This is a genomic window from Clostridium sp. CTA-5 (assembly GCF_054768135.1).
Window position 1 is genome coordinate 576,715 of record NZ_BAAAAT010000002.1, and the last position, 57,671, is coordinate 634,385.

39 protein-coding genes, 1 pseudogene and 1 riboswitch (1 of these 41 running past the window's edge) are annotated in these 57,671 nt (G+C 26.8%); of the genes and pseudogenes, 8 read left to right on the forward strand and 32 right to left on the reverse strand.

Annotation, left to right across the window (positions count from 1 at the left end; all coding sequences use genetic code 11):
- The 3 genes from ACYUET_RS07655 to ACYUET_RS07665 form a co-directional block, all read right to left on the reverse strand.
- Window positions 1-673: the start of an HAD-IA family hydrolase gene (locus ACYUET_RS07655; protein ID WP_460278718.1), read on the reverse strand. The gene continues 2,486 nt to the left of window position 1, outside the view; the window shows 673 of its 3,159 coding nt (coding positions 1-673); it begins with the start codon at window positions 671-673; its stop codon lies beyond the left edge, outside the window.
- 135 nt (window positions 674-808) lie between these two features.
- A complete protein-coding gene (locus ACYUET_RS07660; protein ID WP_460278719.1) occupies window positions 809-2,185 on the reverse strand; it encodes a hypothetical protein in 1,377 nt (458 codons plus the stop codon).
- The gene (locus ACYUET_RS07665; RefSeq protein ID WP_460278720.1) at window positions 2,158-3,174 is read right to left on the reverse strand and encodes a glycosyltransferase family 2 protein; all 1,017 of its coding nucleotides are present in this window, start codon (window positions 3,172-3,174) and stop codon (window positions 2,158-2,160) included. Before ACYUET_RS07665 ends, ACYUET_RS07660 begins: the two co-directional genes overlap by 28 nt.
- Before the next feature lie 203 nt (window positions 3,175-3,377).
- Between ACYUET_RS07665 and ACYUET_RS07670 the strand changes: the two genes are divergently transcribed.
- Entirely contained in the window at window positions 3,378-4,823 is a 1,446-nt protein-coding gene (locus ACYUET_RS07670; protein ID WP_460278721.1) for an undecaprenyl-phosphate glucose phosphotransferase, read from the forward strand.
- A gap of 263 nt (window positions 4,824-5,086) precedes the next feature.
- On the forward strand, window positions 5,087-6,916 hold the full coding sequence (locus ACYUET_RS07675) for an O-antigen ligase family protein (RefSeq protein WP_460278722.1): 1,830 nt from the start codon (window positions 5,087-5,089) through the stop codon (window positions 6,914-6,916).
- Window positions 6,917-7,156: 240 nt separating this feature from the next.
- Here ACYUET_RS07675 and hepT read toward each other — a convergent pair.
- The 4 genes and pseudogenes from hepT to ACYUET_RS07695 all read right to left on the reverse strand — a co-directional run.
- A pseudogene (gene hepT / locus ACYUET_RS07680) lies at window positions 7,157-7,447 on the reverse strand (type VII toxin-antitoxin system HepT family RNase toxin); the annotation flags it as partial.
- Window positions 7,448-7,469: 22 nt separating this feature from the next.
- Window positions 7,470-7,814 (reverse strand): type VII toxin-antitoxin system MntA family adenylyltransferase antitoxin, encoded by a 345-nt coding sequence (gene mntA, locus ACYUET_RS07685; RefSeq protein WP_460278723.1) that lies wholly within the window; start codon window positions 7,812-7,814, stop codon window positions 7,470-7,472.
- A gap of 366 nt (window positions 7,815-8,180) precedes the next feature.
- The gene (locus tag ACYUET_RS07690) at window positions 8,181-9,905 is read right to left on the reverse strand and encodes an N-acetylmuramoyl-L-alanine amidase family protein (RefSeq protein ID WP_460278724.1); all 1,725 of its coding nucleotides are present in this window, start codon (window positions 9,903-9,905) and stop codon (window positions 8,181-8,183) included.
- A 1,976-nt stretch (window positions 9,906-11,881) separates the two neighbouring features.
- Window positions 11,882-14,203, reverse strand: a complete 2,322-nt coding sequence (locus ACYUET_RS07695; protein ID WP_460278725.1) for an N-acetylmuramoyl-L-alanine amidase family protein — start codon at window positions 14,201-14,203, stop codon at window positions 11,882-11,884.
- A gap of 1,212 nt (window positions 14,204-15,415) precedes the next feature.
- Between ACYUET_RS07695 and ACYUET_RS07700 the strand changes: the two genes are divergently transcribed.
- Together ACYUET_RS07700 and ACYUET_RS07705 are read left to right on the forward strand one after the other, a co-directional pair.
- Window positions 15,416-15,670 carry a hypothetical protein gene (locus tag ACYUET_RS07700; RefSeq protein WP_460278726.1) on the forward strand — a complete coding sequence of 85 codons (255 nt, stop codon included), beginning with the start codon at window positions 15,416-15,418 and terminating at the stop codon, window positions 15,668-15,670.
- A 298-nt stretch (window positions 15,671-15,968) separates the two neighbouring features.
- The gene (locus ACYUET_RS07705; RefSeq protein WP_460278727.1) at window positions 15,969-18,080 is read left to right on the forward strand and encodes a methyl-accepting chemotaxis protein; all 2,112 of its coding nucleotides are present in this window, start codon (window positions 15,969-15,971) and stop codon (window positions 18,078-18,080) included.
- A 331-nt stretch (window positions 18,081-18,411) separates the two neighbouring features.
- Here ACYUET_RS07705 and ACYUET_RS07710 read toward each other — a convergent pair whose 3' ends face one another.
- A complete protein-coding gene (locus ACYUET_RS07710; protein ID WP_460278728.1) occupies window positions 18,412-20,559 on the reverse strand; it encodes an MBL fold metallo-hydrolase in 2,148 nt (715 codons plus the stop codon).
- A 990-nt stretch (window positions 20,560-21,549) separates the two neighbouring features.
- On the opposite strand from ACYUET_RS07710, the gene ACYUET_RS07715 reads away from it, so the two are divergent.
- The gene (locus ACYUET_RS07715) at window positions 21,550-23,655 is read left to right on the forward strand and encodes a methyl-accepting chemotaxis protein (RefSeq protein ID WP_460278729.1); all 2,106 of its coding nucleotides are present in this window, start codon (window positions 21,550-21,552) and stop codon (window positions 23,653-23,655) included.
- Between the two features lie 44 nt (window positions 23,656-23,699).
- Here ACYUET_RS07715 and ACYUET_RS07720 read toward each other — a convergent pair whose 3' ends face one another.
- From ACYUET_RS07720 to ulaG, 7 genes are all read right to left on the reverse strand, one after another.
- A complete protein-coding gene (locus tag ACYUET_RS07720; RefSeq protein WP_460278730.1) occupies window positions 23,700-24,548 on the reverse strand; it encodes an L-ribulose-5-phosphate 3-epimerase in 849 nt (282 codons plus the stop codon).
- A 180-nt stretch (window positions 24,549-24,728) separates the two neighbouring features.
- Complete coding sequence (gene araD, locus ACYUET_RS07725) at window positions 24,729-25,418, reverse strand: L-ribulose-5-phosphate 4-epimerase (RefSeq protein ID WP_460278731.1); 690 nt, start codon at window positions 25,416-25,418, stop codon at window positions 24,729-24,731.
- Between the two features lie 42 nt (window positions 25,419-25,460).
- On the reverse strand, window positions 25,461-26,498 hold the full coding sequence (locus ACYUET_RS07730; RefSeq protein ID WP_460278732.1) for a hypothetical protein: 1,038 nt from the start codon (window positions 26,496-26,498) through the stop codon (window positions 25,461-25,463).
- Window positions 26,499-26,959: 461 nt separating this feature from the next.
- Window positions 26,960-27,253: a PTS sugar transporter subunit IIB gene (locus ACYUET_RS07735; RefSeq protein ID WP_460278733.1), complete on the reverse strand. Its 294-nt coding sequence runs from the start codon at window positions 27,251-27,253 to the stop codon at window positions 26,960-26,962.
- A gap of 336 nt (window positions 27,254-27,589) precedes the next feature.
- Entirely contained in the window at window positions 27,590-29,044 is a 1,455-nt protein-coding gene (locus ACYUET_RS07740) for a PTS ascorbate transporter subunit IIC (protein ID WP_460278734.1), read from the reverse strand.
- Between the two features lie 160 nt (window positions 29,045-29,204).
- A complete protein-coding gene (locus ACYUET_RS07745) occupies window positions 29,205-29,648 on the reverse strand; it encodes a PTS sugar transporter subunit IIA (protein ID WP_460278735.1) in 444 nt (147 codons plus the stop codon).
- 165 nt (window positions 29,649-29,813) lie between these two features.
- Window positions 29,814-30,878 carry an L-ascorbate 6-phosphate lactonase gene (gene ulaG, locus ACYUET_RS07750; protein ID WP_460278736.1) on the reverse strand — a complete coding sequence of 355 codons (1,065 nt, stop codon included), beginning with the start codon at window positions 30,876-30,878 and terminating at the stop codon, window positions 29,814-29,816.
- Window positions 30,879-31,913: 1,035 nt separating this feature from the next.
- Here ulaG and ACYUET_RS07755 point away from each other — a divergent pair.
- Entirely contained in the window at window positions 31,914-32,720 is an 807-nt protein-coding gene (locus ACYUET_RS07755) for a DeoR/GlpR family DNA-binding transcription regulator (RefSeq protein WP_460278737.1), read from the forward strand.
- 305 nt (window positions 32,721-33,025) lie between these two features.
- Here the strand turns inward: ACYUET_RS07755 and ACYUET_RS07760 are convergent, their stop codons facing one another.
- The 6 genes from ACYUET_RS07760 to ACYUET_RS07785 form a co-directional block, all read right to left on the reverse strand.
- Window positions 33,026-34,651, reverse strand: coding sequence for a thiamine pyrophosphate-binding protein (locus tag ACYUET_RS07760; RefSeq protein ID WP_460278738.1), 1,626 nt, complete (start codon window positions 34,649-34,651; stop codon window positions 33,026-33,028).
- Window positions 34,638-35,105, reverse strand: a complete 468-nt coding sequence (locus ACYUET_RS07765) for a hypothetical protein (protein WP_460278739.1) — start codon at window positions 35,103-35,105, stop codon at window positions 34,638-34,640. Before ACYUET_RS07765 ends, ACYUET_RS07760 begins: the two co-directional genes overlap by 14 nt.
- A 501-nt stretch (window positions 35,106-35,606) precedes the next feature.
- Window positions 35,607-35,978 carry a hypothetical protein gene (locus ACYUET_RS07770; protein ID WP_460278740.1) on the reverse strand — a complete coding sequence of 124 codons (372 nt, stop codon included), beginning with the start codon at window positions 35,976-35,978 and terminating at the stop codon, window positions 35,607-35,609.
- A 343-nt stretch (window positions 35,979-36,321) separates the two neighbouring features.
- Entirely contained in the window at window positions 36,322-36,702 is a 381-nt protein-coding gene (locus ACYUET_RS07775) for a hypothetical protein (RefSeq protein WP_460278741.1), read from the reverse strand.
- Window positions 36,703-37,388: 686 nt separating this feature from the next.
- A complete protein-coding gene (locus ACYUET_RS07780) occupies window positions 37,389-37,772 on the reverse strand; it encodes a hypothetical protein (RefSeq protein WP_460278742.1) in 384 nt (127 codons plus the stop codon).
- Between the two features lie 938 nt (window positions 37,773-38,710).
- Window positions 38,711-40,000, reverse strand: a complete 1,290-nt coding sequence (locus ACYUET_RS07785) for a M18 family aminopeptidase (RefSeq protein ID WP_460278743.1) — start codon at window positions 39,998-40,000, stop codon at window positions 38,711-38,713.
- Between the two features lie 542 nt (window positions 40,001-40,542).
- Here ACYUET_RS07785 and ACYUET_RS07790 point away from each other — a divergent pair.
- Window positions 40,543-41,718: a cation diffusion facilitator family transporter gene (locus ACYUET_RS07790; protein ID WP_460278744.1), complete on the forward strand. Its 1,176-nt coding sequence runs from the start codon at window positions 40,543-40,545 to the stop codon at window positions 41,716-41,718.
- Between the two features lie 326 nt (window positions 41,719-42,044).
- Window positions 42,045-42,347 (forward strand): hypothetical protein, encoded by a 303-nt coding sequence (locus ACYUET_RS07795; protein ID WP_460278745.1) that lies wholly within the window; start codon window positions 42,045-42,047, stop codon window positions 42,345-42,347.
- Window positions 42,348-42,647: 300 nt separating this feature from the next.
- Here the strand turns inward: ACYUET_RS07795 and ACYUET_RS07800 are convergent, their stop codons facing one another.
- From ACYUET_RS07800 to ACYUET_RS07850, 11 genes are all read right to left on the reverse strand, one after another.
- A complete protein-coding gene (locus ACYUET_RS07800) occupies window positions 42,648-44,108 on the reverse strand; it encodes a methyl-accepting chemotaxis protein (RefSeq protein WP_460278746.1) in 1,461 nt (486 codons plus the stop codon).
- A gap of 493 nt (window positions 44,109-44,601) precedes the next feature.
- Complete coding sequence (locus tag ACYUET_RS07805) at window positions 44,602-45,324, reverse strand: amino acid ABC transporter ATP-binding protein (RefSeq protein WP_460278747.1); 723 nt, start codon at window positions 45,322-45,324, stop codon at window positions 44,602-44,604.
- The gene (locus ACYUET_RS07810; RefSeq protein WP_460278748.1) at window positions 45,311-45,970 is read right to left on the reverse strand and encodes an amino acid ABC transporter permease; all 660 of its coding nucleotides are present in this window, start codon (window positions 45,968-45,970) and stop codon (window positions 45,311-45,313) included. The genes ACYUET_RS07805 and ACYUET_RS07810 overlap by 14 nt, the downstream gene beginning before the upstream one ends.
- Before the next feature lie 86 nt (window positions 45,971-46,056).
- On the reverse strand, window positions 46,057-46,893 hold the full coding sequence (locus ACYUET_RS07815; protein WP_460278749.1) for an ABC transporter substrate-binding protein: 837 nt from the start codon (window positions 46,891-46,893) through the stop codon (window positions 46,057-46,059).
- Between the two features lie 821 nt (window positions 46,894-47,714).
- Window positions 47,715-49,823 (reverse strand): HelD family protein, encoded by a 2,109-nt coding sequence (locus tag ACYUET_RS07820; RefSeq protein WP_460278750.1) that lies wholly within the window; start codon window positions 49,821-49,823, stop codon window positions 47,715-47,717.
- 30 nt (window positions 49,824-49,853) lie between these two features.
- Window positions 49,854-51,968 carry an ATP-dependent zinc metalloprotease FtsH gene (ftsH, locus tag ACYUET_RS07825; protein ID WP_460278751.1) on the reverse strand — a complete coding sequence of 705 codons (2,115 nt, stop codon included), beginning with the start codon at window positions 51,966-51,968 and terminating at the stop codon, window positions 49,854-49,856.
- Window positions 51,969-52,043: 75 nt separating this feature from the next.
- Window positions 52,044-52,262 carry a DUF3006 domain-containing protein gene (locus tag ACYUET_RS07830; protein ID WP_460278752.1) on the reverse strand — a complete coding sequence of 73 codons (219 nt, stop codon included), beginning with the start codon at window positions 52,260-52,262 and terminating at the stop codon, window positions 52,044-52,046.
- 180 nt (window positions 52,263-52,442) lie between these two features.
- A complete protein-coding gene (gene lepB / locus ACYUET_RS07835; protein ID WP_460278753.1) occupies window positions 52,443-53,030 on the reverse strand; it encodes a signal peptidase I in 588 nt (195 codons plus the stop codon).
- Window positions 53,031-53,455: 425 nt separating this feature from the next.
- Window positions 53,456-53,986, reverse strand: a complete 531-nt coding sequence (lepB, locus tag ACYUET_RS07840; protein ID WP_460278754.1) for a signal peptidase I — start codon at window positions 53,984-53,986, stop codon at window positions 53,456-53,458.
- 984 nt (window positions 53,987-54,970) lie between these two features.
- Window positions 54,971-56,263: a diaminopimelate decarboxylase gene (gene lysA / locus ACYUET_RS07845; protein ID WP_460278755.1), complete on the reverse strand. Its 1,293-nt coding sequence runs from the start codon at window positions 56,261-56,263 to the stop codon at window positions 54,971-54,973.
- 208 nt (window positions 56,264-56,471) lie between these two features.
- Window positions 56,472-56,640, reverse strand: a riboswitch (Lysine riboswitch).
- Between the two features lie 260 nt (window positions 56,641-56,900).
- Window positions 56,901-57,575, reverse strand: coding sequence for a hydrolase (locus tag ACYUET_RS07850; RefSeq protein WP_460278756.1), 675 nt, complete (start codon window positions 57,573-57,575; stop codon window positions 56,901-56,903).
- Window positions 57,576-57,671: the final 96 nt, after the last annotated feature.

The following is a 57,671-nucleotide window of genomic DNA, read 5'->3' on the forward strand; positions in this document are numbered from 1 at the left end:
ACAAATTTTGAAAAACATGTCCATTACCATTTTTTAACAAAACATTTCTTTCTTCCATTGAATATTCATTATATTCAGTTTCCCATCCAGTACCATCTGGAACAAGATAAGTAATAAAATGATTAATCCGTTTTAATCCACAATTTCTTGCTTCTTTTGAAAATGTTTCTTTAGTATAAAACCTAATATGAGTTCTATCTAAAATACCAATATTTTTATAATCAAAGCGATCCCTTAGAAGCTGCATTAAAACAGTATTATGTGAAATGTTTGGAATAGATATTAAAAATTTTCCTTGTTTTTCCAGTTTAGTTTTTAAGTGTTTAAGTACTTTAAAAGGATCTATTAAATGTTCAAGCACATCTTGACAAACAATATAATCAAAATAATTATCAGGTAATTTATCTATCCAATTTTCTATGCAGTTTAAATCATCATTAATTGCATATTTTAAATTTGGACTTATTATATCTAATGCTTCTTTATCAATTTCTATAGCACTATTTTCACAATGCTTCTTTAAATTTAAATATCTTGTAATATAACCTGTTGAACATCCTAATTCTAAAACTTTAGATCCGTCAATAATTGATTTTATTACAAAATAATCCGCTGTATTCTCACGAAAATCTATTTCTCTATCATATACAAATTTACTACTTTTTTCAGGCATTACTTTACTCATCCTTCCTACATAATAAACGTGCATCATTTTAATTTAAAGCTATGTTTTAAGTGAATATTGATATTATAGTATAAACACAATTTTAAAACATAGCCTAATTTAAATTTAAACATTTCACTTATATTAATTTTTTATTTTTAAATAATGAATATATTCAGATAATATACATGTTAAATTAAATAACTTTTTATGTGATATATCTGATAGCTGAATAGTTCCATTAATCCAAAATGACTCATGGAATTTCCCCTTTCTTTTCTTTAAAAATATTTTTTTATATATTTTATAAGCAAGATTATATTCACGCAGTTCATCATTTGTAAGTTTATCTGCTAAATTTATCATATAATTTTCTGTAGAATCATCACAGAAAGGTATACTACCATATACACTTGCTTCTTCTTTACTTGGGAAAACCATAAAACTTATGAGTAATTTTTTAATAACTTGTGGTAAAACATCTATCTTAATATCTATCCATTGATTTTTTTTTACAAATATTTTAGTAAATTCTTCTATAATATTTAACTGAAGATTCACATTCCATTTTTCCGTATATTCTTTAAAAACAGGTGTAATTATACCTTTATTATCTTTATAATATCCTATTGTCATACCATGATTTGCACTACACATACATTCAAATACATTATTATTAAAAAGAACTCTTCTTAAGCTATTATCTTTTTTAGAAAAATAAAAACAGTTATATTCTCCATCTTCCTTTTTCCCATTTTCAAACATTCCAAAATAATATCCTTTTAATTTTTTACTATTCCCTGAATAATATAAAATTTGTCTTATATGACGCTGCATAGATCCTATCCAACCAGTATCTACTATCGCATAATTTTTATCTTCAGTTAAACCTTCTTGTATAAAATATTCATAAATATTTTCATAATGAGATTCTGCATAATTATATGCTTCTTTAGTAAAACATAAATTGTCCTTTAATTTTCCTCCAAATAATTTTAATTCATTATTATTTAAAGATTTATCTTTAAAATCTATATTTAATTCATCTAATATTTTGTTTTGTATCTCTTCATTTATTCCAGCACGTTGTAATACTACCTTTGGTGAAATCTTTAAGCCTTCTGCACAAAATCTTTCCATTGCTTCTTTCTTATCCATTAAATAAAGAGGCGCTCTTAAAGCTAATCTACTACAATATAAATATCTACACTCTATATCTATACCATAACTTTTGCAGAGTATATTAGCAATTTTGCGCATTATATATCCATCTCTTGAAAGAAAATATAATCTTTCTATTTTTTTGTTTTGAGCATCTTTCAATATGTATAATACATAACTAACTAAAGTAGGTGCCGTTACCATTACAGTAGTTTTATATATCACACTATCTTCATAAGATATATTCTCTGGTATATTTTTAATCATAGTGTTAACACAATCATAAAAATTTGCATAATTATTATATTTTTTTAAAACTTTTTTATAATAATTTATTTTCTTAGAATACTGTTCTTGCATATTCTTATTATTCTCCTTAACTTCTTTAAAAGAAATAAATTAAATGAAACCAAAGAAATTCCAAATATATTAATTAAATTATTAATTATTTTACATTTTTTATTTTCTGTCATATTTAATATATATTGTGTCTCAGTAAATAGTTTTTTAGCTTTTTTTCTACTATTTTTATTTACTTCATAAATGGTAGCTAAATTTAAAATGTATTCTATAATTAGTTTTTCCTTCATTTTATTAGAAAAAAATATATTACTATTTTTTTCTAATAAATCTATACTTTCTTTTGTTATTGTCAAATAATCATATATACGTTTTAAACTTATAGTACTCATAATAGACGTTTCTCTACCTAACATATAACAATAATATGGATTATGATAAAATGCTATATTTTCAGAATTTATAAGCGTCTTTACAGCAAAGTCAATATCTTCACATAAAAATCCTTCTTTAAAAATAAAGTGATTGTTCTGCAAAAATTTTCTACTAAATACAAAACGCCATGTATTCCAAAAACATCCATATGTTGTTAAAAATTCTGTCATATAAGTATTATCACAAATTAAATCTGTACTTTCTTTTATTTGATTAATTTTATCTATAATTATATTTTCCCTAGAAACTCTAAAAAAATCACTAATTATTATATCAATTTCAGTTTCTTTATTATCTTTTATCTTTTCTATTAATTTATTTAAATTTTTACTTATAATGTAATCATCACTATCTATAAATAAAATATATTTTCCTTTTGCTTCTCTAAATCCACTGTTACGTGCATTTGAAAGCCCTCCATTTTTTTGATTAATAACTTTAATTTCTTTATACTTTTTTTCATAATTCAAACAAATGCCATAACTGTTATCTGTGCTTCCGTCATTTACCAAAATTAATTCATAATCTTCTAACTTACAGACTAATATACTCTCTATACATCTTCTTAAATAATCTTGTACATTATATACTGGTACAACTATAGTAAGAAACACATTTTCACCTCATTTTTACAAAAATCAATTATGCTCATCCTCAATACAATTATTCTACTAATTTTAACATATTTCTTATTTGAAATAAATTTATTTTTTAAAAAAATATAATTATTTTAAAATTTATTGCATATTTTTTAATGAGATGATATTATTCTTTTTATATAAGACATTTTACGACATATAGTAGAGGGTGAAGTTTTATGATAAAAGAAAATCAAAATTTATTGAATAAAATCAATGCATTTTCAGATATTTTAATCTTATTTATATCAATTATCTTAGCTTACTTAATCCGTTTTCATATATTTCCTCCTGATGAATATTACTTTAAATTAATTGATTATATACAATTTACAATTTTAATTATTCCACTAAATCTTATTATCTATAATATTTTCAATTTATATCATTCATTTAGAACAACATACTTTAGTAAAGAATGTTCTAAGATAATTAGAGCAAATACAGTGTTAACAGGTATTTTATTATCACTACTATTCATCGTTAAATTTGTAGATATATCTAGATGGGTTATTGTAATCTTTTATTTCGTAAATATTACTTTAGTTTTATTTAAAAGATTTATCTTAAGAAAAATCCTGTCAAAAATGCGTGTAAATGGAATGAATTTAAAACATGTAATAATTATAGGTGCGGGTGAGGTTGCAAGTGAATATTTAAATGTAATTAAAAATAATAAAAGTTTTGGTTATAACTACTCAGGATATGTTGGTAATTCTTCAGATTTTGAAGGAGACAAGCTTGGAAACTATGATGATTTATTTGAAGTTTTAAATAAATCTAATGCAGATGAAGTTGTTTGCGCACTTGATATTGAAGATGCTAAATATTTAGAAAATGTGGTTTCTGTTTGTGAAAAAAGTGGTACTAAACTTTCTATAATACCTTTTTGTTATAAATACATCCCTAGTAAACCATATATTGATCAGATAGGAAATATTCCTCTTATTAATGTTAGAAGAGTGCCTCTTGATAACTTTGGAAATGCTTTTATGAAAAGAGCTTTAGATATAATGGGTTCTTTATTCTTGATTATATTGACAAGCCATATAATGATACTTACTGCAATAATAATAAAATGTACTTCTAAAGGTCCTATAATATTTAAACAACCTCGTGTTGGTTTAAATAAAAATACCTTCACAATGTATAAGTTTAGATCTATGAAAGTTAATTCTGAGGAGCAAACAGGTTGGAGTACAAACAACGATCCTAGAAAAACTAAGTTTGGATCTTTAATTCGTAAGTTTTCTATCGATGAATTACCTCAATTTTTTAATGTATTAAAAGGTGATATGAGTTTAGTTGGTCCAAGACCTGAACTTCCTCATTTTGTTGATGAATTTAAAGAGGAAATACCTCTTTATATGGTAAAACACCAAGTAAAACCTGGCATAACTGGACTAGCTCAAATAAATGGATATAGAGGTGATACTTCTATTAAAAAGAGAATTGAGTATGATATACATTATATTGAAAATTGGGACATCCTTATGGATATAGCAATATTATTTAAAACGGCTTTTAAAGGATTTAAAAATAATGAAAAATTAGTAATCAAAATTAAAGAAAAACCAATAATTCAAAACAATAAAAACGTACAACAAAATAAAATCAATGTATAAAAGGTTGTACTACAGAATTTTCTATACTATTCTGTAGTACAACCCTTCCTTTTATAAATTTCTCTAGTTCTATCACTTTAAATAAAACCTATATTATTCAGTATATTTAAGAATTTCTCGTATTCCTTAAATCTTCTCTATCGTTTAATCCCATTATAGAACTTATCATTTCTAGTTTCTTGCAACACTCCCTTCTACAATGTTATAATATTTTATATTTGTATAGTAAATTACAAAAATAAAATATATAGGATGTGTGAACATTGGAAAAAAAGAAAAATATTTATGAAGAAAATTCTTTAGGCTTTTTTCTTCCCATTTCATTTATACTCTTAATTATTCCTTTAATTGTTCGTATGACAGTTGTAAAAGTTGATTCGTTTGCTGCAGATGTATTGGGCTCAGCAACACAAAATGATTTATTTTCACAAAAGAAAGCTTTTTGGTTAATGCTTTTTTGTATTGTATTAATTATAATTGCAGCTATATCTTTTAGAAAAATATTTAGAAAAACTGATAAAATTGTTACTTCTATTGTAATTTTAACAGGAGTATTTTTAATTTTAACTTTACTTTCTGCAATATTTTCTGATTATAAGCAAGCTGCATTTTGGGGAGTATTTGACAGAGCTGAAGGGTTTATTACGATTGCTTGTTATATTACATTGTTTATTTACTCACTTTATACGTTTAGAACAACAAAAAATTATAAATATATGATTATTCCTATTCTTATTATTATTTTAATCAATGCATTTTTAGGAATTTTTCAATATATAGGTAAAGATTTAATAAATTCTAAGTTAGGTGTGGCTTTAGTTGTTCCTAGTAAATATAATGTTAAACCTGGTGAACTTAATTTACTTTTTGAAAAAGGTAAATTATATGGTACTTTATTTCACTATAACTATGTTGGTAGTTTAGTTGGAATTGTTTTACCTATATTATTTTCTTTAACTATATTTGAGAAAAATATTAAACATAAAATAATACTAGGACTTGGAACTCTACTTTCATTATGGTTATTATTCGGAAGTACATCTCGTGCTGGTATTATTGGTATCACTGTAGCCTCTATATTTGGAGTTATAATTTTTGGAAAAATAATTTTCAAAAGATGGAAACCCCTATTAATGGGTGTTTGTGCTTTAGCTATTGTTATTGTTGGACTTAACTTTGCAACTAAAGGTTCTATATTTGAAAGAATTCCTACTTTAGTTTCAGATGCTTTTAGTGTATTTAAAGATACAAGTGATTTTGATTACACAGAACATGTACCTATTAAAGATATAAAACACTCTAACAAAGGTGTAGAAATTGTATTACCTGGCGATACGTTAAAAGTAGTTGCTCAAAATGGAGCTTATAAATTTACAAATTTAAATGATCAAGAGATAGAATATGTAAGAGATAAAAATTTATTAACAACTCAAGTTGAAGCATTTAAAAATATTTCATTTAGCTTCGGAAAACTTAGAGATAAATCTACTAGAGCAGATGGACTTGTATTAAATGTTGATGGAAATCCTACATTTATATTTGAATTAAAACCTGATAATAGTCTTCATTTAGTAGATGCAACTAGTTATATAAATACTGAAGTAACCTTCCCTGAATCAATTGGATTTAAAGGAAAAGAACAACTTGGATCTGCAAGAGGCTATATCTGGTCAAGATCTTTACCTCTATTAAAAAATAACCTTTTATTAGGTAAAGGACCTGATAGTTTTGTCTATCAATTTCCACAAACTGATTTTATAGGGAAATACTACGCTTATGGTACCCCTAATATGCTTGTTGACAAACCACATAATCTTTATTTACAAACAGCATTAAATGAGGGAGTAATTGCTTTATTAGTATTCTTAGCTATTATGATTATCTACATCGTTGATAGTATCAAATTATATGCTTTAAAGAAAGAGTACAATAAGCAACAAATCTTAGGTTGTGTAACTTGCCTAGGCGTTATTGGATATCTATTTGCAGGAATATTCAATGACTCAGTTGTAAGCGTTGCTCCAGTATTCTGGATTGTTCTAGGAGTTGGTGTTGCACTTAACTTTATTAATAGAGAAGAACTTAAAAGATAGATTTTCTTTTAAAAAATTAATATTATAAGATTAACTAAAATAGACCTTTGGTGAGTATACCCAAGGTCTATTTTCTTAGTATAAATTTCATAAACAGAGGAATTCACTTAATATCAACCTTTACTTAAAAACAGTGCCTCATAGTATGTGCTTGAGGTACTGTTTTTATTAATATATAAAAAAACTCATGTTATTAGACTACTTCAAAATAACATTACTTTTATATCAAAATATAGTTAATTATAATAACTTATTTATGCAGTAAATATATTCTCCAAAATCTTTTATATGATTTTCAATTATAGATTGAACGATTTTCATACTTATTGCTCTATAATCATGAACTGCAATATTTTTAAAACCCACCATAGATTTCATTTTTTTAGTTAATTCATCATCTATTATATTATTTTTATTAAGCACCTCAAAAGACTCCCTACTATTTTGAGGAATACCTAATCCTTTCTCTGATACAATGTGCATTGCTAAATCTATAGATGCTTCACACGCTCTTTGTATATTTAATATTAGGCACATGAAATAAAATAATAGATCAAAGATGTGACTTATATTTTGTTTCAGACAAGGAGATAAATAAAATGACTTCACGTTCTTCATTAAGCATTGCATAAGACTTAAGCGCTCTCATTTCAAAAAACATTCTTTTTGTATCATCACTACAATATATTCTTTTTCCTGTTCCTATTACTTGAGCTTTAAATACTGTAGATGATGTATTTAAATTTATTAAATCCACTTCTCTTTTAAAAATATCCGCTAATTCTTGAGCTTTTATAAAACATTCATAAGAATCTATATCATACTCTGTTAAAAATGCAATATCAATATCACTTTCATCTCTCAAGTTCCCTTTAGCTGCTGGCCAAATAAGGCACATGAAAATAAATAACAGGTCCAAAGTTGCAATGGATATTTTTCATCAGGCAAGGAGATTAATTGTCCTCATATAGGTCAATTTAACGACGCAGCATGATGGAAAATAGGCTAGCAAATGGACTTGTTATTTTTTGATTGTGCCTAATATTACAATAGGATTAAATTCTTCTTTTAATATTTCAATAGCTTTATTTAATTGACTTTCCAAAATTAATCCCTCCTTAATAAATATTCTTATCATAATTATATATTATAACCAATTTAATGTGAATAACAAAAAGAGACTCCCTAAAAAGGGAGTCTCCTAGTAATTGATGCTTGTACTAAAAGTACATCACAATTAGTATACTAAGTAACTTTTATCAGACTATCTGATCCAAGCTCCGTTAGCTCCTAAAGTGTAACCATCAACAACTGTGTTAGCTTGCATAGCTCCTGAAGCATTGCAGAAGTACCAAGTTCCGTTATCGTTAACCCATCCAGTTTGCATAGCTCCTGAAGCGTTTAAGAAGTACCAAGTACCATTTACATTAGCCCATCCAGTTTGCATAGCACCTGAAGCGTTAGTGTAGTACCAAGTTCCGTTAGCGTTGATCCAACCAGTTTGCATTACACCTTCAGCGTTTAAGAAGTACCAAGTACCGTTTAAGTTTAACCAACCAGTAGCTTTAGTTCCATCTTCTTTAACATAAGTCCAAGTTCCATCAGCAGCTTGTACCCATCCTTTAGTTACTTCAACTGGTTTTTCAGTTTCTTCTTCTTTGTTTCCGATTACTGAGTAAACTTCATCATCTTCATTCCAAACAACCATGTTGTCTTTGTTGTAAACTGACATTTTATCCATTGATCCGTCTACTTTGTAAACTTTATCCCAAGAATCATCGTTATCGAATTTGTAAACAAATCCGCCATCTAACATCCATAGGTTTCCATCAACATCTGTTTGTACAACTGTAGCATCTTCTTCATCAGCTTTTGTTATATCTGTGTAGTAGAATCCTTTAGATGATTTTAATTCTATTGTTTGAGCATTAACTTTTCCGCCTGATACTGCGTATGCTATTACTTTTCCACCAGTGATAGTGAAGTTAGCACCTGAAAGTAATTCTTTGTTTTCTCCTTTTTCATTAGAGATAACATAGTTAGTTACTGATTTAGCATATTTAGCTCCATCAACATCACCTGAAGCTTGAGCTTTAGATATTTTTTGGATAACTTCGAATGATACTGTTTTGTATGCATCAGTAGTTACAAATGTAGCTGCATCTTTTGTTACATCTACTCCGTTAATTTCACTTACTGCACAACCAGTAGTAGCGCTAACAGTTATAGTTGCAGTTCTATAAATATTGCTAGAATCTTGTCCTATTACTTTTGCATTTGTAACTTTTGCTGATAAATCATCTTTTGCTATTGAATCATATTTATCATCTGTGTTTTCAATTGTTACTGCTGAACTAGTAGTAGTTCCATTTGAAACTCTTACTTTAACTTTTCCTAAGTTGTAATCAGCATCAATGTAGTTTGCTTTTGCATCTGTATAAACATTTAGTGCAGTAGAAGCTCCACCATTTGTATTTTTTGCAGAAGTATAAGTAGTTTCGTACCAAGTTTCTCCGAATCTTGATCCTTCTATTGCTGATAAACCAGTTTTTAAAGCAGCGTCATCTGAATATCTATCATCAGCTTTATCTTTAATTTTCTTTCTTAAAGCTGTTGCAGCATCATCAGCATTGTCTTCAGCTACTTTATCGTCTGATACTTTACCATTTGTTAAATCAACATAGTAATCATCAGTATCAACAGTTGCGTATTTTTCTCCATATATTCCGAAAGTTACTCCTGTATCAACGTCTTCTAATGGACTATATTTTCCATTGTTTAAGAAGTATACAGCATCTGTGTCTCCATCTTTAACATTACCATCTATAACGAAAGCACCATTTTTGTATGCTACTGCGTCATAAACTTTACCATCTTTAGATTCTATTCTTTTATAATCTGCAGCGTTAACACCAGTTGCTGGAACTAATGAAACAACAGCAGCAGCAGCTACTAATAAAGCTGTCATCTTGTTTGCTCTTTTAAACATATTGAAATTCCTCCTAAGTTTTATAAGTATACTATAAATAATACCATCATTGTCTAAAATGTAAAAGTCAGATTTTGTTATTTATGGTCAAAAAAAGTGTAAAAACACTATTTTTTTAAAATTTTTTTTTGTTTTTTATTTTAAAATACTATTTTTACTCTTTTTTTGGTTATTTTATATTTATTTACCATTCAATAATTAAACTTTTAATAAAAAATTTAGTATATATATAATTTTTTTCCTTGTATTATTATTTAATTAATTACATTTATTTCATAATTATATCTTGTATTTTTTTGAAAATATGTATTTTGATTTTTTAGCTATTACTCTGCTAATCACTTCTTAATCAATGCTTTAGAATTTTTTTTATAATTTTCTTACTGGAATAAGTCAAAATTTAACTTATCATTTATACTTTTATCAATGATAAAAATATTATATAATAGTAATTTAAGCCTAAAAAACCCACCTCATGCAATCCTAAAATTACTTGAAGTGGGTTTTCATATCTAATATTTCTTCTTTAAGTATTAAAACTTATACGTTACTTAATTACTTTTGAATTTAATCTCTATAAATTTACTTTTTATTACTTCAGTTTGGAGAACTGGTATGTGTTTTAAACCAAAAGTAAATCTTATATTTTGTTTCGCTGGTATATAATACAATCATGTTAATTATATTTAGGTCCCTTTTTAATTATTTTTATATTTTTTATTTTTCAACTATTTTTACACCAAATATTTATCTATGTTAATACAAAAATAGTACTACCTTGAAAAGACATATGTCTATGGTTCTGTGCTACAATATCAATCCCAGATTAAAATATAGATATAAAAAAAGTAGATATATTTACTTAATTATATATTATAAATTCTACTTTAATCTTCTATCATTTCTGAGTGAAATTTATTTCGGTCTAAACCCTTAGGAGAATTTCACAAGATTTTTTCAGAAATGATAGACTACCTTAAATACAATCTATGATTTATATATAGCAAACTATATCTACTATTATTTAATGTTTTTATCTTTCCCAAGATAATATATAAAGAATAATTAATGAGGAACCATACATAAAACATAAAAAAACTACTATTATGCTCTAAGAACAAACTATCATTAAAATTTACTTGTTAGAACTTTATTATTCATATATTTTATCTTCACATAAATAATTATCTAAAAAAATAATACTAAAATTTCAAATGACACATCTTAGAAATGAACTTTCATATTCCTTAATCTTAATATACACATTATACTTAAAGTATATTATCACTCTCTAGATACGTAATATTCCATATATTAAGAATACAATATATAAAAACAGGAATATATATAATCAATAATATAATTAGAGCAAACATTTAATCTTTTATAATTATATATACCTTATTTATATATACTATTTTCTTAAAGATAATCTGTATAGAAAAATAACATTCTTTATATACTCTACTTTCCCAAGATAATCTATAATAAAAAGCTATGTTTTAAAACTGTTAATATTATAGGATAAGAGCGAACTGGCATTGGAATTTGATTTTTAGAATTCTTAATGAAGATTTGTCAAATTAATTGCTTGTCAACAGTGAAAATCCAAATTTTATATTTGGTTCTTCGAACTTTCACAGAGTACAATCTTTGATTGGGAACACGCATTAATTGGACTAATATTTATTTTAGAATTCTTAAATCAAATTCCTCTGTCCATGAGCTTTACCCTATAATATCAACTCTATTTCATGAAGATAATCTCTATTTAAAATTAAAATGGTAGATATATTTGCGTAGTGATACATTGTAAAATTTTGATTTAGTGTTTCATCATTTCTGATGTGAAATTTGTCACTGTCTGAACCTTTAGGTGAGTTTGACAAAATTTCATTTCAGAAATGATAGAAACTCTTAAGCAGAATTTACTAGTATCCGTAGCAAATAATATCTACCATTATTTAAACCTCAGATTATCTTATCCAAGCTCCATTTGCTGCTAATCTGTATCCATCTACAGTTGTATTAGAAAGCATTCTTCCTGATCCTTCTAAATAGTACCATGCTCCATTATCATTTAACCAACCAGTTTTCATTGATCCGTTAGAATTTAAATAGTACCAATTTCCTCTATCATTAAGCCATCCTGTCTTCATAGCTCCAGATTCTTGCATGAAGTACCAAGTTCCATTAACATATTGCCATCCAGTTAACATATTACCATTGCCATTTAAGTAATACCAATTTCCTCTGTCATTAAGCCATCCTGAACTTGCCATAGAACCATCAGCATTTAGATAATACCAGTTTCCATAAGGACAAACCCATTTATTAGATTGCATTATACCATTGTAATCCATGTAGTAATACTTTCCATTTGAGTTAACCCAGTTATTTTTTATTTGATTTCCAGCTGTATCAAAGAATATCCAATTTCCATTAGCATCTTGATCCCAACCAGTCTTTACATCTGGATCTGTTTCTGATCCTGAATTTGAATCACTCTTACCATCAATTACTGAGTAAACTTCATCATCTTCATTCCAAACAACCATATTGTCTTTATCATAAACAGATAGTTTTTCCATTGATCCATCTACTCTATAAACTTTATCCCAATCTTCATCATTATCCCATTTATAAACAAATCCACCCTTTAATGCCCAAAGGTTACCATCAACATCTATATCAAATGAAGTTTCAGTAGCTAAATCTTGATCTGAATCTTTAGATATATCTGTATAATAATGTCCACTTCTTGATTTTAGTGAAATTGTTTGTGCATTTATATTTTCACCATCAACTTTATATTCAATAAGTTTTCCATTAACTGCTGTAAATTCTCCACCTAATAAATCTTCTTTATCTGCGTCTTTATCGGAAATCACATAGTTATTTACAGTTCTAGCATATTTAGCTCCATCAATATCCTTAGAAGCTTGAGCTTTAGATATTTTTTGGATAACTTCAAAACTTACTGAAGAACCATCTGCTGATTTTTTGAATACATCAGAATGTTCATCAATTTTAACACCATTTATTTCTTCTAATGCAAGCTTAGATGTACCCGTACCCTTTGCAGCATTTGCAACATTTTGAATTTCAGTAGCATCAGATATAGCTTTTTCTTTTGCAGCATTTGCAGCTGCTATTGCTTTTGCATCTTTTTGCGTTGCATCTGTTTCAGCATCATATGCATTTTGAGCAGCATTAACTATAGCATCTTGTACTGCTTTTACAATACCTGTAGCACCAGCTGTTAAAGCATCTTTTATTTCTTGAAAAGTTGTCTTTCCATCAGTTAACTTATTAGCTTCTGGAGTTACAACACTTACTGCTGCAGCTGTTGTTTTAACTGTTTCTACAGTTGCCCCCTCTAAGCTTGCTTCCTTGTCAACTTGATCTTTTATTGCCTTTTTAACACTACCTTCGATATTAACACCTTCAACTGCATTTACAGCCTCTTGAATATCTCCAATTGTAGCTTTATCTGAAGTGCCTTCAGTAATTAATGAGTTATCAACATTAATTGTAATAGTTGCTGTTCTATAAATATTGTTAGAATCTTGAGCTATTACATCTGCATCTGAAACTTTTGCACTTAATGCTTTTTTATTGTCTCCAACATTATATTTATCATCTGTATTTTCTATATTTACACTCTTACCATCTGCTCTTACTCTAACTTTTCCTAAGTTATAATCAGCATCAATATAATTTCCTTTTCCATCTGTATAAACAGTTAATTCACTATTTTTATCAGTTGCTCCATTAGTTATATCTTCAGCTTTATAAGTAGTCTTATACCAAGTTTCACCATATTTTGAACCTTTAAGTTCTTCTAAGTTATTCTTAAGAGCATCATGATCTGAATATCTATCGTCAGCTTTATTTTTAATCTTTCTTCTTAATGATGTAGCAGCATCATCTTTATTTTCATCTCTTAAGCCATCATCATAAACTTTACCTGTTGATAAATCAACTGAGTAATCGCCATCATCAAATTGAAGATTTTTTTCTCCAAATACTCTTGTAAATTCTGAACCTGTATCTATATCTTTTAATTCAGAATATTTTCCATTATTTAAGAAATATACTGCTTCAGTATCTTCATCTTTTACATTACCATCTATAATAAATTTACCATCTTTATAAGCTTGTGCACTATAAACAGTACCTTCCTTAGATTCTATTCTTTTATAAGAAGCAGCATTTACTCCTGTTGCTGGAACTAGTGATGTTACAGCAGCTACTGCTAATAATACTGATGTTATTTTATTTGCTCTCTTTATCATACTTCTTCCCCCTGATATATTTTTTTTGCACCCCTGGGGTACCACTGGGGTATCCCAGAGGTGCAATTTTTATATACGAAATTGTAAATTTTATAACACTTATTTAGTTTATATTTTTAAATATTACACTTTTATTTAGTTTTGTTTTGATTTCTATATTATCAAATTAATTGATTTTAGATTTTAATAATAATTTATTTATTATTTTTGATTTTATTTTGTATTACGGAAATTTTTGATTTTTATAATTTTTATATAAATATGTTTTAAAACATAATTATTATTTGTATTTAAAATCTTAAGTCTTAACCTGTTAAACATCTAATCTTATTTAATTTAATTGATATTTTTATCATATTAAATTTCTTAAAGAATTTATCTCTTTTTTTTACTCATCTGTTATATAATACAAGTAAAAAAAGTTATTTGGGTACCTTTTTGAAAATTTATTTATTTTTTGTCGATTTTACAGTTTAATTATTATGAGTAATCAATATATATCTTCTAATTAAGCTAATATATTTATAATCTTTTATATAATTTTTATAGAAAATTATACCTTTGAATTAACAATATCTAGTCAGAAGCATATATATCATAAATTTTCTATATAAATTCCTTACTGTATTAGTAAGTAATACCATTTATAAAGATTCTAATATTTATCTTAATGAGCAACCTTTATAGAACTTATATAATTTAGATCTTTAAGATAAGACTTAAGATAAGAAATAAATAAGGTAATTTTAATCGTACTACTTTAAATTATAGTTTTAAATATATAGCTTTAGAGTTAGCTATAAACATGGATCAATAAAACTATTTAAACCCAGTGTACTATTAAAAAAATTAGTGGGAATTTATTTCCTGTTTAACTGTTTCACTATACAATACAATATTGATTCTAAATTTCGGGCCTTATTTTAAAATTTTCTCTTATTTTTTTATTTTTTTAATAAAAAAGTTAAATACAATTAATTTTTCATCCATAAAGTGTAATTATATTCCTTTTTATGGATTATTATAGGCATATGAAAATTATTTATTTTTATACATATTTAACTAAGTATTAAATTTTACTTCTTTCAAATAATAATAATGTCAATATTAATATTTCTAACTGATTCAATGTTATCTTCAGTTTTATTAATCTCTTTGAGATACTGCTTCATCTTATTAGCTTTAAAAAACATTAAGGAAGTGAAATTTTATATGAGTAATGAAAATGCACCTTACCTTCCAAAGGTAAGAACAGATTATCATCCAACAAGCGATCAAATAGAAAGTACTTCTGTTGATGGTTCTGTGTCAATTGATTTACCTAATCCGGCAATTGATAATATTGTTGTAAATAATATTGCAAATGCAGAATTTGATTATACTCAAGATTTGATGACTCCAGAAGAACTTGAGTTAAATAATAATGCAACAGAAAAAAACTATATTAAATATTGCAATCAATATTAGCACTCTTAATAATAGCACTCTCAAAACAATGTTAAAAAAATTTTTCATAAAAAATAAGAGCAAACTTTAATAAAAAAGTTTGCTCTTATTTTTATGTATATATTTCAATCTTTTATTATATAAAATTATTATTTTTGATAAATATTGTAATTTTTTCTTTTTTTTTGATATAATATTACTTAATTATAGCATTTATAATTTAATTATAAAATTGGTTTTTGATAACTATTTCCTTATCTTAATACAAAGATAATCATTGCTTCGAAGAATAATAATACATAAAAGGAAGTGTAAATTTATGAAAAAACTTAGCTTAAGTGTAAAAGTTACTATAGGTATGGGCTTTATAGTATTCTTATGCTATATAACAGTCTTTTCTACAATTTTATTTAACTTACATTCCCAAAGCATAAATGAAAGTGAAAATTTAGCTTATGAAATATCTAGTTCATCAGTTAAGCAAATTACACAAGAATTTAAAGACCTTGAACTTATTTCTCAAGGGTTAAAAAGTGCAGTAACTAAACAAATAGATGCTGGAATACAAAATAGAGACTCAGTTATAGAAATGGAAAAAGAGATTCTAGATGTAAATCCAAATATTTTTGCTGTTACAGTAGCTTTTGAAGCAAATTCATTTGATGGAAAAGATCATCAGTATATAGGGAGACTCGATTCTGGAGTAAATGGGGAATTTATGCCTTATGTAAGTAGAGGAGATTCTTCAAATTCCTATGTATTAGAAGAATCTTATAGTACTCAAGAAGATACAAGTTGGTATGATAATACAAAAAATTCAAAAGATCTATATGTATCTGAACCAGCAACATATAATGTTGATAATAAAGATGTACAGTTAGTATCAATTTCAATGCCTATACTCAATAAAAATAAAGATTTTTTAGGAGTTATTTCCTTAGATTATAATCTAGATACATTAAATAATATTATTTCTGAAAAAAAACCTCTTGGTGGATTTGTAGAACTAATATCAAATAAAGGTGTTTATGTAGCAAGTGGACAAGATCCTTCCTTAATAATGACAAATGCTAAATCTAATGATGAAAATTGGGCAAACATTATAAAAGAAACATCTCAAGGAAAAGAAGTAAAAACATATGGAAAATCTGCTATAGAAAATAAAAATATACTAATAGTTTCAATGCCTGTTAATCTTCATAATAAAAATAGTGATTGGGTTTTATGTAGTGAAATCCCTAAAGAAACTATACTAAGTGGATATAATAATATATTTAAAATTATTTTGGAAATAGCTATAGTTTCCTTAATTATTGTTAATGTTGTAATAGCTTTTATAAGTAAAAAGATGATTAAGGGTGTAGAATATGCAGATTCTCAACTCAATTTATTATCTAAAGGTGACCTTACTATAGAATTTAATAATTCTTATCTAAAGATGGATAATGAAATAGGTAGAATGTTTAATTCTATGAATAATTTAAAGCAATCTTATAAAAATATAATAAAAAATGTCCAAGATGAATGTAAAGCAGTACTTGATTCTATAAGTAATGCTAATGCTAAAGTTCAGGAATTAAATTCAGAAATTGCTGATGTTTCAGCAACAACAGAAGAATTATCTGCTGGAATGGAAGAAACTGCTGCTTCAGTTGAAGAAATAAATTCTTCATCAATGGAAATGGGTAATAGATTAGATTCAGTAGTTTCAATTATAAAAGACGGAAAGAATACTGCAAAAGAAATAGAAAAAAGAGCTATAAATTTAAAATCAAAATCAATACAATCCCAAGAAAAATCTAATACTATAGCTGCTGAATTAGAAGATAATTTAAAAATCTCATTAGAAAAATCAAAGGCTGTAGCTCAAATAAATTCATTAACTGATAAAATATTAGAAATAACTTCCCAAACTAATTTATTAGCATTAAATGCTGCAATAGAATCTGCAAGAGCTGGTGAAGCTGGAAAAGGATTTGCAGTGGTTGCAGATGAAATAAGAGTTCTAGCTGAAACTTCAAAAGAAACAGCAATTAAAATTCAAGAAATAAGTAAAGAAGTAAATGATGCTGTTAATTCACTTAAAGAAAGTTCTTATGATGTTATAGAATTTATTAATACCCAAGTTATAAATGACTATACTAAACTTGTAAATACCGGTGAACAATATCAAGAAGATTCAATCGTATTTAATAAATTAGTTACTACTATTAGTGAAACCTCAGAGGAATTACGTAATTCAACAGAAAACATAATTGCTGCAATTGATGGTGTTTCTGATGCTACTGCTGAAGGTGCTAGTGGTACAAGCATTATAGCTACAAAATCTTCAGATATAGTAAATCTAACTGAGCTCTTTGTAGAAGAAACTCAAAAGAGTAAAGATTCTATTTCTAAATTATTAGAATCAGTATCAATGTTCAAAATTTAATTATAATTTATACTATCGATATTTTGGTGTAAAGCTCATGGACAGAGGAATTTACTTTAAAAACTCTAAAATAAAGTTTAGTCCAATTAATGCATGCTCCCAATCAAAGATTGCGGACAAGCAATTAATTGTACAAATCTTCATTAAGATTTCTAAAAAGCAAATTCCAATACCATTTCGCTGTTACACCAAAATATCAATCTCTATAAAAATATAACTTAAATCTAAAATAAATAACCCCTGAGTTATAAAAATTACTACTATAGTAAGATTTATATCTCAGGGGTTATTTATACTACAATATTAATGTTTATTAAAAATATAGTATTTTTTAATATTGAACATTCCAATTTTGTTTTGTTGCATATAATGAAACTCCATCATTTTCACTGGTTTCAAAGATTGTTACTTTTCCAGTAGTTAAATTATTATATGCGATATTTTTCTTTACACTACCAGAATCTCTACTGATTACTCCTATATCTGCACCAACATAAGTTAAAAAATCTGAAGTTGATGATGTATTTAATCCATGATGTGGTACTTTTAATACATCTACTTTTCCTCCATTTAAAAGATTTAACTTTGAAAAATCTTTTTCTGCTGGCCATTCTATATCTCCAGTAAATAATGCACCTAAATCTCCATAATTTAAATATACAACTGCAGATTGGTCATTAAGTATCCAATATTTAGCTGGGATTCTTGAATCAAATGTGCTTAAATAACTCTTATCTGGTTGAATAAATTTTAATATACCTTCTTCATCTATTGCTTTATATTGTACTGCATCTAAAAAAGGAATATCTAATTCTTTTATTGAATTTAAAGTTTTTTGATATACATGATAATCTTTTTTCATATCCTTAATAGTAGAAGCAAATTCTCCTTCTTCTTTTAAATCAGAATAATCTTCCATTCTTGTACGTTTAGGCATATAAATCTTATTTACTTTAAAATTCTTAAGAACTTCATATAATCCACCTATGTGGTCAGAATGAGGATGTGTTATAATCACATAATCTATTGTTCTCTTTCCTTCTGCATCTTCTTTAAGATTTTGATCCTCTAAAAAATCAATTAATGTATTTTGACTTGATTTAGTGTTATCTCCAGTATCAATTAATGCAGTTTCTCCATTTGGAAGTTTTATATAAATACAATCTCCATTTCCAACATTTAGATATTTAATATATAAATGTTCTTCCATTATTCCAGTACCTTGATAAACTCCATTATTATCAAAACGTTGCATTTTTCCATCTATAATTACATTTCCAACTGCTAATTCACTATTTGCTTTAACATAATATTTTTTATCATTTAAATCTATCCATTTATTAGATATCATTTCACCGTCTTTATCAGAATAGTACCATTTTCCATCTTTTAAATAAACTCCAGTTGCTAATATTCCACTACTATGGAAATAGTACCATTTATCATCAATATAGTTTTTTCCAAAAATCATGGCTCCTGATTCATTAAGATAAAATTTATTTGTTCCATCTTTAAACCATCCAGTTTTCATTGCTCCATCATGATCTAAGAAAAACCAATTATAATTAATCAAAGACCAGCCTGTCCTCATTATTCCAAGATCATTAAAGTTATACCATTTATCACCGATTTCTTTCCAACCAACAACAGCTGAATAATCATCATCAAAGTAATATTTATTCTTATGAAGTTCATAATTAGGATCTTGACTTGGATCCATTATTATTGTTACATTGTTTGATGTGCTTGTACCTTTCTTGTGTTCTTTTAACTTATCGTTATCTTTAATTTCTTTATCTTTTTTATCTTCTAGCTTAGAATCTTTATCTTCTTGATTTTTAATTTTTTCTTTATTTTCATCATCTAAAACATCAATATCTTCATTGTTATCTGAATTAATATTGTTTTTTTCTTCATCTAATATCTTTTTGTTTTCTTTATTATTGTCTTGAAAATTATTATTTAAGTTAGCATCCTTTAAAACAGTTTCTATAGTTTGAGGATTAGATTTAGTCCCTTTATATATGTACTCATCTAGTTCAACCCAACCTTTTTTCTTCAACATACCTTTTTCAGTAAAGTAAAATCTTTTTCCGTTTATTACTTGCCATCCTATTTTAGGCTTTACCTCATCTTCTTCATCCAAAAGTTCATCAATAATCTTGTTTGACTCATCATCTAATTTATCATCTGATGCATCAGTTGTTTTTTTATCAGAATTCTTTGTCTTATCCGAGTCAGCCTTCCCCGTAGTATTCTTTTTCAAATCTTTATTTTCTTCTCTATTATTAGATTCATCTATATTCTTATCTTCTGATTCTTTACTAAATTCATTCTTATCAATGCTTGTACTATTCTTTGCATCACTAGTAGTTGATTCTTTTTGTGTAGCTGCAAATGCACTTACTTGAGGACATATCCCACTTGTAAATGCCATAATCATAACTAAAGTTATTACTCTTTTAAACTTATTCTGCATAATATTCATTTGCTAAAATTATATAAAAATTATATTTTGATAATGACTTACGATAAATATATACATTCCAACACCTTAAAAAACGTTATACTTTTTTTGTTTTATATATGTTGTAATATGATTTCTACAATCAAATTTTGAATTTAATTTTAAATTCTCTTCAACAATATAATTTAAACAAATATAGATTTTAAATTGTAATATATATTTTTTAAATTTAGAACATGATATATTAAAAATCCACTCAATAATCGCTTATATAAATTAAAATAATAATTATTAAGTTTACTTGTCCATAGTATATCTCTAACTCATTCATATTAGCTTATATTTAAAATTAAATATATAACTATAAATTTTATTAACTATCATTATCAATAATAATCTTTATAAATTAAAAGCAAAAACCCCTCCCTTCGAAAACTTTTTCAGATTATATTATACCTTATATAGAAAATTTTCTCATAATTATTGTAAAAACTTAAGAAATTTTTAAGTAAGTTACATAAAATAACATAATAGATCAAAGAAACGTTGTCTATTTTTTGACGCAGTATCACACAAAATAGACAAACATACTGGTCTATTATTTTTTTTAATGTACTTAAGTCACATAAAAACAAGACTTTAAATATGTCATAAATACATTATTTAGTATCGGTACTATAATTAACTAACTTTATAGTAAAAAATTATTTTTATAAATTTCATCTCCATTTCAAATAATCTACTTAAAATCTCTTAATATTTTCTTTAGGGGTAAGATCAAATTAAAATTTATCTTTATTATTTTTTTGAATGTTCCTAAGATAAATTTTTATTCTATAACTAGTATCTACATTTTTATAATAGCTATACTTCTAAATATAATAGTAAAATAATTCATATTATAGATACATTTATGAAAAATATATACGATAAAAGAATAAATGGCTATTTTTTTATAGGTTATTTTATATAATTTTAAATGAATAATAGGGAGTGACATTTATGAAAAAACTTAATTTAAGTGCAAAAATTAGTATTGGTATAGGACTATTAGTTTTTCTATGCTATTCAATAGTGTTTTCAACTATATTAATACAATTACGTTCTCAAAATATTACTCAAAGTGAAACTTTAGCTCAAGAAGTTTCAAAATCTTATTCTACAGAAATTTCATCAAAATTTAAAAATTTAGAGCTTATTGTTAAAGGTTTAAGAAGTTCAGTAACTAAACAGATTGACTCAGGAATACAAAATAGAGCTTCAATTATAGAAATGCAAAAAGAAGTTTTAGATTTGAATCCTGAAATTTTTGGAATAACTGTAGCCTTTGAACCAAATGCTTTTGATAACAATGATAATACATATGCAAATTATCCTGAATATGGTGCTAGTGGAATATTTATTCCTTATGTAAGCAGATCTAATAACTCCTACATTGTAACCCCAGCTTATGATTCACAAACCGATATGACTTGGTATAATAAACCAAAAGAGTTAAAAGGTTCATATATCACAGAACCCACTACTTATAAAGTTAATGGAAAAGACATAAATATGGCCTCACTTGCAATTCCAATTCTTGATAATAATAAAAACTTTTTAGGAGTAATCTCTATAGATTATGACTTAGATACATTAAATAAACTAATATCAGAAAAAATGCCTATTGGCGGAACTGTTGAATTGCTATCAAATAAAGGAATTTATGTAGCAAGTGGAGAAGATTCTAGCCTAATAATGAAAGATGCTAAAACAAATAATAAAACTTGGAACAATATAATAAATGAAACATCACAAGGAAAAGAATTCAAAACCTATGGAAAATCACTTACTCAAAATAAAGATGTATTAATGGTAGCTTCCCCTGTTACCTTAGAAGGAAGCAATACTAACTGGATTTTATGTAGCCAAATACCAAAGGAAAATATTTTAGAGAGTTACAATAAAGTCTTTAAAACTGTTATTATTATTGCACTAATTTCACTAATTGTTCTTATAACAATAACTTCTTTTGTAATCAGCAACATGTTAAAAGGAATAAAATATGCTGAAAATCAACTTAAATTACTTTCTAAGGGTGATCTTACTGTAAAATTTGATAAATATTATTTAGATAAAAAAGATGAAATTGGTAGAATGTTTACTTCTATGAATGAATTAAAAAATTCTTATATAAATATAGTAACTTCAATTAAGGAAGAATGTAACATAGTATTGAATTCTATAAACTCTACTAATAATAAAGTTGATGACTTAAATACTAAGATCTCTGATGTATCTTCAACTACTGAAGAAATGTCTGCTGGAATGCAAGAAACAGCTGCTGCAGTACAAGAGATAAATTCTTCATCATCAATTATGGGAAATAAAATAAATGATATGGTTTCAATTGTTAAAAATGGTGAAAAGACTGTAAAAGAAATTGAAAATAGAGCTATAAAACTTAAATCTGATGCAATAGAATCTCAAAAACAATCTTATAATGTAGCTAATAAATTAGAATCCGATTTAAAAATATCATTAAATAAATCTAAAGCTGTAGATGAAATAGAAGAATTAACTAATAAAATATTGGAAATAAGTTCTCAAACAGACTTATTAGCATTAAATGCAGCAATAGAATCTGCTAGAGCTGGTGAAGCTGGAAGAGGATTTGCAGTTGTAGCTGAAGAAATTAGATTACTTGCTGAAACATCAAAAGAAAATGCAATGAAAATTCAACAAATTAATCAAGATGTAACTGATGCAGTTAATGGACTTAAAGAAAACTCTAATGAAGTAATTAACTTTATTAATACTCAAGTTGTTAAAGATTATGATAAACTTGTTAATACAGGAGAACAATATCAAAGTGATTCCGTAACATTTAATAAGCTTGTTAATACAATTGGTTTAACTTCAACAGAATTATTGAATTCTACTAATAGTATAATAACATCTATAGATGAAGTAGCCTTAACAACTAATGAAGCAGCAGAAGGTACTACTTTAATTGCAACAAAATCAACAGATGTAGTTCATCTAACAGAACAGTTTGTAAATGAAACACATAAAACTAAAGATTGTGTAGATAATCTATTAGAAGCAATTTCAATATTTAAAATATAATAATGAACCTCTGGGTTATCCCAGAGGTTCATTAATTTAAAGCCTTAATTTTTTAAAGCTAGATTAAATTTTTCATCCATAAATTTTTTTGTATTTTTTACAACATCTTTCCAATCATCATTTCCAACATACCAAAATTCTGCTGTAAATTTTCTTACACCAAGTTCCCATGACTTTTTAATTATTTCTTCAAAATTAACATGTCCTGTTCCAAAAGTAATCTCTCTAAATTTTCCTGGAACAGTCTCTTTTAAATGTACAGCTGCAATGTGCCCTCTTCCTGTTTCAAAATCTTCAACAGCAGTTGTACCATAATCTAAAGTAGCATTTGTTACATTTCCGCAGTCTGGATAAACTTGAAGATATGGTGAATTAACCAGTTTAACAAAATCCATTGCTTTTTCTACAGTATTCATAAATTCCGTTTCCATAGTTTCAAAAGCAAGTATTATCCCCTTACTTGATGCCATTTCAACAGATAATTTTAAATTTTCTTCAAAATATCTTTTAGTCTCCTCATTCCCTTGTTCATAATAAACATCATATCCAGCAAGTTGAATTATCCTTATTCCTAAATCCGAAGCTAAATCTATAGCCTTTTTCATTATTTCCATACCCTTAGTTCTAGTATCTTCATTCATACTTCCTAATGGATATTTTCTATGACCACTAAGACACATGGTTCTAATACCAATTCCTGTTTTGAACATTAAATCTACAAGTTCTTTTCTTTCCTCACAAGACATATCAAGTCTAGCTAACTTCTCATCTGTCTCGTCTATACTTATTTCAACCGTATCAAATCCACATTCCTTAGCACAATTTAATTTTTCTTCCCATGATAAAGAATTTGGCATCGATTTTTCATATAATCCTAATGTATATTCCTTCATAAGATCACATTCACTTCCTTTACAACTTCTAGTTCAAATACATCCTTTTATATTTCTCTATTCATTTAAAATGTTTTAAGTACAAATTGATTTTTAGTATATATCTGAGTCAAGTTTCCTAATTATAATTTTGTCCATGAGTTTTATACTAAAATATCAATCTATTAAACATGGTATTTTCTATTGACCATAGTAAGCATTAGGTCCATGTTTTCTCATAAAGTGTTTATCCATAAGGTCTTTTGGCATAGATTTAATATTTTGATTAGCTAAAACTTCTGTATTCCATGCCATCATTGCAACTTCTTCCAATACAACTGCATTATGAACAGCTTCCATTGCATCTTTTCCCCATGTAAAAGGCCCATGATTTTTTACTAATACTGCTGGTACATGCTCTGGATTTATATGTTTAAATGTATCTACTATAACTCCTCCAGTATTATATTCATAACTTCCTTTAATCTCTTCTGCTGTCATATCTCTAGTGCATGGGATTTCATCATAAAAATAATCCGCTTGAGTTGTACCATATGGATTAATTCCTCTTCCTGCTTGAGCAAATATAGTTGCCCATCTTGAATGAGTATGAACAATTCCACCTATCTCTTTAAAATCATTGTATAGTTTAACGTGGGTTGGCGTATCTGATGATGGCTTGTACTTTCCTTCTACAACATTTCCATCTAAATCAACTACAACCATATCTTCAGGTGACATTTTGTCATATTCAACACCTGATGGTTTAATTACTATAAGTCCTTTTTCTCTATCTATTGCAGAAACATTTCCCCATGTAAAAGTTACTAAATTATATTTAGGTAAAAGCATATTAGCTTCATAAACTTCTTTTTTTAAATTTTCTAACATATTTAATCCCCCTAACTTTGTATGATTACTCTTTGTAACTTTTTAATCTGTTACAAAATAAAGTGCTGCTTCTCCAAGTTCTCTATTAGCTGAAATTATAATGTCTCTATCTTCGTCATGTACAACAGCTACATTACTTGGTCCTGTTCCTGCCTCAATAACTTCTGTTTTAAATGTAAGTTTTTCTTTATCTTCACATTGAATTACAAATAATTCTTTTTCAACTCTTCTATATCCACCAATTATGCTTGGAATTCCTCTTAATTTTCCACCCCAAACAACATGTCCAAAATCCATTTCTTTAGGGTATTTATAAATTGGTTTATACTCTCCATCTATTTTTTTATTTATTAAAAAGTTACTTCCATGAAAATCTTCAATTGTAACTAATTCATCTTCACCATCTTCATCAATATCAACTACTGCAATATCACTAATAGGTCTGTCCATTATTTGTTCAACATTCCAGTCATCATTTTCATTTTGTGGTGGAGTAACTACGAATGCTCCTTCTTCACAAGTAACTATACCTGCCATTTTTCCATTCCAAGTAGTTCTACAATATCCATGATTCTTAGTTAATCCTTCTTTTATAACTTTAAGTTCTATAGGTTTACTTAAATCATCTGGAAGTACTCCTACATAAATCTTACCTGGATCTGACCAGTCATCTTTAAATTGTTTTGAATTACATAAAACTGAACCTAAAAAGTAATTAACTCCATTAGCTGTTAAAATATCAAATCTATGAACATATGGTAAATCCAATATAGTCTTTACATCCCAAGTTCCATCCTCTTCTGGTCTTGCCCAAACTATTGTAGCCTTTTCAGATTGGAAAGTTGGGAAAAAATTTTGTACTGCTAAAAAGTCACCATTTTTACCTGGGATAGGTATCATAGACATTGTTCCGCCTGGTCCATCCCAAACTGTTGATTGCTTAAAGTCCTCTCCTGTATAACTATAACAAGCACCATCTCCTTCTGTTGCAAGTAAAATGTGTCTTTCACCATTTACAGTAGTACTTCCTGTTGCATAACATCTATGTAGTTCTGTTAAAAACTTCTTTTCAAATTTCATACTTAATTCCTCCACCTCAAATTTTTTTGAATATACCTTATATATACTTTTTCAAAGCAGTATATTTAATTTTAATAAAGTAATCCTAAACTACTATTATCAATCTGTTCAATTTTCAAATATATATTTTTATCTATACATGATCCCCCCTAAGAACCTTAGTCCATTTATTTATCTGTTTTTATAAATTTAATATGTTTTAAAGGTAATATGTTCTTAGGTAATTTCTTTATGTTCTTAAGTTGTTAGGTTTTATATATTCTTAGGTAAATATTTTTAATGCCCAGATGCAATTTAAATTACATCTGAGCTATTTACTAATTGAACTAAGATTCATTGGATGTTTATATCTATAAATTTTTAATTTATATGTGTTTTAAAATGGTGTTGATATTTTAGTATAATGGCGAATTGGCATTGGAATTTGCCTACAATATCAACATTCACTTAAAACATAGTTGTTATTTTTTATTTACTACATTTTCTATTACTTTTTCTTCAATTTCTTTTTCTGATAGAACATTTCTTAATCCTATAACTATAGTTCCTGCATCTTCAGCTCTTTTAAAGTTTGATTTTAATACTTCTGAACAAAATACTACATCAAAACTAGATGCTTGGCTTTTAGCTTCTCCCACACTGTTATGTTGAATTGTTACATCTATACCTAATTTTTTAAATACTTTACCTATTTTCATCTTTATTATTTGGCTTGATCCCATTCCACTTCCACATGCTGCTATTACTCTTAACATAATTAACATCTCCCTTAAATTTATTTTCTAATTCAAATTAATTTTTAAATATAAAGTTCTTATTAAATTTAAATACATATTTTATTTAAGCTAATTCTATTAACTTATCTTTTAAACAGAATTTATTTAAAAAGCATTAAGTAAATATATATTTTTTAACATTTGTTTTTAATTATATTAATAGTGTTTCAAAACCAAGCTAGAGTATTCTAATATTATTTTTTTAACTCTAGCCTAATTTTTAAAATCACACAATTTGTATTAGGCACATTAAGGAAAAGAATAATTTAAATATGTGCCTTATAATTTAAAATTAATAACTAAGCTTCTAATTTATTAAGATGCTTCTAATTCATTAAGATATTCTTCATAATCTTCAGCTATTTTGAAATAACCTTTTTTATTTTTTCTATATTGAAGTTGAGGTATAGCTAATAGTGCAATTAATGCAATTCCAAATCCTACATAGTGTAAGTTATTCATTAATACACCAATTACTGGCCATACTGTATCAAAGTCAAAGTTTCCATGCCATCCTCCAAACTGTGCTAATCCAAAGTAGTATGCTGCAAATGCTCCACCTACTACTTGAATTACTCCAGATACAAAAGGAATAATCATTGCTGCTTTTAAACCACCTTTTTTATTTGCATATACTGCAAATGTAGCATTATCAAAGAATACTGGTACGAAACCTGTGATTATTAGTACTGGACTCTTAAATACTATTAATCCTAAGATTGATATGAATTGTCCTAATGCACCAAATAAGAATCCTATTGTTACTGCATTAGCATGACCAAATCCATAAGTTGCAGCACAGTCTACTGCTGGTACTGAACCTGGTAAAAGTTTATTTGAAATACCTTGGAATGATTCTGTAAGTTCTGAAACGAACATTTTAACTCCAAGTTGTAATATACTTAAGTAAACTGCAAAGTTTAATGATTTTTCCATTATATAGAATATAAAGTTTCTATCTGCACTAAATCCTTTATCTATTTGATGTAATAAGTCTGGCCCTAATATTCCCATTATTATTCCAAAGAAGAACATCATTAGGATACCTGTTGCAACCACATTATCGTTAAATATTGATAAGAATCCTGGTAATTTAAGATGTTCTATTGATTTTTCTTTATTACCAATTTTTCCTGCTATTTTATCTGTAAGCCAAATACCAAACATTTGTTGATGACCAACTGCAAAGCCCCCACCTTCAGTTAATTCTTGAGTAGCTTCAACTGTAAGATTTGATGATACTGCCCAATATGTTCCTAGTAATAAGCCAAGCATAATTACTGCTTTTGTATCAATTATATTAGGGAAACAGAATAATACTATCCATAAAGCTGTTGAAGATTGTTGCACCATTATGTGACCTGTAATAAATACTGTTCTTATCTTTGTTTGCTTCCTTAACAAAACTAATACTATGTTAAAAATAAATGCTATTAAAAGTACTATCATCATAAGTGAAAATGATCTTCCTACACTTTCAACTGCTGATTGTGCTGCTGTTTGTCCAAAGTATGGATCTATAACTGCTGCTGTTAAATTAAAACGGTCTTTTAATCCTGCTAATATTGGACGGAAATTATTTACTAGTCCACCTGCTGCTACATTAAGTATTAAGTAACCAACTGTTGCTTTTATAAATCCTGCTGCTGCCTCATATATAGGTCTTCTTAATAATAAGTAACCTATAAGTACTATAAAACCTATAAAGAATGCTGGGTTAGTCAAAATATTAACTTGGAAGAACTTCCATATTGATAATAGAAAATCCATTTTTAATTCCCCCTTAAAAATTTAATAAATTATTATGTTTGATATTAGTTCGTAAAGCTATTATTAGCCTCTGATGGGATATTATTAATAAGATAAAATTAACTTTTTCATAATTTTTGAGGATTATAAATTCTCTTATATTATTGATAACTATATGCGATTATAAGACTTTAAGGATTTCTTCTAAATCTTCTTTAGATTTAGCTTCAATTAACATTTTTACTAACTCTTCTTTTTCTACTATTTCAACCATACTAACTAAGTTCTTCATATGAAGATCATTATTAGTTGATGCTAATACAAAAAATAATTGTGCATCTTGTTCTGGATCATCACTAAAATGAACTGCTTTTTCAGTTTTCATAAAACAAATAGCTGTATCATTAACGCCTTTTCCTTCTTGTGCATGTGGTATACATATGTTAGGTGCTATTACTATATATGGACCATATTTATTTACATTTTCTATTATTGAATCAACGTAAGATGGTTCTATAACTCCTTGTTTAATTAAAGGTTTACACGAAGCCTTTACTGCATCTTCCCATTTTTCAAATCCTTCATGAAATGAGTATCTTTCTTTCTCAATTAATTCTTTTAACATAATGCCCTCCTGATTTATAGGGGGAGATTAAACTCCCCTTTTAATTTCATAACAGCTATCTGCTTTTGAATAATAACTTTTATTCTTTTACATCTAGTATTTGTAATAATATTAACTACTACACACTCATGGATAATAATTTCTTACCTTTGTTTAAAGATAATCTTATAGGAATGATGTATATGGTAAGTTTATTTCTGTTGAGAAGCAATCATCAAATCCTCTTGGATAGTGATATTCTCTCTTTTGACTATCTTCTGGGAATGTAAATTTTCCACCTACTTGCCATATAAATGGATTAAATTTATATTGTAATCTATCCTTTCTCATATCAAATAATTCTAAAATTTCCTTTGTGTCAGCTTGGAAATTTGACCATATATCATGATGGAATGGAATAACTACTTTTGTATTTAATGCTTCTGCCATTCTTAAAATATCTATTGATGTCATCTTGTCAGTAATTCCTCTTGGATTTTCTCCATATGAGCCTAATGCAACATCTATTTTATGTTCATTACCATGTTTAGCATAATAATTTGAGTAATGTGAATCTCCACTATGATAAAGATTTCCACCTGGAGTTTTTATTAAATAGTTAACTGCTTTAATATCCATGTTGATTGGCATTGTTCCTCTTAAGTCACCTTCTGGTGGAGCTGTGATTAATGCTGTTCTATCAAATGCTTCTAATGCAACTATTTCTATATCTTTAATCTTTACTGTATCTCCTGGTTTAACAACTATACATCTTTCTTTTGGAACTCCCCAACCTACCCATTTATCTACACATGCTTGAGGTCCTATAAAAGGAATGCTTGGATCACAATTTTGCATAACCGCTGCTGCAACGTTTACATCAATGTGATCATTATGATCATGTGTTGATAAAACTGCATCTATCTTCTTTATGCCAAATGGATCTAATACAAAAGGTGCTACTCTTAAATTAGGTTGAAGTTTTTTACCTCCACACATTCTAGCCATTTGATGTTCTGGATTTATGTATGGATTAGCTTTTGTTTTCTTTCCACTTCCACACCAAAAATCTATACATATACTTGCATTACCTTCACTCTTAACCCATATACCTGTACATCCTAACCACCACATTGAAAAAGTTCCAGGTTGTACAACTTCTTGTTCTATCTCTTCATTTAACCAAGTTCCCCATTCTGGGAAAGTATTAAGTATCCATGATTCTCTTGTAATGTTTTCTACTTGTGACATTTTAAATTCCTCCTAATTATACTATATTTTTCTGTTCATTTTGATTTATTTCTTAAGTTTTATATCTTTTTGAATGTTTTCGATTTTTTATGATATTTTTTTCTTTTATTATTTGAACTTTATGATTTATGTATTTGAACTTTTTGTTTGTTTATGAGTTTATTTTAACTTAAACATTCAAATAATTCAAGTATTTTTTGAACATTTTTAATTTTTTTATTATTAAAGTCTTTTTTGAATGTTTTAATTGAACTTTTTGAATGTTTACCTTATAATTAATATAAGCACTTATTAAACAAGTTTTATTTTTAACACAAAATTCAATATATATGCTCTAATTAAGTTAATACATTTATAATCTTTTATATAATTTTTATAGAAAATTATATCTTTAATTAGCACTATCTAGTTAGAAGCATATGTATCATACATTTTCTATATAAGTTCCTCACTATACTGGTGAATCATAACATTTATAAATGTTCTAAGAGTTATATTAATAAACAAACTTTATTGGAACTTATATAAAATGCATATAATTATAATTAAATTTTAAAAAAACACATTAGAACTTATACATTATCTTATTTGTATTTTAAAACTATCAACTTTTTACTGTTACATTATCTATTGTTTTAAAATAGGTAATACTATGAACTATATATAACAAAACTTTTAAATGTGTTCAGATTAAATTTGAAATTATAATATTCAATCTTTTAAAAGCTAATAAATATTAACAATTTTGCCTATTTATTAAAATAAACTTATAAGGCACATTCAAAAAAATAATAGACCAGTATGCTCGTCTATTTTGCGTGATACTGCGTCAGCAAATTTAGCTAATAGCTTGCTATTAACTAAATTTACTTCCTTGTCTGACACAAAATATACAACGAATCTTTGATCTATTATTTTATTTCATGTGCCTAACATAAATGTTCAATATAATATACAATGTTATTTGAAATAATTATTTTTAAATATTAAGCATTACAGATAAATTAAAAATATTAGGTAAAGGTGACGATTATTATGAAGAAAACACAATCTATAGTTTCTAAAAGAAGAGAAAAAATTTTAGATTATCTTAGATCAAATGAAAGCATAAATACTAATGACTTAGCAGAAATATTGCAGATTTCTCCACTTACTTTAAGAAGAGATTTGCAAGCATTAGATGAAGAAGGATTAATAATAAGATATTATGGAGGTGCAAAATTAGTTAGCGATACGGATAATAATACTACTAATACTGATGAAACTTTAACTGTTAAAGAAACTGATATTAACTCTGTACTTACTCAAAAGAAAAATGTTATTGCAAAGTATGCAGCTGATTTAGTTGAAAATGGAGATACAATATTTATAAATTCTAGTTCAACTGCACTTTTAATGTTAAAGTATTTAGGTGATAAAAGAGTTTATATAGTTACTAATAACGGTAAATCTCTAAACTCTACTATTGGTCCAAATATTGAATTAGTACTGACAGGTGGGCAAGTTTATGAAAGAAAACAATCTTTAGTTGGAGAATTTGCTACTTATATATTATCTAAAATTACAGCAAATAAATGTTTCTTAGGGGTTAGTGGTATATCATCTGAGTCTGGAATAAGTACTTCAGTACTTCAAGAGACATTAATTAATCATGAAATGATTAATCGTTGTAGTGGCCCTGTATATATCTTATCCGATAGTTCAAAAGTTGGTAGACATCATAACTTTTCTAGCGGAGATATAAATGAAATTTCTCATCTTATCACAGATTCTGATATAGATAAAAATGAAATTTCTCTTCTTGAAGAAAAAGGAGTTAAAGTAATAACTTTAGACTATTAAAAAAACAAATTAACCCTATCCATACCATGTTGTTTCATTAATTAGTGGTATAAAAATAGTGTTGATATTATAAGTATAAACCTGAACTGGCATTGGAATTTGCTTTTTAGAACTCTTAATGAAGATTTGTCCAATTAATTGGACTAAACTTTATTTTTAGAGTTCTTAAAGTAAATTCCTCTGTCCATGAGCTTTATTCTATTAATATCAACACTGTTTAAAAGATAGAAAATATAAAAAATCCTCACATATACCCCTGGGTAGCCTAGGGGTATATGTGAGGTTCAATACTTTAAAGCACTATATTAATCTCTTTTTAATGTTTTAAATCTATCTGCTGCAGCTACTTTTTCTGAACCATCTGTTATTATTTCTACAATTATAGGTTCACTACATGAATATAACTCGTCTTTTATTTCATGTAATTGTTCTAAGTCACTTATTTGATATGATTTTATTCCAGCAGCTTCACCTATTGCTTTTATTGAAGTTCTTTCTTGAACTACACCTGGAATAGATCTACCAAACATAAAGCTCATTCCTTGTTCAACATAGTTTAATCTTGCATTATTTAGTACAAAGTATACCACAGGTAATGAATATTGTTTTGCTGTTAAGATTTCACTACCGTTCATGAAAACTGATCCATCTCCAACAACAACAGCATATTTTTCTGTATTACCACTTAATGCAGCCCCTATTGAACCTGCTACACAATTTCCCATTGCTCCATGATTTAAACTAGCAATAAAATCTGATCCTTTAGGAATAAATAAGTACTTGTACATATAATTCATAAATTCTCCTATATCACACATATAAGTTGTGCTAGGATTTAAAATGTTTGGAAGCATTTCAGCTAACTTTCTTGCTGATATTCCAGTATGATCTTTTACATAATCTTTATTAAGCTTTTCTACTTTAGTGATAGTCACATCTTTAGCATTAACTTTATTATCAATTACTTTTAAAGCTTCAGTTATTTCATAATATACTTTAAATCTTTCCATATGATCTTTATTTAAACTTTTCTTATTATGATCTATTTGAACAACTTTAGCTCCTTCAAATAATGAATTATTAAAGTTTCTTGTTGCACTTTCACCTAAGCTAGATCCTAAAACTAAAACACAATCAAGATTTTCTGTATCTGCATAATTTTGAGCAAAATCAGTACTATTAAATCCATAGTTTCCTATATTAAATTCAAAATCACTATCTACTGAATTCTTTCCTTGTGGAGTAGTTGCTACATACCATCCTAATTTTGATGATATTTTTTTAATCATCTCATTATTTCCTTTAGCACCTCTTCCAACTAAGATTAAACCTTTTTTAGAAGCATTTAATATGTTAACTGCTGTATTTAGAGCTTCTTCATCATAGTTATAATTTATTTTTTCTGGTGTGTAAGTCTTGTATTCACTATCTTCAATTTCCATCATTGGAAGATTCATAGGTATTGATAAATGAACTGGACCCTTAGGATCTTGCATTGCTAATTTAACAGCCTTATCTAATTCAGTTAAAACATCTTCCTTTTTCATAATAGTCTTACTATATTTAGTTATGCTTTGTGTTATAGGTGCTGTGTCTAATTCTTGAACACACCCTTTACCTATATTATCAGTTGCAGCATATCCACTTATAACAAGCATAGGAATATTATTTATGTAAGCATCTGCTATACCATTTATAGCATTAGTTATTCCAACTCCTCCACATAATATAGAGCAGCTAAGTCTCTTGCTTAAATCTGAATATTTGCATGCAGAATATGTTGAACCTGCTTCATTCTTTGCAACTATAACTTTTATATTTGTATCATTAAGTGCATCATATATACCTGCAACATTTCCTGATGGTATTCCAAAAACATATTCTACGTTACAACTTTCAAGATAATTAACAATAGCTTTAGATAATTTCACTTTTTAACATCTCCTCAATATTTAAAATTTCATTATATTTCTTTACAATTTCAATTGCTTTTGATTTTTCTTCTTCTAAATACTTATGTTCTTCTTTAAATATTGGCATAGTAACAAAAAATACTATTTCACCATTTAAGAAAAATGGTATAAGACATGTTGATACTATACCAAATTCCCTTAAGCAACTCGGTTTACTTGGATCTAATTTTAGCTTGTCTATAAATAATGAGTCTTTAGTTTCCATCATTTCAGACAAATAAATATCTTCAGTTATTTTAAGCATCTTTGAAGCATGATATTTCTTCCATTCTTCAAAAGAAATGTCTGTCAACTGTTTGTAATATGGCTTTATATAAGATTGATCTACAATTTTATGTACACCTATATCTTCATAATATATTGCGTTCTTTAATTCGATAAACATTTTATCCAATGTCTCTCTTGTATTCATAATAAACTCCTTTCTAAAAACAAACTCATTTTAATTTTACCATAATCTCGGGTTATTTGTTAAATATTCCAATAATTATGAGTTATTTTTTATTCTTTAGGCAAAATCCACTTTTCGAATTGACAGTTAACAATTATAGTTGAAAACCTTAGACTTTCTTAAAAGTATATATTTTAGAAATCACAAAGTGATTCCATCCTAAATTGTCAATCGTCCATCCTAAATTGTGAATCCAAAATATCTCCCCCGCCTTAGATTTTATCTACATTTAAGGCTTCAAAAATTTTATGATTTCCTAAAAAATAAAAAAGATTTCTAAGTTTTAAAAGTAAAAAATTTCACTAAAAAACTTAAAAATCTTTTTAAATGTAGAATGTAAAACTTGTCTTAATGAACAGTCTATAGATTCTTATTTAATTAAAAATATGATTATTATAAAAACTATTCATTTAAGAAAAATCTTAAACGCTAAGTAATTAATTATAAAAAATATTTTATGTATTATATAGCTTGATCAATATTTGAAATAACTTTTATCTTATTAAAAAATTCTTGGTCTAATTTTTTTATTTGCATTCCAGCAATGGCGCTTTCTGGCATAAGCATATATTTGCTCTTAAAATTTGATTTAAGATAAAGTTCACTCATTTTATCATAAAATGGTTTTACATCTGGAAAAGATGTTTTTAATTCTGAATTTTCTATAACTAAGATTAATCCACTTATGTTATTTGATGTTGTAAACGTTATGAAATCATCCATGTAATTTTCAGCATCTTCTTTTGAAAACATCCCTTGACAATGTAATATAGCCTTATTTCCTACAACCTCCATAGTGTAATTAGACATTTTGTTTTTCTTCTCAATTTTCACTGTTATCCCTCCAAATAAATAATCCAAATTGTATTTATTTTATATCTATTTCATTTCTAATAATAACACATTTATGCATATTATTCCATATTATCTTATTATATTACAAATTTTATGTTTTTATAAGCTTCTGTTTTAAGTGAATCTTGATATTGTAAAATGTATCCTTTTATAAAATTAAACTAAAAATAGATAAAAGATTTATCACCTATATCTTTTATCTACCTAAAATAATAAAAAGTTAATTTAGAAAAAGGGCTTATCTCATATTATAATAAGTAGTACTATCCTGACCCTATTATTAAATTAAAATTTTATAATGTTCAAATATATATTAAAATTATTACTTAATACTTTCTAAATCTGATATTACCTTTATAGTATCAAATATTTTATCCCCATTTTTTTTGATCTGAATATTTGCAATTTCACTCTCTGGCATAATTATATACTTTTCTTTAAAATTAGTATTTATATAAGCTTCAGATATTTTGTCATAGAATACTTTCGTATCTGGAAAACTCATATTAAAATCTTTATTATCTATTATCAAAGTTAAATTGCTTGTATCCATCGAATTAATAATCTGCATAAAATCATTCATATAAGATTGCATATCTTTTTTAGAAGAAATCCCTTCTCCTTTAACTATTAATTTATCTTCTTCAACCCTCATACTATATTTAGATAATACACTTTTCCTTTGAATTTTTATCTGTCGCACTTATTTTACAACTCCTTATGTATTTTAATAGCTTAAATTTATGCTATTTTAAGGGAGAAGGTCTTTTACCTTCTCCCTTAATGTATTTATATCATTTATTTATAAAAACAAATACATTTTTATTCATCTTAATTTACTAATTATTTTAAAATTATTATAATTTTTATATTAAAATTTTACTCTATAAATTATTGCCTAGTAAATGATACCATATTTAAGTATATTATTCCATTATTATTTAAATTTCGATTTATTATTTCTAATATAGTAAATAATAAATAAAAAATTTTAATATTTTTGTATTAAAATAATTATATTTTTAGGTAAAAACTATAATTATTAAGTTTACAAACAGCAAAAAAATTATAAAGGTGACTTTAAAAAAATCAATTTTTAAATATGAACCCTTTCCAAACATAATTTAGAAATAATATTACATCATAAAAAAATCGCTAAGCGACTGTGGAGCGTCGATTTTTTTTAGCCATGCACCCTTTCCAAACGTAGTGCAGGAATAATGGTGCGGCATATGATTATTTTTTATTCTTTAGGTTTTATTTCTTAATCTTTAAGCAATAATATAATCTAAATTATCCACAGATTTTTAAAAATATAATTTCCTAAAGAATAAAAAAACTATTTCAAATATATAAATACTTTTTGAAATAGTTTTATAATCTTTAATCTTATAAAGCCTCATTAATATTTGATATTATCTTTACTTCATTAAAAAATCTATTATTAGATTTTTTAATTTGAACTCCTGCTATATCATTCTCTGGCATAAGTATATATTTCCTCTTAAATTTTGTTTTTACATAAATATTTGCTAATGCATCATACAACCTCTTTGTATCGGGGAAACCCATTTTTAAACTAGTATTATCAATGACTAATATAAGTTCACTAGTATTAATATCTTTAAAAATATTAATAGTATCATTTATACAAATCTCAGCATCTTTCTTTGAAAACATCCCCTCAGCCTTAAGTAATAATTTATCATCTATAAGTTCAATACTATAATTAGATAGTTTATTTTTCTTTACCAACTTTTTTATTAAATCCACTAGAAATTCCCCCTATTTTAAAAGCTTCCGTCCCTAAATCATGTGTTATTATACTTTTTATTAATAATTTGGCTATGTTTTAAGTGAATGTTGATATTGTAGTATAAAGCTCATGGACAGAATTTAAATAGGAAACTCTACTCATGTACATTCGTGGAGTAAGTTCGAAGAACCAAATATAAAATTTGGATTCTTACTTAAGAACTCTAAAATAAAGCTTAGTCCAATTAATGCATGCTCCCAATCAAAGATTGATGACAAGCAATTAATTGTAAGACTAAAAGGAAACTCGACTCATGTACAATCGCTGAGTAAGTTCGAGTAGCAAAATATAAAATTTTGACTCTTACTTAAGAGTTCTAAAAAGTAAATTCCAATGCCAGTTCGCCCTTATACTAGAATATCAACACTGTTTTAAAACATAGCGAATAATTTTTATAAATATATAAGTTCCAATAAAGTTTGTTCATTAATATAAATGTAATAATTTAATTAGAACAGTTATTTAAAAGCTTTTATTAGCTATATAAAAATTAATTTTTAATTAAAAGTATATGGAGTATTTATTCAGGATAAACAAAATATAAATTTTATTTTTGGCTATGTAATAACTATGTTCTCTATTGCATTTGTTTCATTATATGTATGCTTAGAATTTTTTAACTCTGTCTAAATAAAATCACAATATTATATGTACTATTATTTTCAATATTTTAACTGATAACTTACACTGAATAATTATGATATAAATCTCAAAGAAATTATTTTCCACTGTATTTCATGTATTTTTAAATCTAAAGTCAAAAAAATATATTTATTTGAGATAATTTATTATCAATTTACTATTTTCAAGTAAATAATTATTTTAAATATAATTATAAAACTTTCTAAGCTTTAAGGGAATTTAAAATTTCACTTAAAACTTAGAAATTTATTTATTATAAATTAAAAAACTCAGTAAATGCTTTTATTGTGTATTCATTATCTTTAACACTTGCTAATTCTCTTATTGAATGCATTGAAAGTAATGGTGCACCCATATCTATTACTGGGATATTTAATTTAGCTGCACTTATTGGGCCTATTGTTGTTCCACCTTTTACATCTGATCTATTAACAAATTCTTGACATGGAACTCCTGCCCTATTACAAACTTCCTTAAATATTGCTCCTGCATAACTATCAGTTGAATAACTACCTGATGCTGCTATCTTTATTACTGGTCCTTTTCCAAGAACAGGTCTATTAGTTGGATCATGTTTTTCTACATAGTTTGGATGAAGTGCATGAGCTAAGTCAGCTGAAATCATAACTGAATTTGCTAATGCCATTTTAAATCCTTCTCTATCTTTTCCAAGAGCTAATGTAATTCTTTCTAATATATTTTCAAGTAATGAAGAATTTGCTCCTTGTGCTGTTAAACTTCCTATTTCTTCATTATCAAGTGCAACTAGAACTTTTGTTGCTTTATTTTTATCACTTTCAAGTAATGCCTTAAGTCCTGCATATACCATCCAAAGATCATCTAATCTTCCTGCTGATATGAATTCTTCTTGCATACCAATTATGCTTCCTTTTTCAAATTCATATACAAATAAATCAAAATCTAATATTTCAGATTCATCTACATTTAAATTTTCGCTAATTAATTTTATTAAGTAACCATCCTTTTCTAATTTATCAGTTGCCATAGTAAGTAATGGTAACGTATCTTTTTGTTTGTTATATTCATATCCTTCATTTATACTTCTGTTCATATGAATAGCTAAACTTGGTATTATTAATACTGGTTTATTTAAATCAAGTAATTTTACTCTTGGTTTCATAGGATTTTCACTCTTTAATGTAACTCTACCTGCAATTGATAATGGTCTATCAAACCATGTGCTAAGTATTGGGCCACCATAAACTTCAGTATTTAATTTTACATAATGACCTTCAACTTGCATTTCTGATTTTGGTTTTATTCTAAACCCTGGTGAATCTGTATGAGCTCCTATTAATCTAAATCCGCTTTCTTCAAGATTTTCAGCTCCAACTTCAAATGCAATTATAGCAGATTGATTTTTCATTACATAATACTTTCCGCCTTCTTTTAAATCCCACTTTTCCGTTTCTTTTACTTCTTTATATCCTTGTGTGTCTAAAATTTTCTTTACTTCATAAGCTCCGTGAAATGCACTTTTACTATCATTTATAAATTTTAATAAATCCTTTGCATTATTCATTGACCCAATCCTCCTCAATAATATTTTAAATTTACCCTTAAATATACTTGTATTTATATCTATTTGCATTTATATCTGTTTGTATTTAGCATACAAGTGTGTATACTGCAATATTATCAAATTATATTAGTTTTATCAAACTAATCTACTATCATATTAACTTATTAAATGCAATTTACATCAAAAAAGTTATTTATTTGAATAAATTCCTGCAATTTGATACTAAGTTTACACAATATCTTTTTATTTTGTGTGCAAAAACAAAATAAATTATATAAGTTCCAATAAAGTTTGTTCATTAATATAGAAATATTATGTTTAATATATGACTTTCTAATAATATTCTACTATCTTTTAATCACGTTTTTAAAAAATAATAGCCCAATATATATATGTTACAAATTTAAATGTCCATAAAATAATACACATATATTTAATTTATTAAACAATTCTTATCACAACATATGTACTTAGATTTTACAAATAAATTTTACTGTATTAGAATAAGTTATACTTACTTGTATATGATTGGAGTGAATTTTATGTTTTCTGAATTTCTAGTTAATAAATTTATTAAAGATAATACTAATATAAAAAATGATACTGTTAGAAATTCTTATGGTATACTTGGTGGCATAATTGGAATTTGTATAAATGCAATTCTTTTTTTGATTAAACTTTCAGTTGGATTTTTTGCATCTAGTATAGCAATTATTGCAGATGCATTTAACAATTTATCTGATGCTGCATCTTCTCTTATTACTATTTTAGGTTTCAAACTTGCAAGTAAACCAGCGGATAAAGAACATCCTTTTGGACATGGAAGAATTGAATATCTTTCAGCATTAATTGTTGCTTTTATGGTTATGCTTGTTGGAGTACAGTTTATAAAATCTTCTATTACAAGAATAACAAACCCTGAAGCGGTTAAATTTGAAATTATTCCTTTTATATTGCTTTTAATTTCTATAGGACTTAAAGTTTGGCTTTCAAAGTTTAATAAATTTATGGGGGAAAAAATCAATTCATCTGCTTTAAAAGCTGCTTCTGTTGATGCATTAGGAGATGTATTTACATCTAGTACAGTTGCTATTTCATTTTTACTATCAAAATTTACATCTATTCCTATTGACGGTTTTATAGGACTTGCAGTTGCAATATTTATAGTTTATTCAGGTTTTTCTTTAGTTAAAGATACACTTAACCCTCTTTTAGGAGAAGCTCCTGACCCTGAACTTGTTAAAGAAATTCAAGATATGGTTTTATCTTATGAAAATATCACAGGAGTACATGACTTAATTGTTCATAATTATGGTCCCGGTAAATGTATGGCATCTATACATGCTGAAATACCTGCTAATATTGACATAATGAAAATACATGAAATTATAGATAAAGCTGAAAGAGAAATATCAGAATCGCTTAAAATCTATTTAGTAATACATATGGATCCTATATGTATTATTGAAGGTGAAGTTAAAGAAGCTCATGATGAAATATTAAAGCTAATTGAAGAATATGATTATATTGATTCTATTCATGACTTTAGAGTAATCGGAGAAGGTACTATTAAAAATCTAATATTTGATATTGTACTTAACAATTCAATAGCAATAACTTTAGCTGATGATGAAATAAGAGAACATATATCTTCAAGAGTAAAATCAATACATCCTAAATATAATTGTATAATAACATTAGATAAACATTTTCTGTAGCAAAGTGACTACATCATATTTAAAAAATTTTATACATTAATCTACAATAAAAATATACCTCATAGAATGGTTTTTAACATTCATATGAGGTATATTTTTTATTTATTATTATTATATATAGGATATAAACAGAGTTCTTAGTTTCAGGTGAAACTTGCTTTCAACTGAACTTTAGAAATCGTTATCCAGGAGCGTGTAGCTGTTATGCAATTACAGATACTAGCTATCTGGTAAACAGAGTTCTTAGTCTCAGATAAAGCTTGTCTTTAGCTGAGCATTAGAAATCGTTGTTAATTACAACTACTTAAAAAGGGGGGAATTTTTTAATGAAATGTCCTTACTGCAACAAAGAGCTTGGTGAAAAAAATGATTGTGTAACTTCTTGGTGTTATGCTTTTAAAAAAGTATTTCCTAGATATGATACTGAAGAAAATAATATTCCAAAGGAAAATACTAGTGTAAAAAATAACATTAGTGTTGAAACCTCTGATTCAACTAAAAACACCAATAAAAAACATGTTGATGAAAATATACAAAAGGATACACCTACTAAAGATTCTAATAATACTGCAATCTATATTATGCTTGGAATTGTTGCAGTTTTAATTATAGGTTATGTTTTTTTGTAACTTTACTTGTTTTTTAAGTTATATTTTATCAATATTATTTATCTCATTATAACTCTAGTAATTTTTTAAATTTATATTACAAAACTAAACTCTAAATAATATTACTCATAACAAAGTGGCTGTTCCACTTTTCAATGAATTATTAATTAATGGTTTACAATGGACAGTATTAATGTCTGAATCTCTACGAAATCTTTTTAAAAATACTGTCTCAAAACATTATTTAAATACTCCTTTATTGTTCTGAGACAGCAAACTTTAAATTTACTCTTATAATTATTCCTAAACAAAGAACTCTGTTTATATAGAACCAAGTTTATTACATATTGTATCTATATTATTATAAGTCTTAGCTATACCCTCTATATTAATATTAAGTTCATTAATACTTGCTGATATTTCTTCAATAGCTGAGGCTGTACCCTCAATATTTTCACTTATGCTATTAACTTCATCTAATGTAGTTAAAATTGAATCATTCAATACTTTTGATTTTTTACTAACATTGTTAGATTGATCTAATACTTTAGAAGTATTAATATTTATATTTTTAAATAAATCTTTAACTGAATTTGTGTGATTATTACATAATTCAATTGATTTTTGTTCCTTTAAAATCTCATTAGATACATCTGTTGTTTTATTAGATATTCCATTTAAAATCTGTGCAACTTGGTCTGTTGATGATTTTGAATCCTCTGCTAACTTTCTAACCTCTTCTGCAACTACTGCAAATCCTTTCCCATGTTCTCCGGCTCTTGCTGCTTCTATTGATGCATTAAGTGCTAAAAGATTAGTTTGTGCTGTTATATCATTTATTGTATTAATAATTTCTATTATTTTTGAATTTTCATTAGATAAATCATTAATCAAATTTACAACATTTATAATATTGTCATTTACCTTTGACATTTCTTCTGACAATACACTTACTTTATTAGAGCCTTCCATCACTACATTTTCTGTAGACATAGAAGCATCCTTCATTGTTTCAATAGCACCTGTCACCTCTTGAACATTCTCTACACCAATTGACATTAATGATTTAACCTTATTCATTACTTCTACTTCTTGTGTTGCCTTATTTGCAATATCACTAGACACACATGTAATTTGACCTGATACATCCTCTGTCATAGAAATACCATCTTTAATAGTTAAGTTAGCCTCATTTAAAACTGTGATAGTATCATTTATTTCAGATACTAACATTTCTGCCTTAGCTTTAGCTTCATTACTAATTTTAATATTATCTTCTAATTTAATATAAGTTTTCTTTGTCATAATACAAAGTAGTACAAATATAAATAACCCAGATAACATATATGAAATTAAAAATACTAATTCGTCATATCCTACTTGTGCAAATATAGTTTGTTTGTTTTTCATAAAAAAATATACCATAAATCCAGTGCTCGCTACACATTGAATTATCATAGGCATTATCTCTTGATATAAAAGTATTAAAAATATTGCTGAGAAGAATATCATTAAATTGCCTAAAGTTGGTGACGTGTCCATTAATATAACTGCAACGGTTGTTATTGAAAATACCATAAAATACATTGATGATAATATATACTTCATCTTTATAAGAAAAGCTTCAATACCACTTAAAATAATTGCAGCAACTATTAATAATATTGATGATATTATTGGAACATTAAGAAAAAGATTTACTACTGCTCTTAATAATACCGAACCTAAAAATATTGCAAGCAATATTTTATTTTTCTTATTTATAATCTCTACATGATCCATACGTATTCCCCCTTATCCAAATTACCTTATTAAAAATATGTACATTAGATATTTAACACTGTTTTAAAACAATGTTAATTACTTGAACTTCTCATCTCCCTTTAAATATAATTCAACTAGTAAAATAGGAACTTTAAATATACCTTCCTAATAATACTTTCTATATAAACTTAATTAAAAAACAATAAAATTCCATACCATTAATGTTAAAATTTTGTCAAACTATTACGCACCCTCTTTATGTCTAATATTAACATATTTAATTATTTTTGTATATAATATTACATTTTATATTAGCATATATATACAAATTATATTTTTATTTTCCATTTATTATACTAACTTTAAATAAAAACATTGAATTATAAATTTATTGGTATTACCAGTAGAATCTTGTATGAATTAGTTGAAAGTTATTAAAAACAAAAAATATACCCCAGGGGTAAACCTGGGGTATAACTGGGGTACCCTGGGGTGCCTCAGGGATATATCATTATAAAACCTTAGATAAAAAATCTATTGTACGAGGATTTTTAGGATTTTTAAATACTTGTTCTGGTGTTCCTTCTTCTATGATATTTCCGCCATCCATGAACACTATTCTATCTCCAACCTCTCTTGCAAATCCCATTTCATGAGTAACTACAACCATTGTCATTCCTTCTTTAGCTAAGTTCTTCATAACATTTAAAACTTCTCCAACCATCTCTGGATCTAATGCAGACGTTGGTTCATCAAATAACATAACATCTGGTTCCATAGCTAATGCTCTAGCTATTGCTATTCTTTGCTTTTGCCCACCTGATAATGATGAAGGGTAAGCATTTGCCTTATCCTTTAAGCCAACCTTATCTAATAGTTCCATAGATTTTTCAGTGGCTTCTTTATTTGATAATCCTTTTACTTTTACAGGTGCTAAATTTATATTTTGCAATACTGTTTTATGTGGGAATAAGTTAAATTGTTGAAATACCATCCCCATCTTTTCTCTCATTTTATTTATGTTAACATCCCTTGATGTTATGTTCTTACCTTCAAATTCAATAGTACCTGAAGTTGGTTCCTCTAATAAATTAAGACATCTTAGAAATGTACTTTTACCTGAGCCTGAAGGTCCAATTACAACAACCACTTCTCCTTTTTTTATATGATCATCTATCCCTGTTAATACTTTATTTTTACCAAAGCTTTTGTGTAAATCTTTAACGTGTATCACTTACCTTCATTCTCCTTTCTACATATCCTAATGCTCTTGTTAATGTAAATGTAATTATAAAATATATGATAGCCGCAATTATTACTGGTTCTAAACCAAGAGCTGTGTTACCTTTTACTGTATTTGCATTATACATAAGTTCTGCAACCCCAATAACTGATACCATTGATGATTCCTTAATTACTGAAATGAATTCATTTCCAAGTGCAGGTAATATATTCTTAAATGCTTGTGGTATTATTATTTCAATCATAGCAGTCTTTTGAGTCATTCCTAAACTTCTTGCTGCTTCCATTTGTCCTTTATCTACTGCATCAATTCCTGCTCTTATTATTTCTGAAACATATGCTGATGAATTAAGTGCTAATGCTACTGCACCAACTGCCATATCTGGAATATCTATTCCTATTAACTTAGGTAATCCTATATAGATTATGTATATTTGAACTAGAAGAGGAGTTCCCCTTACAAATTCTACATAAGCTGTTGCTATAAAACTTATTAGCTTAAACTTTGAACGTCTTAAAAGAGTTAAACAAAGTCCTAAAATTGTTCCAAATAATACCCCCACTAATGCTAGTATTATTGTAAAACCTGCACCTCTTAAAAAATATTCATAGTACTTTCCTAAAAATGTAAAATTCAAATTTGTCCCTCCTCATCTATCCAATATCAAATTACACCCTTGGAATACCTCCATGGTACCCCAGAGGTGTAACTTTAAAAAATATATTAATCCATTAATTTATTTGCTTCTACTACAAATTCATCAATTTTCTTTTCATCTTGTAAATTCTTAATTGTTTTATTAATTTCTGTTTGTAATTCAGCTGATCCTTTTTTCATAGCTATTGCAGAACCGCCCTCTTCATCTTGTAATACAACTGATGTTAATGCTATACCTTCATTTTTTTCACAATTAAATTGAGCAACTGGTAATTCAACTAATATTGCATCTACTTTGTTGTTCTTTAAATCTAATACTAAATCAGTAACTTTTGCTAACGCTTTCTTGTCTGCATCTGGAAGGTTTTTATCTACTAAGCCTTCTTGAATTGATCCTTTTTGTACACCAATCTTCTTACCTTTTAAATCATCAAGTGATTTAATTTTATCTTCATCACCTTTTCTAACAACAAATCCATGTTGTGCTGTATAATATATGTTTGAAAAATCTGCATTTTCTTTTCTTTCATCTGTTGGTGTCATCCCTGCAAATACCATATCAACTTTTCCTGCTTGAAGTGCTACAAGTAAACCATCAAAATCCATATCATTTACTTGAAGTTCTACTCCTAAATCTTTTGCAACTTGTTCTGCAATACTTATATCAAATCCAACTATTTTATCTTTTCCATCTACTTCTTTATGGAATTCATATGGTGGATAATCAGCGCTTGTACCAACCACAAGTTTACCTTTTTGTTTAATTGCTTCTAATGAATTTGCAGCTTCTTTAGAGTTTCCTTTTCCCTCAGTTGTTTTATTTCCTGCACATCCTACAATGCTTATTGCCATAGCCCCAATAGCTACAATCATTCCTAATTTTTTTAATAATCCTTTATTCATAATTAATTCCCCCTGTTCATTTGAACTATGTATTAAATTCGTTCCCTTTATGCTATAGCATAATTATACATCACCAATTAATATTTATGCAAGCATTTTTTGTATAAATATTAATTTTTAGTTTATAATATTTAATATTATAAATAAAATATTATCTAAAACCACCTCCATTCATACTTTTTCATCTAAAAAGAGGAGCTACTACAAGCCTAATTATAAGTTCCTAGTAATGTTTGACATTTAATAGTATTGCAAGGCACTCTTTATTGCATAAACACTATGATTAGATTATCCAAAAATATATTTATTATACTAAAAAAGAGCCAAATACAAATTAAAATTTAATTTGTATTTGACTCTTTTTTATTTTTAAAATAATATTAATATTCATATTATGCATAATATTATATATAAATGCATAATATACATCAATATAAAAATACTATATTTTCTTATTTTTATATCTATGTTTTCAAATAGTGTTGATATTATAGTATAAGGGCGAACTGGCATTGGAATTTTCTTTTTAGAACTCTTAAGTAAGAGTCAAAATTTTATATTTTGTTACTCGAACTTACTCAGCGAATGTACATGAGTCGAGTTTCCTTTTAGTCTTACAATTAATTGCTTGTCATCAATCTTTGATTGGGAGCATGCATTAATTGGACTAATCTTTATTTTAGTGTTCTTAAGTGAGAGTCAAAATTTTATATTTTGTTTCTCGAACTTACTCAGCGAATGCATATGAGTCGAGTTTCCTATTTAAGTCCTGTCCATGAGCTTTATACTACAATATCAACATCCACTTAAAATATAGTCGTTTATTTTTTTATTACAGAAAGTCTATGAAGAGCTCTTGTACACATTATATATTTTACTAATGAATCAATTTCATGATTTTCAATAACTATTACACCATCAAATTCTAATCCTTTAGCTAAATATGCTGGAATTAATACTTTTCCACCTTTATATAATATATCTTCTCTATCAAAACTTTGAATACTAATTCTTTCTTTAATCATATGAGAAAATTCTCTTAAATCATTATTACCATTAAATATTACAGCAATATTTTCAAGACCATCTTCTTCATAATCTTCAATTATTGAAACAAGAGTATCTATAAAATCCTCATTCGAAGAAGTTTCTTCTTGAATTACAGGTTCACCATTTCTAACTAATGGTACTATTCTATCTTCTTTTAAAAACTGAGTTGCATATTCCATTATTTGTTGAGTAGACCTGTAACTCTTATTTAAATCATATTGTTTAACTTCTACTGACATTTTGTCTTTATTAAATAATGGTTGTAGATTAAGCATAGCTGGTTCTTCATCAGTTGTTATCAATCTTTGATTAGAGTCTCCAACTATTGTATAACTCTTACAACCTGTAAGTTCTTTTATAACTTCAAATTGTATAGCACTATAGTCTTGTGCTTCATCTATTACTATATGTTTTACTTCTTCTTTAATTTTTTTACCTTCTAATTTAACCATTAAATACAGTATTCCACTCAAATCCATATAACCAAGATCTTCCGTACTAGTTAAGTTTTTATACAAATCTATAATATTCTCATTATTAATCCATTCATCTAGCTCTTTTCTTGAATTAATTACATGTCTTATTATTTCTCTTATTTTTATCCTTTTTAAATACTCTATATTATTTTTCTCTACATCAAGCTGATCTTTAGGTAAAGAAGCTATCTTTTCTTTAATTTCTAAATTCAGTTTATATATTTCTTCATCTCTTTTATCCTTTATTTTAGAAATAAGCACTCTTTTTATCTTTTCACTTCTTCTAAATAGTGGCATATACTTATAATGAAGATTAAATAACTCCTCAATTTCTTTAACTTTAACTATTTCTTCTCCATTAAAGTTTATTGGTTTTATTTCAAAATAGTTGTCATTTAATTCTTTAATATTCTTATCTAAGAATTCCAAGAACTTTTTTGAACTTTTTTCTTTATATTCTTTAAGAGCTTCTTGATTTCCATTCATAGCCTCTTCTATATAACTTCCAAAACTCTTTACATTTGATACTTCTAGTCCAATTTCTTTTTTTGCAAAATTTTCAAAAGTATTTTGCTTAATGCCACCTTCTCCTAATGAAGGTAAAACTTGAGCTATGTAGTCCATAAAAATATCATTTGGTCCAAAAATTAATACTTTATCACCAAACTGTTTTCTATAATTATAAAGTAAATATGATATTCTATGAAGAGCTATTGTAGTTTTACCAGAACCTGCAACACCATTTACAACTACAACCTTATTTTTATCTGCTCTTATTATTTCATCTTGTTCTGATTGTATAGTCATAACTATATCTTTCAATTTATCTGATGAATTTTCAGTAAGAACCATTTGAAGTATTTCATCTTTAATATCAACTTCAGAATCAAATACGCCTTTTAATTCTCCCTTTTTTATAATTATTTGTCTTCTTGATAATATATCAGCATCAATTTCTCCTGTAGGACATGTATAAGTTGTTTTTCCTAATGTACCCTTGTAAAATAATGATGCTATTGGTGCTCTCCAATCTACTATAACAGGCTCATAGTTTTCTTCTACAGTTAATCCGTATCTCCCTATATATAGTTCCTCCGGAAGGTTTTCTTCTTCCATGAAAGTTACTTTTCCAAAGTAAGGTGATTCCTTTAATGCTGTAAATTCACTTAATCTTTTATCTATAGTCTTGTAAGCTTCTTCCTTAACGTAATTTTCGTGATCGAAGTAATCAATAATTTGATCTTCATCATCTTTATATTCTTCAACAAACTTTTTTCTAGCATCAAGAATGTATTTTGCTACACCCTTTCTTCTTTCTAGATATTTAAGTATTTCTTGACTTAAAATCTTTTGAACTTCGTCTAACTTATTTTGCTCTGTTAAAAAATTTATTTCTTGATTCAAAATAATTTTCTCCTCCACATGTTAAATTAACTATTTATCTTTATCTTCTTTATCTTTTAAGTCATTAACAGCATCATCAATAATAGTATCTAATTTTGAGCCATTTTCTACCTTTACCCCTATTGCTTTTAAGAACTCACGTTTTTCTTTTTCATCTTGTTCTTTCTTCAATCTTTCATTTTCAATTCTATCTATTTCTTCATTTTCTTTTCTTATCTTGTCTTCTTCTTCTCTTCTCTTTCTTTGAAGCTCTTTTTGTTCTTCATCCTTTAATTTCTTTTCTCTATCTTTTTTATCTTTCTCTTCTTTCATCTCAGGATATTTTTCATAAACAATGTCCATAAATTCATCCCCAAAAAGAGTTTCTTTATCTAAAAGTATATTAGATATTTTATCTAATAAATCTCTATTTTCTCTAAGGATTTGTCTAGCTTTTTGATGTGCTGCCCTTATTATTTTTAATGTTTCTTCATCTAAAACAGTTGAAGTTTCTTCACTACAATTTCTTACAGCTCTTCCGTCTAAATATCTATTTTGAACTGATTCAAGCGCCATCATATCAAATCTATCGCTCATACCATATACTGAAATCATACTCCTAGCTGATGCAGTTGCTCTTTCAATATCATTCGATGCTCCTGTTGATACCACATTAAATACTTCTTCTTCTGCCGATCTTCCACCTAACATAACTGTGATTTGATTCATTAAGTCTTCTCTAGAAATTAAATATTTTTCTTCTTCTGGAAGTTGCATAGTATATCCTAGTGCTCCCATAGTTCTAGGAACTATTGTTATCTTATGAACTGGATCAGTTCCTTCAAGTAAAGCGGCAACTAATGCATGACCTACTTCATGGAATGCAACCAATTCTTTTTCCTTCTTAGATAAAATTCTATCTTTCTTTTCTTTACCTGCAATTATAACCTCAACAGCATCTCTTAAATCCTCTTGAAGTACAACTTTTCTTCTATTTCTTACTGCTCTTAATGCTGCTTCATTAACTATATTGGCAAGATCTGCTCCTACAGCTCCTGGAGTTCCCTTTGCAATCTCATCAAGATCAACATCTTCTCCAAGATTAACATTTTTAGCATGAACTCTAAGAATAGCATCTCTACCTTTAAAATCCGGTCTATCAACTATAACTCTTCTATCAAATCTACCTGGTCTAAGTAATGCTTTATCTAAAATTTCTGGTCTATTAGTTGCTCCAAGAATAACAATTCCCTTTGAAGAATCAAAACCATCCATTTCAGCAAGTAATTGATTTAATGTTTGTTCTCTTTCATCATTACTTTGCATTTGATTATCTCTACTCTTACCAATCGCATCTATTTCATCTATGAATACAATACAAGGTGCCTTAGCTTCTGCATCTTTAAATAATTCTCTAACTCTTGAAGCTCCAACTCCAACAAACATCTCAACAAAGCTTGAACCTGAAAGTGAGAAAAATGGCACTTTAGCTTCTCCTGCAACTGCTTTTGCTATAAGAGTTTTACCTGTTCCTGGAGGTCCTACAAGTAAAACACCCTTAGGCAATTTAGCACCTATTGCTGTATATCTTTTAGGACAATTTAAAAAGTCTATAACTTCTTTTAGTGATTCTTTTGCTTCTTCTTGACCTGCAACATCATCAAATGTTACACCAATTTCATTCTCCACATAAACTTTAGCGTTGTTTTTGCCGATACCCATGATACCGCCACCCATGCCTCCGCCTGCTCCCATTTTAGAAAATAAAAATTTCCAAATAAAGAAGAATAAAGCCATTGGTAATATCCAACTAAGAGCAAAATCCAAAATAGGGTTTTGCTTTGAATATGCTCCTGTAAAATCTATTTTAGGATCTGCATTTTTTAATTTGCTTATTAAATCTTCATCTTTAATATTAGCTGTATATAAAGTCTTCCCCTTAAATTTACTATCATCTACAGGTGTTATTGTTAACTTATCATTTGTTATAACCACCTTAGCAACTTCCTTATTATCAATCATTTCATAAAATTCATTATATGAAATTTGTTTTGTAGTAGCTGCCTCTCTTACATAATTAGCTGCACTTATAAACATAAATACTAGTAAGAAATATATAATCATAGTGGTATATCCATTTTTCTTCTTTTTATTATCACGTTGCATATAATCTCATCCTTCCTATCAAACTGTGTCTCTAAGGCACTTAAAAATAATTATTCAAAAATGTACCTTAAAAGATTACTTCCACATATTTTTCATCATATTGTTTATTTTATCTCTTCTATTCTTTGTTTCCTCATAGTCTATAATAAACATATTTTCTTTTTTAACTAGGACATCCCCTTCTTTGGGAATATTTTCAATTTGTGAAATTAATACTTCTAACATATCACCCTCATGATTTTCAACCACTGCATAGTTTTCTTCAATTCTATCTACTATATATTTATCAACCATATTTATATCCTTTCCTAATATAAAATTCCCGTTTTCAAACATTATACCATTATATTATTACAAATATATATTTTAAGTTATATTGTGTATTAATACTCTAAAATATAGTATAAAATTCTTATACATTAATTAAATTGCCTTAATCAATGTATAAGATTTACTAATTATTTATATATTAATTTATTTTAACATTTCAAAATCTTTTAATGGCCAAAATTTAACTTCAGCTTTTCCTTTTATATCCGAACTATCTATGTAAGGATTAATCCATCTTCTAGCATCATTTGAACGTGGTCTATTATCTCCTAAAAAGAAGTATTTTCCCTCAGGAACATCAAATGTACCATTAGTTTCACTACTGTAATCCTTATTTTTAACATAATCTTCTTTTAATTCTTCTCCGTTCACACTGATAATTCCATCTTTTACTTCTATATGATCTCCTGGTAATCCTATTGCTCTTTTTATTACTGTCTCATGTAGCTCATCAGAGTAAAATACAATTATATCTCCTCTTTTAATTTTATCTAAATTATATATTCTACTTACAAATAACTTATCTCCAATATTTAATGTAGGAACCATTGATTCACTTGGAATATATACATTATAAACTAAAAATTTGTTGATTAAAAAAGCAATAGCTACTGCTGCAAATATCGGTACTATCCATTCATTAAAAAAGTTTCCTTTCATTTTGAGTTTAGATTTTTTTTCTTCTACTTCATTATTTTCTAACTTATCCATATTACCATCTTTTTCTAACATCAAATTCTTCTCCTTAACGAGCTTATATTTAATTTATATTCATACTTTATACGTAAAACTTTACACTTTGTTTAAAATAATATTAATATATCTTCTAAATTAATATTTTATAATTAATAAATATTGTATAGATTTCTTACTCAATTTTAAAACTAGATTACTTTAATTAATATTCTAATTAAGTTAATACTTTTATATAATTTTTATATAAAATTATAACTTTAAGTAACAATATCTAATTAGAATCATATATTATAAATTTTTTATATAAATTCCTCACTATAATTGTAAGTCATATCATTTATTAATATTCTAAGATTTATATTAATAAACAAATTTTATTGTAACTTATATATATGACATTTATTATAATTTGCACTTTTTAATTTTTTAGTTATATTTATAATTAATTATCATTTTATTATTTATTTATACATTTCAAAATCACTAAATGGATATATTTTCACTTTAGCTTTTCCTTGTATTTTTTCTGCATCTATATATGGATTTTCCCAATATCTAGAATCTTCTGATCTAGGTCTATTATCACCTAAAAAGAAATACTTATCTTCTGGAACATCAAAAACTCCATCTCCATCATTACTATAGTCATTATTTTTAACATAACTTTCATCTAAAATTTCTCCATTTAGAGTAACAACTCCATTTTTTATCTCTATATGGTCACCTGGAAGTCCTATAAGCCTCTTTATTAAAGTTGCTTCTAACTCATCTGACTGAAAGATTATAATATCTCCTCTTTTTAAATTTTGAGGACTATGAACTCTTGTTGCAATAAGTCTATCTTTTACTTCTAATGTGGGAATCATAGATCCACTAGTAATCCAAACACTATAAATTGCAAATTTCCATAATGATAATCCTATAATAACTGCTGCTAATATTGTTGGACCCCATTCTCTTATAATCCCTTTTTTATTATTACTCTCCTCCATATCGTCTCCACCTTTCTAATTGTATCCTTAAGACACATTCAAAAAATAATAGACTAATACACCTGTATATTTTCTCTTGTTTATTGGATAAATAATTTAATTAATAGCTAATTATTAACTAAATTTGTTTCCTTGTCTAAAGTAAAATATACGACACACCTTTGAATTATTATTTTTTTCATATGACTAAAATAAATTTAACTTATAAAAAAGATGCTTACAAAAGTATTTATCTTATACTTTAATAGTAAATTTACATATTATAAATTGTAGTAAGCCAATAAAATTTATAATCTCAATTAAGTATATCATAATTTTTTATGTTGAAACATTAATGATTTATAACAAACTTATTACATTATAAGTTTACCTTATTATATTTTTAATATAGTTCTTTCTTAAAATATTAATATATATGTTCTAATTAAGTTAATACATTAGATAAGGAAACTAATTGCCTTCATAACAAGCCTATTAGGTCAATTTGACAATGAGCAGAGAACCAAAAGTGATGCTCCAAATTTTATATTTGATTAGCAGAACTTTTACACAGTGCAATCTATCATTTTGTGTGAATCCTTACTCAACGAGCGTATGCGAGTCGAGCTTTCTATGATGGAAAATAGGTTAGCAAATGGACTTGTTATTTTTTGATTGTGACTTAATGAACAAACTTTATTGAAACTTATATACTTTAATCTAACATTATTAGTGTAACAATTTATCTTAGTATTATGTTTTTAATAAATATTTGTTATACCAAGTTGTGCTTATTAATTGAAGACAATGTTTAACAAAAATTAATAACTATATTTAAATACAAACATCCATTTAAAACATAGACTAAAATTTGAATACAATATAAAATGCACTAAAAAGAAATGTGTACCAAATATAAATTCGGTACACATTTCTCTTTTATATATTATATCTTGGGAAAGAATATTAATAAAAAGCTTTTTAATTTTATGAAAATATAATAAATTAAATTTCATTTCTTATTACATCTTCATAAGTTTCTCTTTTACAGACAAGTTTTATTTTTCCATCTCTAACCATAACTACAGCTAATCTAGGCACTTTATTATAATTGCTAGACATTGAATATCCATATGCACCTGTAGTCATCATTGCTAAAATATCATTTGCTTTAGCTTTAGGAAGATTTACGTGTTCTAAAAATATATCTCCTGATTCACAGCACTTACCTGAAATAGTAACTATCTCTTTAGAATCATCCTCAACCTTATTTGCTAACATGCATTCATACTCTGCATTATAAAGAGCTGGTCTTATATTATCAGTCATTCCTCCATCTACTGATACATACTTTCTTATACCTTCAATATTTTTAATTGAACCTACTGTATATAAAGTAATTCCAGAATTTCCAACAATACTTCTGCCTGGTTCTATAATTAAACATGGTCTTGCTTGACCTGTTCTCGAACAAACCTCATCAACTTTATTTATTATTGTCTCACAATACTCTCTAGTTGTTCTTGGTTTATCCTCTCCACTATAGTATATACCAAAACCTCCTCCTAAATCCAGTTCTTTTATTAAATATCCAGTATTTTGTTCAAATTTTTTTATTAAATCCATCATAATCTCGACTGCATCCTCATAAGGTTTAAGTTCAAATATTTGAGAACCTATATGACAATGAAGTCCAATTAAATTTATATTAGGTAGCTCTAGCGCCCTATTTATCGCATCTTCAATCATATTGCCAACGGGTGCAAATCCAAATTTCGAATCCACTTGACCAGTTTTTATATAGTCATGTGTATGTGCTTCAATACCTGGTGTTATTCTTAAAAATATATTTTGAATTTTTTTTTGCTGACCTGCAAATTTATTTAAAGCATCCATTTCATAATAATTATCTACAACAAATCTTCCAACCCCAAGTTTAACACCCAATTCAATTTCATCTAAAGTTTTATTATTTCCATGAAACATAACTTTCTCTAATGGAAAATCTGCTTTATATGCAGTAAACAATTCTCCTCCTGATACAACATCTAGATATAATCCTTCTTCTTTTATTATTCTACACATCTCAAGCGTTAAAAAAGCTTTCCCCGCATAAGCTACTCTATTTCCATTTTCATTACATTTAAAATATTTGTAATAATCACTACAATATTCTCTGATTAATTTTTCATCCATTACATATAGTGGTGTACCATATTCTTTAACCAATTCAGTAGTTTTAACGCCCCCAACCACTAATTCATTATCTTCAACTTTCATAGTTCCAAATAATTTCATTTTATCTACCTCCAATAATTATTTGCTAAAAAACAAATGTCACAGATAGAAATATCTAATCTGCGACATGTGGAGTTTTGGCTAATAGTACTTTATTGCTCATTGCTTATTGCTAAAGTTTTAATGCTTATAAAACATTATGAATTATATTTTTATACTTAATTAAAGCACTCTACATTATTCATATTGAAATATTAGTGCAACTATTATACCTTGTAGCTCCCCACATCAAGTGACAGTTATGTACATATTCTATACATACCCAGAAATAAACTTTCGCATAAAGAATATTTCTTCGGCCATAATACCTTTTTCTATAAATCATTATCTGCCAACTCCTTATAGATAATAATTATTACGGCTCCTCTACCCTAGGCTTTGTTATATTACCATTTTATTCAACTATTAAAAATATGATATCATATTTTTTATTTAATTCAATATTTTTTAACATAATTCCCCAAAGTTTATGAATTAATTAATTTTAAAAACATATCCCCTTTAATAATTAACAAATGTTAAACAATTTCCAATATTTATACACATAAAGAAAATATCATCTCCCAATATACTAGTTGTTATTTTTTAATGTGTCTTATATATTCATTCTTTATATTTTAAAAAGGATATTTATATTTTATTCATTTCTGTATTTATCCATCAAATCTCCCATTATACTTGCAGATGATGGTGGTGTATATGTTATTGCATTTGCACCTGCTGCTATAGTTTCTTTAACAGATTCAGTTGTTGGTCCTCCTGTTGCCATTATTGGAAATTCAGGATACTTTGCTCTTATATTTCTAACTATTTTTGCTGTGTTTTTCCCTCCTGAAACATTTAGTATCGTTGCTCCAGCCTCTATTCGCTCTGCTATATCTTCATCTTCAGATACAACAGTTACAACAACTGGTATATCAATTGTTGCTCTTATTTTTCTTACTACTTCATTAGATGTTGGTGCATTAACAACAACGCCCATAGCACCTTTAAATTCTGCATCCATTGCTAAATTTATAACTCTTTTCCCTTGAGTTATTCCACCTCCAACTCCACAAAAAACCGGTACATCCGCTGCCATAACAAGTGCTTGTGTAATTAATGGTTGAGGTGTAAATGGATATACAGCAATAATTGCATCTGCATTTGTATTTCTGATTACTGCAACATCAGTACTAAATAATAGAGATTTTATTCTTTTACCAAAGATCTTAATTCCACCACAGTCTCTTATTACCGCTGGAACTTCAACTACATGATTTCTTAGTGTTCCCTTTATCTCTGGAACAAGTTTTGACTCTTTTGCTGCCATACATATATTCCCCCTATTACTAAACATTATTAAAAATATAATAAGTATCTAAATTAAAAATATAATATTATCTAAGTTTCAATCAAATTTATTTAT

What these genes read in the sequence shown, in the direction of transcription:
- ACYUET_RS07660 (WP_460278719.1), bottom strand. Translation starts at nt 2,185, where the DNA reads ATGCAAGAACAGTATTCTAAGAAAATAAATTATTATAAAAAAGTTTTA.
- ACYUET_RS07670 (WP_460278721.1), top strand. Translation starts at nt 3,378, where the DNA reads ATGATAAAAGAAAATCAAAATTTATTGAATAAAATCAATGCATTTTCA.
- mntA (WP_460278723.1), bottom strand. Translation starts at nt 7,814, where the DNA reads ATGTGCCTTATTTGGCCAGCAGCTAAAGGGAACTTGAGAGATGAAAGT.
- ACYUET_RS07690 (WP_460278724.1), bottom strand. Translation starts at nt 9,905, where the DNA reads ATGTTTAAAAGAGCAAACAAGATGACAGCTTTATTAGTAGCTGCTGCT.
- ACYUET_RS07695 (WP_460278725.1), bottom strand. Translation starts at nt 14,203, where the DNA reads ATGATAAAGAGAGCAAATAAAATAACATCAGTATTATTAGCAGTAGCT.
- ACYUET_RS07700 (WP_460278726.1), top strand. Translation starts at nt 15,416, where the DNA reads ATGAGTAATGAAAATGCACCTTACCTTCCAAAGGTAAGAACAGATTAT.
- ACYUET_RS07705 (WP_460278727.1), top strand. Translation starts at nt 15,969, where the DNA reads ATGAAAAAACTTAGCTTAAGTGTAAAAGTTACTATAGGTATGGGCTTT.
- ACYUET_RS07710 (WP_460278728.1), bottom strand. Translation starts at nt 20,559, where the DNA reads ATGCAGAATAAGTTTAAAAGAGTAATAACTTTAGTTATGATTATGGCA.
- ACYUET_RS07715 (WP_460278729.1), top strand. Translation starts at nt 21,550, where the DNA reads ATGAAAAAACTTAATTTAAGTGCAAAAATTAGTATTGGTATAGGACTA.
- ACYUET_RS07720 (WP_460278730.1), bottom strand. Translation starts at nt 24,548, where the DNA reads ATGAAGGAATATACATTAGGATTATATGAAAAATCGATGCCAAATTCT.
- araD (WP_460278731.1), bottom strand. Translation starts at nt 25,418, where the DNA reads ATGTTAGAAAATTTAAAAAAAGAAGTTTATGAAGCTAATATGCTTTTA.
- ACYUET_RS07730 (WP_460278732.1), bottom strand. Translation starts at nt 26,498, where the DNA reads ATGAAATTTGAAAAGAAGTTTTTAACAGAACTACATAGATGTTATGCA.
- ACYUET_RS07735 (WP_460278733.1), bottom strand. Translation starts at nt 27,253, where the DNA reads ATGTTAAGAGTAATAGCAGCATGTGGAAGTGGAATGGGATCAAGCCAA.
- ACYUET_RS07740 (WP_460278734.1), bottom strand. Translation starts at nt 29,044, where the DNA reads ATGGATTTTCTATTATCAATATGGAAGTTCTTCCAAGTTAATATTTTG.
- ACYUET_RS07745 (WP_460278735.1), bottom strand. Translation starts at nt 29,648, where the DNA reads ATGTTAAAAGAATTAATTGAGAAAGAAAGATACTCATTTCATGAAGGA.
- ulaG (WP_460278736.1), bottom strand. Translation starts at nt 30,878, where the DNA reads ATGTCACAAGTAGAAAACATTACAAGAGAATCATGGATACTTAATACT.
- ACYUET_RS07755 (WP_460278737.1), top strand. Translation starts at nt 31,914, where the DNA reads ATGAAGAAAACACAATCTATAGTTTCTAAAAGAAGAGAAAAAATTTTA.
- ACYUET_RS07765 (WP_460278739.1), bottom strand. Translation starts at nt 35,105, where the DNA reads ATGAATACAAGAGAGACATTGGATAAAATGTTTATCGAATTAAAGAAC.
- ACYUET_RS07785 (WP_460278743.1), bottom strand. Translation starts at nt 40,000, where the DNA reads ATGAATAATGCAAAGGATTTATTAAAATTTATAAATGATAGTAAAAGT.
- ACYUET_RS07790 (WP_460278744.1), top strand. Translation starts at nt 40,543, where the DNA reads ATGTTTTCTGAATTTCTAGTTAATAAATTTATTAAAGATAATACTAAT.
- ACYUET_RS07795 (WP_460278745.1), top strand. Translation starts at nt 42,045, where the DNA reads ATGAAATGTCCTTACTGCAACAAAGAGCTTGGTGAAAAAAATGATTGT.
- ACYUET_RS07800 (WP_460278746.1), bottom strand. Translation starts at nt 44,108, where the DNA reads ATGGATCATGTAGAGATTATAAATAAGAAAAATAAAATATTGCTTGCA.
- ACYUET_RS07815 (WP_460278749.1), bottom strand. Translation starts at nt 46,893, where the DNA reads ATGAATAAAGGATTATTAAAAAAATTAGGAATGATTGTAGCTATTGGG.
- ftsH (WP_460278751.1), bottom strand. Translation starts at nt 51,968, where the DNA reads ATGCAACGTGATAATAAAAAGAAGAAAAATGGATATACCACTATGATT.
- ACYUET_RS07830 (WP_460278752.1), bottom strand. Translation starts at nt 52,262, where the DNA reads ATGGTTGATAAATATATAGTAGATAGAATTGAAGAAAACTATGCAGTG.
- lepB (WP_460278753.1), bottom strand. Translation starts at nt 53,030, where the DNA reads ATGTTAGAAAAAGATGGTAATATGGATAAGTTAGAAAATAATGAAGTA.
- lepB (WP_460278754.1), bottom strand. Translation starts at nt 53,986, where the DNA reads ATGGAGGAGAGTAATAATAAAAAAGGGATTATAAGAGAATGGGGTCCA.
- lysA (WP_460278755.1), bottom strand. Translation starts at nt 56,263, where the DNA reads ATGAAATTATTTGGAACTATGAAAGTTGAAGATAATGAATTAGTGGTT.
- ACYUET_RS07850 (WP_460278756.1), bottom strand. Translation starts at nt 57,575, where the DNA reads ATGGCAGCAAAAGAGTCAAAACTTGTTCCAGAGATAAAGGGAACACTA.